53 protein-coding genes and 7 pseudogenes (1 of these 60 cut by a window edge) are annotated in these 56,467 nt (G+C 69.4%); 31 read left to right on the top strand and 29 right to left on the bottom strand.

All coding sequences use genetic code 11. The features are described from left to right. Positions 1-177: 177 nt before the first annotated feature. A complete protein-coding gene (locus ACZ49J_RS34540; protein ID WP_467454485.1) occupies positions 178-450 on the top strand; it encodes a hypothetical protein in 273 nt (90 codons plus the stop codon). Positions 451-1,435: 985 nt separating this feature from the next. On the opposite strand, the gene ACZ49J_RS34545 is transcribed toward ACZ49J_RS34540, so the two are convergent. From ACZ49J_RS34545 to ACZ49J_RS34580, 8 genes are read right to left on the bottom strand one after another with little or no spacing between them, the layout of a single operon-like run. Beyond that, a complete protein-coding gene (locus tag ACZ49J_RS34545; RefSeq protein ID WP_467454486.1) occupies positions 1,436-2,044 on the bottom strand; it encodes a biotin transporter BioY in 609 nt (202 codons plus the stop codon). Beyond that, the gene (locus ACZ49J_RS34550; protein ID WP_467454487.1) at positions 2,041-2,973 is read right to left on the bottom strand and encodes an HAD-IIA family hydrolase; all 933 of its coding nucleotides are present in this window, start codon (positions 2,971-2,973) and stop codon (positions 2,041-2,043) included. The genes ACZ49J_RS34545 and ACZ49J_RS34550 overlap by 4 nt, the downstream gene beginning before the upstream one ends. Then, positions 2,954-4,429: a biotin carboxyl carrier protein gene (locus ACZ49J_RS34555; protein WP_467454488.1), complete on the bottom strand. Its 1,476-nt coding sequence runs from the start codon at positions 4,427-4,429 to the stop codon at positions 2,954-2,956. The genes ACZ49J_RS34550 and ACZ49J_RS34555 overlap by 20 nt, the downstream gene beginning before the upstream one ends. Then, the gene (locus ACZ49J_RS34560) at positions 4,422-5,786 is read right to left on the bottom strand and encodes an acetyl-CoA carboxylase biotin carboxylase subunit (RefSeq protein WP_467454489.1); all 1,365 of its coding nucleotides are present in this window, start codon (positions 5,784-5,786) and stop codon (positions 4,422-4,424) included. Before ACZ49J_RS34560 ends, ACZ49J_RS34555 begins: the two co-directional genes overlap by 8 nt. Further along, entirely contained in the window at positions 5,783-6,277 is a 495-nt protein-coding gene (locus ACZ49J_RS34565) for an acetyl-CoA carboxylase biotin carboxyl carrier protein (RefSeq protein ID WP_467454490.1), read from the bottom strand. Before ACZ49J_RS34565 ends, ACZ49J_RS34560 begins: the two co-directional genes overlap by 4 nt. Next, positions 6,274-7,374, bottom strand: coding sequence for a PEP/pyruvate-binding domain-containing protein (locus ACZ49J_RS34570; RefSeq protein ID WP_467454491.1), 1,101 nt, complete (start codon positions 7,372-7,374; stop codon positions 6,274-6,276). The genes ACZ49J_RS34565 and ACZ49J_RS34570 overlap by 4 nt, the downstream gene beginning before the upstream one ends. Before the next feature lie 17 nt (positions 7,375-7,391). Beyond that, entirely contained in the window at positions 7,392-9,212 is a 1,821-nt protein-coding gene (locus ACZ49J_RS34575) for a PEP-utilizing enzyme (RefSeq protein WP_467454492.1), read from the bottom strand. A gap of 60 nt (positions 9,213-9,272) precedes the next feature. Continuing rightward, complete coding sequence (locus ACZ49J_RS34580; protein WP_467454493.1) at positions 9,273-11,348, bottom strand: acetoacetate--CoA ligase; 2,076 nt, start codon at positions 11,346-11,348, stop codon at positions 9,273-9,275. 120 nt (positions 11,349-11,468) lie between these two features. Between ACZ49J_RS34580 and ACZ49J_RS34585 the strand changes: the two genes are divergently transcribed. The 9 genes from ACZ49J_RS34585 (at position 11,469) to ACZ49J_RS34625 (ending at position 18,770) form a co-directional block, all read left to right on the top strand. Then, entirely contained in the window at positions 11,469-12,281 is an 813-nt protein-coding gene (locus ACZ49J_RS34585; protein ID WP_467454494.1) for an IclR family transcriptional regulator domain-containing protein, read from the top strand. Between the two features lie 367 nt (positions 12,282-12,648). Then, positions 12,649-13,830, top strand: a complete 1,182-nt coding sequence (locus tag ACZ49J_RS34590) for an acyl-CoA dehydrogenase family protein (protein WP_467454495.1) — start codon at positions 12,649-12,651, stop codon at positions 13,828-13,830. Positions 13,831-13,894: 64 nt separating this feature from the next. Beyond that, complete coding sequence (locus ACZ49J_RS34595; RefSeq protein WP_467454496.1) at positions 13,895-14,077, top strand: hypothetical protein; 183 nt, start codon at positions 13,895-13,897, stop codon at positions 14,075-14,077. Beyond that, positions 14,074-15,021 (top strand): SDR family NAD(P)-dependent oxidoreductase, encoded by a 948-nt coding sequence (locus tag ACZ49J_RS34600; RefSeq protein ID WP_467454497.1) that lies wholly within the window; start codon positions 14,074-14,076, stop codon positions 15,019-15,021. The genes ACZ49J_RS34595 and ACZ49J_RS34600 overlap by 4 nt, the downstream gene beginning before the upstream one ends. Further along, on the top strand, positions 15,018-15,140 hold the full coding sequence (locus tag ACZ49J_RS34605) for a hypothetical protein (RefSeq protein WP_391316022.1): 123 nt from the start codon (positions 15,018-15,020) through the stop codon (positions 15,138-15,140). The genes ACZ49J_RS34600 and ACZ49J_RS34605 overlap by 4 nt, the downstream gene beginning before the upstream one ends. A 68-nt stretch (positions 15,141-15,208) precedes the next feature. Further along, positions 15,209-16,012, top strand: coding sequence for a dienelactone hydrolase family protein (locus tag ACZ49J_RS34610; RefSeq protein WP_123994134.1), 804 nt, complete (start codon positions 15,209-15,211; stop codon positions 16,010-16,012). 50 nt (positions 16,013-16,062) lie between these two features. Next, positions 16,063-16,236, top strand: a complete 174-nt coding sequence (locus ACZ49J_RS34615) for a hypothetical protein (RefSeq protein ID WP_467454499.1) — start codon at positions 16,063-16,065, stop codon at positions 16,234-16,236. 93 nt (positions 16,237-16,329) lie between these two features. After that, positions 16,330-17,454 (top strand): zinc-binding dehydrogenase, encoded by a 1,125-nt coding sequence (locus ACZ49J_RS34620; protein WP_467454500.1) that lies wholly within the window; start codon positions 16,330-16,332, stop codon positions 17,452-17,454. Positions 17,455-17,531: 77 nt separating this feature from the next. Further along, positions 17,532-18,770: an acyl-CoA dehydrogenase family protein gene (locus ACZ49J_RS34625; RefSeq protein ID WP_467454502.1), complete on the top strand. Its 1,239-nt coding sequence runs from the start codon at positions 17,532-17,534 to the stop codon at positions 18,768-18,770. A gap of 42 nt (positions 18,771-18,812) precedes the next feature. Here the strand turns inward: ACZ49J_RS34625 and ACZ49J_RS34630 are convergent, their stop codons facing one another. Beyond that, positions 18,813-18,983, bottom strand: a complete 171-nt coding sequence (locus tag ACZ49J_RS34630; protein WP_467454504.1) for a hypothetical protein — start codon at positions 18,981-18,983, stop codon at positions 18,813-18,815. Positions 18,984-19,200: 217 nt separating this feature from the next. On the opposite strand from ACZ49J_RS34630, the gene ACZ49J_RS34635 reads away from it, so the two are divergent. The 4 genes and pseudogenes from ACZ49J_RS34635 to ACZ49J_RS34650 form a co-directional block, all read left to right on the top strand. Next, complete coding sequence (locus ACZ49J_RS34635) at positions 19,201-20,481, top strand: MFS transporter (RefSeq protein ID WP_468351426.1); 1,281 nt, start codon at positions 19,201-19,203, stop codon at positions 20,479-20,481. A gap of 116 nt (positions 20,482-20,597) precedes the next feature. After that, positions 20,598-21,551: an ABC transporter permease gene (locus tag ACZ49J_RS34640; protein WP_467454506.1), complete on the top strand. Its 954-nt coding sequence runs from the start codon at positions 20,598-20,600 to the stop codon at positions 21,549-21,551. 322 nt (positions 21,552-21,873) lie between these two features. Beyond that, positions 21,874-22,032: an ABC transporter permease subunit gene (locus ACZ49J_RS34645; RefSeq protein WP_467454507.1), complete on the top strand. Its 159-nt coding sequence runs from the start codon at positions 21,874-21,876 to the stop codon at positions 22,030-22,032. 15 nt (positions 22,033-22,047) lie between these two features. Next, a pseudogene (locus tag ACZ49J_RS34650) lies at positions 22,048-22,413 on the top strand (ABC transporter permease subunit); the annotation flags it as partial. A 212-nt stretch (positions 22,414-22,625) separates the two neighbouring features. On the opposite strand, the pseudogene ACZ49J_RS34655 reads toward ACZ49J_RS34650, so the two are convergent. Then, positions 22,626-22,910: pseudogene (locus tag ACZ49J_RS34655) on the bottom strand (flavin reductase family protein); the annotation flags it as partial. Between the two features lie 344 nt (positions 22,911-23,254). Between ACZ49J_RS34655 and ACZ49J_RS34660 the strand changes: the two are divergent. From ACZ49J_RS34660 to ACZ49J_RS34670, 3 genes are all read left to right on the top strand, one after another. Beyond that, on the top strand, positions 23,255-23,650 hold the full coding sequence (locus ACZ49J_RS34660; protein WP_467454646.1) for a TetR-like C-terminal domain-containing protein: 396 nt from the start codon (positions 23,255-23,257) through the stop codon (positions 23,648-23,650). Next, positions 23,629-23,757: a hypothetical protein gene (locus ACZ49J_RS34665; protein WP_467454508.1), complete on the top strand. Its 129-nt coding sequence runs from the start codon at positions 23,629-23,631 to the stop codon at positions 23,755-23,757. Before ACZ49J_RS34660 ends, ACZ49J_RS34665 begins: the two co-directional genes overlap by 22 nt. Positions 23,758-23,948: 191 nt before the next feature. Beyond that, on the top strand, positions 23,949-24,119 hold the full coding sequence (locus ACZ49J_RS34670) for a hypothetical protein (protein ID WP_467454509.1): 171 nt from the start codon (positions 23,949-23,951) through the stop codon (positions 24,117-24,119). Positions 24,120-24,312: 193 nt separating this feature from the next. Here the strand turns inward: ACZ49J_RS34670 and ACZ49J_RS34675 are convergent, their stop codons facing one another. The 9 genes from ACZ49J_RS34675 to ACZ49J_RS34715 form a co-directional block, all read right to left on the bottom strand. Beyond that, entirely contained in the window at positions 24,313-24,672 is a 360-nt protein-coding gene (locus ACZ49J_RS34675) for a VOC family protein (RefSeq protein WP_467454510.1), read from the bottom strand. 32 nt (positions 24,673-24,704) lie between these two features. Beyond that, positions 24,705-26,063 carry an acyl-CoA dehydrogenase family protein gene (locus ACZ49J_RS34680; protein WP_467454511.1) on the bottom strand — a complete coding sequence of 453 codons (1,359 nt, stop codon included), beginning with the start codon at positions 26,061-26,063 and terminating at the stop codon, positions 24,705-24,707. A gap of 42 nt (positions 26,064-26,105) precedes the next feature. After that, entirely contained in the window at positions 26,106-27,263 is a 1,158-nt protein-coding gene (locus ACZ49J_RS34685; protein ID WP_467454512.1) for a zinc-binding dehydrogenase, read from the bottom strand. A 75-nt stretch (positions 27,264-27,338) separates the two neighbouring features. After that, the gene (locus ACZ49J_RS34690) at positions 27,339-27,887 is read right to left on the bottom strand and encodes an SDR family oxidoreductase (protein WP_467454513.1); all 549 of its coding nucleotides are present in this window, start codon (positions 27,885-27,887) and stop codon (positions 27,339-27,341) included. A 103-nt stretch (positions 27,888-27,990) separates the two neighbouring features. Beyond that, positions 27,991-28,548, bottom strand: a complete 558-nt coding sequence (locus tag ACZ49J_RS34695; RefSeq protein ID WP_467454514.1) for a flavin reductase family protein — start codon at positions 28,546-28,548, stop codon at positions 27,991-27,993. After that, complete coding sequence (locus ACZ49J_RS34700; protein WP_467454515.1) at positions 28,548-29,102, bottom strand: DUF1697 domain-containing protein; 555 nt, start codon at positions 29,100-29,102, stop codon at positions 28,548-28,550. Before ACZ49J_RS34700 ends, ACZ49J_RS34695 begins: the two co-directional genes overlap by 1 nt. Next, entirely contained in the window at positions 29,099-29,941 is an 843-nt protein-coding gene (locus tag ACZ49J_RS34705) for a class I SAM-dependent methyltransferase (protein WP_467454516.1), read from the bottom strand. Before ACZ49J_RS34705 ends, ACZ49J_RS34700 begins: the two co-directional genes overlap by 4 nt. A gap of 35 nt (positions 29,942-29,976) precedes the next feature. Next, positions 29,977-31,170 (bottom strand): acyl-CoA dehydrogenase family protein, encoded by a 1,194-nt coding sequence (locus ACZ49J_RS34710; protein WP_467454647.1) that lies wholly within the window; start codon positions 31,168-31,170, stop codon positions 29,977-29,979. Positions 31,171-31,250: 80 nt separating this feature from the next. Beyond that, on the bottom strand, positions 31,251-31,754 hold the full coding sequence (locus ACZ49J_RS34715) for a MarR family winged helix-turn-helix transcriptional regulator (protein WP_467454517.1): 504 nt from the start codon (positions 31,752-31,754) through the stop codon (positions 31,251-31,253). Between the two features lie 394 nt (positions 31,755-32,148). Here ACZ49J_RS34715 and ACZ49J_RS34720 point away from each other — a divergent pair, with 394 nt between their 5' ends. From ACZ49J_RS34720 to ACZ49J_RS34735, 4 genes are all read left to right on the top strand, one after another. Further along, positions 32,149-33,105: a zinc-binding dehydrogenase gene (locus ACZ49J_RS34720; RefSeq protein ID WP_467454518.1), complete on the top strand. Its 957-nt coding sequence runs from the start codon at positions 32,149-32,151 to the stop codon at positions 33,103-33,105. Between the two features lie 95 nt (positions 33,106-33,200). Then, on the top strand, positions 33,201-34,154 hold the full coding sequence (locus tag ACZ49J_RS34725) for an SDR family NAD(P)-dependent oxidoreductase (RefSeq protein ID WP_106437233.1): 954 nt from the start codon (positions 33,201-33,203) through the stop codon (positions 34,152-34,154). Then, positions 34,151-35,731 carry a thiamine pyrophosphate-dependent enzyme gene (locus ACZ49J_RS34730; protein ID WP_467454519.1) on the top strand — a complete coding sequence of 527 codons (1,581 nt, stop codon included), beginning with the start codon at positions 34,151-34,153 and terminating at the stop codon, positions 35,729-35,731. Before ACZ49J_RS34725 ends, ACZ49J_RS34730 begins: the two co-directional genes overlap by 4 nt. 54 nt (positions 35,732-35,785) lie before the next feature. Beyond that, positions 35,786-36,301: a MarR family winged helix-turn-helix transcriptional regulator gene (locus ACZ49J_RS34735; RefSeq protein WP_012999289.1), complete on the top strand. Its 516-nt coding sequence runs from the start codon at positions 35,786-35,788 to the stop codon at positions 36,299-36,301. 238 nt (positions 36,302-36,539) lie between these two features. Here ACZ49J_RS34735 and ACZ49J_RS34740 read toward each other — a convergent pair. The 4 genes and pseudogenes from ACZ49J_RS34740 to ACZ49J_RS34755 form a co-directional block, all read right to left on the bottom strand. Continuing rightward, positions 36,540-36,710, bottom strand: a pseudogene (locus ACZ49J_RS34740) (helix-turn-helix domain-containing protein); the annotation flags it as partial. A 28-nt stretch (positions 36,711-36,738) separates the two neighbouring features. Next, positions 36,739-36,891: a hypothetical protein gene (locus ACZ49J_RS34745; protein ID WP_467454521.1), complete on the bottom strand. Its 153-nt coding sequence runs from the start codon at positions 36,889-36,891 to the stop codon at positions 36,739-36,741. Further along, positions 36,891-37,595: an SDR family oxidoreductase gene (locus tag ACZ49J_RS34750; RefSeq protein WP_467454648.1), complete on the bottom strand. Its 705-nt coding sequence runs from the start codon at positions 37,593-37,595 to the stop codon at positions 36,891-36,893. The genes ACZ49J_RS34745 and ACZ49J_RS34750 overlap by 1 nt, the downstream gene beginning before the upstream one ends. 8 nt (positions 37,596-37,603) lie before the next feature. Then, positions 37,604-38,458 (bottom strand): annotated as a pseudogene (locus ACZ49J_RS34755) (SDR family NAD(P)-dependent oxidoreductase). Positions 38,459-38,471: 13 nt separating this feature from the next. Between ACZ49J_RS34755 and ACZ49J_RS34760 the strand changes: the two are divergent. From ACZ49J_RS34760 to ACZ49J_RS34780, 5 genes are all read left to right on the top strand, one after another. After that, positions 38,472-39,086, top strand: coding sequence for a TetR/AcrR family transcriptional regulator (locus tag ACZ49J_RS34760; protein WP_467454522.1), 615 nt, complete (start codon positions 38,472-38,474; stop codon positions 39,084-39,086). A gap of 109 nt (positions 39,087-39,195) precedes the next feature. Beyond that, positions 39,196-40,152 (top strand): helix-turn-helix domain-containing protein, encoded by a 957-nt coding sequence (locus ACZ49J_RS34765; protein ID WP_467454523.1) that lies wholly within the window; start codon positions 39,196-39,198, stop codon positions 40,150-40,152. Between the two features lie 126 nt (positions 40,153-40,278). After that, positions 40,279-42,069, top strand: a complete 1,791-nt coding sequence (locus ACZ49J_RS34770; RefSeq protein ID WP_467454524.1) for an FAD-dependent oxidoreductase — start codon at positions 40,279-40,281, stop codon at positions 42,067-42,069. A gap of 2 nt (positions 42,070-42,071) precedes the next feature. After that, positions 42,072-43,127 (top strand): maleylacetate reductase, encoded by a 1,056-nt coding sequence (locus ACZ49J_RS34775; protein WP_467454525.1) that lies wholly within the window; start codon positions 42,072-42,074, stop codon positions 43,125-43,127. Continuing rightward, positions 43,124-44,020, top strand: coding sequence for an intradiol ring-cleavage dioxygenase (locus ACZ49J_RS34780; RefSeq protein ID WP_467454526.1), 897 nt, complete (start codon positions 43,124-43,126; stop codon positions 44,018-44,020). Before ACZ49J_RS34775 ends, ACZ49J_RS34780 begins: the two co-directional genes overlap by 4 nt. 376 nt (positions 44,021-44,396) lie before the next feature. On the opposite strand, the pseudogene ACZ49J_RS34785 reads toward ACZ49J_RS34780, so the two are convergent. The 4 genes and pseudogenes from ACZ49J_RS34785 to ACZ49J_RS34800 form a co-directional block, all read right to left on the bottom strand. Beyond that, positions 44,397-44,630, bottom strand: a pseudogene (locus ACZ49J_RS34785) (transposase); the annotation flags it as partial. A 314-nt stretch (positions 44,631-44,944) separates the two neighbouring features. Next, positions 44,945-48,164 (bottom strand): annotated as a pseudogene (locus ACZ49J_RS34790) (efflux RND transporter permease subunit). A 193-nt stretch (positions 48,165-48,357) separates the two neighbouring features. Further along, a complete protein-coding gene (locus ACZ49J_RS34795) occupies positions 48,358-49,032 on the bottom strand; it encodes a response regulator (protein WP_467454527.1) in 675 nt (224 codons plus the stop codon). Then, complete coding sequence (locus ACZ49J_RS34800; protein WP_467454528.1) at positions 49,029-49,886, bottom strand: sensor histidine kinase; 858 nt, start codon at positions 49,884-49,886, stop codon at positions 49,029-49,031. The genes ACZ49J_RS34795 and ACZ49J_RS34800 overlap by 4 nt, the downstream gene beginning before the upstream one ends. Positions 49,887-50,399: 513 nt before the next feature. On the opposite strand from ACZ49J_RS34800, the gene ACZ49J_RS34805 reads away from it, so the two are divergent. The 5 genes and pseudogenes from ACZ49J_RS34805 to ACZ49J_RS34825 all read left to right on the top strand — a co-directional run bounded on the left by ACZ49J_RS34805 (position 50,400) and on the right by ACZ49J_RS34825 (position 55,216). Continuing rightward, on the top strand, positions 50,400-51,014 hold the full coding sequence (locus tag ACZ49J_RS34805) for a TetR family transcriptional regulator (RefSeq protein WP_467454529.1): 615 nt from the start codon (positions 50,400-50,402) through the stop codon (positions 51,012-51,014). Between the two features lie 45 nt (positions 51,015-51,059). Beyond that, positions 51,060-52,667 (top strand): MDR family MFS transporter, encoded by a 1,608-nt coding sequence (locus tag ACZ49J_RS34810; RefSeq protein ID WP_467454530.1) that lies wholly within the window; start codon positions 51,060-51,062, stop codon positions 52,665-52,667. Between the two features lie 82 nt (positions 52,668-52,749). Beyond that, positions 52,750-53,092 (top strand): annotated as a pseudogene (locus tag ACZ49J_RS34815) (transposase); the annotation flags it as partial. A 603-nt stretch (positions 53,093-53,695) separates the two neighbouring features. Beyond that, complete coding sequence (locus tag ACZ49J_RS34820) at positions 53,696-53,917, top strand: transposase (protein ID WP_467454532.1); 222 nt, start codon at positions 53,696-53,698, stop codon at positions 53,915-53,917. Between the two features lie 489 nt (positions 53,918-54,406). Further along, on the top strand, positions 54,407-55,216 hold the full coding sequence (locus ACZ49J_RS34825; protein WP_467454534.1) for a maleylpyruvate isomerase family mycothiol-dependent enzyme: 810 nt from the start codon (positions 54,407-54,409) through the stop codon (positions 55,214-55,216). Positions 55,217-55,352: 136 nt separating this feature from the next. Here the strand turns inward: ACZ49J_RS34825 and ACZ49J_RS34830 are convergent, their stop codons facing one another. Both ACZ49J_RS34830 and ACZ49J_RS34835 read right to left on the bottom strand, forming a co-directional pair. Then, entirely contained in the window at positions 55,353-55,829 is a 477-nt protein-coding gene (locus tag ACZ49J_RS34830) for a hypothetical protein (RefSeq protein ID WP_467454535.1), read from the bottom strand. A gap of 54 nt (positions 55,830-55,883) precedes the next feature. Further along, positions 55,884-56,467: the end of a cytochrome P450 gene (locus tag ACZ49J_RS34835; RefSeq protein ID WP_467454536.1), read on the bottom strand. The gene runs 676 nt beyond the window's last position; only the last 584 of its 1,260 coding nucleotides appear in the window; its start codon lies off the right edge, out of view; it ends in the stop codon at positions 55,884-55,886.

The raw sequence follows: 56,467 nt of genomic DNA on the forward strand, positions 1-56,467 counted from the left end.
CTGAACTGCTGGACCGGCACCTGCACCACCTGCCACCAACCCCTACCCAGCAGACCCACACCAAGATCAAGACAGACCTAACGGAGTCCTACTAGGCGGCTAACTAGCCGCCTAGCCGCACCGAGCGGAGCAACGTTCGTGCCCGACCTCTCCCACCACGCCCGTCGGCTACGCGAGATGGCCGACGCACTCGATGCGCAGTCCGAGCCCGCCGACGATCCACTCACTCCCCATCCCGACACTCTTGCGGTGATCGGCAACCGCCACATCAAACGCGGACAGCTCAACTACGCCGTCCCCGATGTCTTGCAACTCCAGCGGCGCATCCGCCGCTACAACGCCGACCAGGACATTCCCCACGGCGACATCGTCGCCCTGGCTCTCGACACCTGGCTTCGCGCCAAGGGCTACCCGCCCGATCTCAATCCGCCCCAGGCCGAAGCACCATAAGCGAACAGCCGAGCCAAATGCCGCTCGACTCCTCGCTGCACAGGCCTTCGTGTCACACCTGCTCCCCGACGAGCTTTCACTCCTTGGCCACGCGAGTAACAAATCGACTCGTACTTTCTGGAGCCCCCTTCTCATCATCGGCTCTTGTCAGAATGGTGCCCTTTCACTGGACGTCGAGCCGACGGCACCTGCCGCCGTGGGGTTTTGCACGGACCGAGCGACCAGGGTCGGCACAGGCAGACTCGTCACCACGAACAGGTTCACGATGTCTTCCCGATCCATAAATGATGTGACGCCGCTTCGCCGCATCGAGACTGTTGATGATCCATGACCGCGCCTGTTTGGTGATTTCTCCGCCAGCCACGATGTAGGCGTGATCGACCAGGACACGTCTGTTGAAGTGTGCTCGTCCTTCCAGCCACGGGCGAACTCGGCCCGGCACTTCACACGTCAACACCCGCCGCCACGGTTCGGGACGCTCGCGATGGCCTCGATGATCGACATCAGCGGGAAGCCGTCGTGCACCGTGATCCACGGCTGGGCCGCCACGTCCCGCAGCGTAAGCAGCGGCTTGGACGCCAGCCCATGGCCAGGAGACAAGGCGACATCGAGTCGCTCAGCAATGTAGTGGGAGTCACTGTGCGCGGCCGTGGAGGGCCGTGATCGAAGTGGTGGGCGAGGATGAGATCGTAGTGATGGCTAAGGGCCGGGGCGCGGTCCTGGGCGACGTCCTCGTCCGCGAGCGCCAGGCTGGTTTGGGGGGCTTCTCGCTGAGGGCTAAACCTTCTACCACGACCGCTGGGCGCCGGGTATCGTCCGCCTCGTCACCTCCTTTTCTCACACTCCCGAAGACATCGACCAGCTCCTGGACGCGGTCCGCCGCCGCACCCGCTGAGCACCGGCCGGAACCGGCCAGGCGCTTTGCGCAGCGCGCGGCGGCCGCGGCTCCGGCCGCACCAGGAACCTCGCAAGAGCACCGGCGTTTTCACTCTTCAGGGGCCCCTGTCGACGCCACGCCTCGCCAGACGAGTGGCAGCAGTCCTGCCGCCAGGGCAATCTTGAGCGCGTCGGTGATGAGGAACGGGGTGACTCCCAGCGCGATGGCCTGTTGGGCGCCGAGGTGCAGGTCCATCGCCAGCCACACGGTCCCGGCCAGGTAAATGACTGCGTTGCCCAGCGTCATCAGACCCACGGTGCCCAGGATGCCTCGGTCGTTGCCGCGGCGGGCGAGTTCGCCGACGAGGGTGGCGGCGAGGACGAACCCGACGACATAGCCGAAGCTGGGGCCGCCCAGACCGTGGGTGTGGTTGGCGAACCAGGGCACTCCGGCGGCGCCGGCGGCGAGATAGAGCAGCATGGCCGACGCCCCGCGAACGGCACCGAGCGCGGTGCCGACCAGCAGGACCGCGAGGGTCTGGAGGGTGAAGGGCACGGGGCTGAGCGGAGTGTGCACGGAGACCTGGGCGCAGAGGCCGGTGAGGCCCGCGCCGCCGACGACGAGAAGAGTGTCCCGCAGGAGGGAGGATCCGGGGACGAGGTCGGCAAGGACTCCGGGATGGGCGCTCGGTCGCAGGGAGGCGGTCGTGGTGGTCATGTCGGTACGGGTCCGTTCTCGATGGGGTGGGAGTTCAGGGCGGGCAACAGGGTGGTCAGCCCGCCCACACCCTCGACGGTGAGATGCGGGCGCTGCTCCGTGGGCAGCGTGGCGAAGTGGTTCGCCGCGTGGATGCCGGTGGTTACGGCGATGCCGAGAGCCCCGGCACGCCGGGCCATCGCCATCTCCAGTTCCGGGTCGTCTCCGACGACGGCGAGGTGTTGCCGGGCGACGCCCAGTCGGCGCGCGGCGCAACGCAGGCCGGTCAGCGACGGCTTGCCCACGACCTGTTCGGTGACGCCCGTGACACTGCTGATCATGGCGCAGATGGCCCGGGAGGTGCCCAGTGCCCGACCGTCGGCGCTGGCGAAGAACACCGACTGTGAGCTGCTGTACAGGGTGGCGCCTCCGAAGACGGCGTGGCAGGCGGTTTCCAGGTCGTCCATGGTGAACTCGCGGTACCAGCCGACGAGCACGGCGTCGGCTTCCGGCTTGCCCTTGGACTCGACGATCTCGATGCCGGCTTGGTGAAGCGGCTCCTTGAGGCCGTCGCCGCCGAGCACCAGCGCGCTGCGGTGTCCCATGGCCAGGAAGTGGTCGACGGCGCTGGTCGCCGGAGTGAGCATGGCATCGTCCGGCAGGTCGAACCCGATGCGGCGCAGCGTTTCGGCGTAGGCCGCCGGGGTGCGGGTGGTGCCGTTGGTGAAGGTGACCCAGGGCAGGCCGCGGGCGGTGAGGTCGGCGGTGACTTCCAAGGCTCCGGGGAGGGGGGTGAGCCCGTGGTTGCGCCGGTCGCCCAGGACGAGCGTGCCGTCCATGTCGAAGACGACGCCCCGGATGGCCCGCAGACGGCCAGTCAGGTCGTCGGTCTCATCCGCCGCTTCGGTGGTCACGCAGGCGGCAGCCTCGTCAGACGGGTCGGCGGTCACGGTGCAGCTCCAGTCGGAAGTCGGGCCGGTCGAGGATCAGTTCGGGTGTCGCCGGGCGTGTCCGCAGACCGTGGAGCAGGTCGAGCACCGGTTTGACGTCGGGGTTGTAGTGCCGTTGGGCCGGACCGGCGGCCACCATGGCGTCCACCTGTTCTGCCGGCATGGTGGCCCGCAGCAGCAGTTCTTCGTCGCTGATCCCGCGCGGGAGGCGCCGGCGCAGTTCGGCGACGGTGGGCGGGGGCGGTTCGGCGGCGAGTTCCTTCGCTCGTGGCCGTCCCAGGATGCGGTCGGCGACCTGCGGGTCCACGGGGGCGGTGGGGCGGCCGAAGCTGCCCAGCACGTACCGGATCACCGGGTCGGAGACGTTCTCGTAGCGTTCGGTGCCGATCACGTTGTAGAGGGCCTGGGTGCACACCATCTGCGGGAACGGGGTGACCATGATGGGGTGGCCGAGTTCGGCGCGGACGCGGGTCACCTCCTCGATGACCGCGTCGAAGCGGTCGCTGAAACCGAGTTCGTCGAGCTGCCGGTGCAGGGTGGTCATGACGCCGCCTGCGACCTGGTGGCGCATGAACGCGGCGTCGTAGTCCCGGGGACCGCCGACGGGCAGCCCCTCGGCCGCCGCCATGCCGTCGAAGTAGTCGGCGACCACGCCCAGCAGCCGGTCGTCGACGTCCACGGTGTGGCCGATTTCGCGCAGATTGGCCACGACCTGCTGGGCGTTGGGCAGGGACGTGCCGCCCGCAAGAGCCCCGCAGGCCACCTGCAGGGCCTGTACGCCCAGGTCGGCAGCCTTGAGGTAGGTCAGGCCCGGCAGACCGATCGTGCAGTGGGAGTGCAGCTCAAGCGGTGTGCCGGCGAGCTTGCCAAGGACGGCCGGGATCAGTGTGGCGGCGCGTTCCGGAGTCAGCAGTCCGCCGGGGTCCTTGATGTAGACCCGGTCGATGTCCGGGCAGTCGTCCATCTGCGCCGCGAGCGAGGCGTAGTGGGCGTCGTCGTGGACGTCGCTGACGGTGAAGGTCAGTGCTCCGACGATCTCGGTGGCTCCGGCTGCTCGGATCATGCGGGCGGACTCGCGTACGGCGTCCATGTCGTGCATGGGGTCCAGGACGACGTAGCGGGTGACCCCGTTGGCCACCAGCCGGTCGTAGACCAGTTGCATGAACTCGGGGTGTGCGACCTCCCAGGAGATGAAGCGCAGCCCGGTGCCGATGAACTGCAGAGGGGTGTTCGGCATGGCGCGGTGCGTCAGCCGTATCCGCTCCCATGGGTCCTCGCGGTGGGTGCGCACCGCCATGCCCATGTGGGTGCTGGAGGTGTAGTCGAGGGCGCGGAAGCCTACCCGGTCCAGGACCGGCGCGATCTGGAGGATCTTGCCGGTGTCGAGCCCGGTGGCGCTCCACAGGCTCTGGTTGCCGTCGCGCAGCGACACGTCGACGAGCTGGATGTCAGCCACGGCTGCTCCCTATCGGGTGGTCGCGCAGGAAGCGGGTGAACCAGGCGGTGTCCACGCCGCCCTCGGCGAACTCGGCCTCCGCCAGCACCTCTTGGTGCAGCGGGATATTGGTGCGGACCCCGGTGACCGCACACCGGGTGAGGGCAGCGCGCAGCCGTGCCAGCACGTCGGCGCGGTCCCGGCCGTGGACGATCAGCTTCGCGAGCAGGGAGTCGTAGTACGGCGGTACGCTCGCGCCCGCCTGGAGGTGTGTGTCGATCCGGATGCCGTCACCGAGCGGCCAGACCGCCTCGGTCACGGTGCCGGGGCTTGGCTGGAAGTCGCGGGCCCAGTCCTCGGCGTTGATCCGGCACTCGATGGCGTGTCCCGTGAAGGACACGTCCGCTTGCCCGAAGGAGAGCGAGCGTCCCTCGGCGACGGCGAGTTGCTCGGCGACGAGATCGAGTCCGGTGATGGCCTCGGTGACCGGGTGCTCGACCTGGATGCGGGCGTTCATCTCCAGGAAGTAGAAGGTGCCCCGGTCGACGTCGACGAGGAACTCGACCGTGCCCAGGCCCCGGTACTCCAGGTGCTTGCCGAGGGCCACCGCGGCTCGGTGCATCTCCTCGCGCAGGGCCGGGTCGAGGGCGGGCGCGGGCGCCTCCTCGATGAGCTTCTGGTAGCGGCGCTGCACGGAGCAGTCGCGGGTGCCGAGGTGAACGACGTTCTCGCCGTCCGCGATGAGCTGGACCTCCACGTGCCGCCCGGTGGCGACGAAGCGTTCGAGGTAGACGCGGGGGTCACCGAAGGCGGCGCCCGCCTCGGCGACGGCCAGATCGACGGTCGTGGACAGGTCCGCCGGATCGTGCACCTGCTTCATGCCCCGGCCGCCGCCACCGCCGACCGCCTTGATCAGCAGGGGGAAGCCGATCTCCGCGGCAAGCCGGGCCGCGTCGGCCGTGTCCTCCAGCGGCCCGCCGGGTACCACTGGCAGACCGGCCGCCACAGCGTGCCGACGGGCCTCCAACTTGTCGCCCACTGCGGCTAGTTGTTCCACCGTGGGGCCGATGAAGACCATCCCGGCCTTGGTGCAGCCCCGGGCCAGCCGCTGGTTCTCGGAGAGGAAGCCGTATCCGGGATGGATGGCGTCGGCGCCGGCGGTTTTCGCCGCCGTGAGGACGGCGTCCACGTCCAGGTAGCTGGCCGAGGGCGGGGCGGGGCCGAGGCGCACCACTCGGTCGGCCAGCCGTGCCGGTACGGAGTCGAGGTCGGCGTCGGAGGCGGCGAGCACCGCCTCGATGCCGAGCCGCCTGCACGTGCGGATGATGCGCAGGGCGATCTCACCCCGGTTGGCGATCAGAACGCGTCGCAGGATCACGGCGCCACCCCTGTCGCCAGTGTGTCGATGAACATGAGCACGGCACCCTGCTCGGCGAACTCGCCGTCCCCCAAGACGATTTCGGCCACCGTGCCGGAGGCCTCCGCGTACACGGAGTTCATGAGTTTCATCGTCTCGACGATCCCGACGACGGTGGTCTCGGTGACCTCGTCCCCGATCTGGACGAAGGGGGCCGCGCCGGGCTTCGGCGCCCGGTAGAAGGCGCCGGGCAACGGTGTACGGACCCCGATCAGACCCTCGCGGGCGGGCTCAGTCTGCTTGTCCGCGGCACCCATGCCCTGGACCGCGGGTACTTCACGGCCATCGACCAGCACCGGTTCGGCTGTCGTGCGCGCGGACTGCGTCCACGCGCCGTCGTCGCCACGGCAAAGCGACAGCTCGAACCGACCCGTGCGCAGATGGAGGCGGTCGACCTCCATGCCGTCGATGATCCGCAGGATGTCCTGGACGTCCTCGCCGGTCAGGTTCACTTCGTACTCCCGCCGGGGCCGGAGCCCGCGCCGCCGAGCAGCGACAGGACGTGGTCGAACGCCCTGACCTTCGGCGCGGCCGTCGGGGCCTTCTCGCGGCTCGCCCAGACGGTCTCGGGACGGCTTTGGAGCAGGTAGATGTTGTGGCCGGGGACGAGGTTGCGGGAGATCGCCCACTCGATGTCCTGGGGTGCTCCGTAGTGGGACTCGACCTGTCGGCCGAGCCGTACGAGTTCGTGGATCTCCTCGTCGGACAGGCAGGGTTCGTCCCGGAGGTATTCCGGTACGTCCTCTTCCAGCACACCGGAGCCGCTGGGGTCCATCCGGTGCTGTCGCAGCTTCGCCGAGACGGTACGGGAGCAGATGTCTCCGGTCACCTTGCCGACCACGTACTTGTCGGGTGTCACGTCACCGCTGACGAGAGCGGACCCCAGGCCCCAGGACGCTTCCAGTGCGACGACCGAGCGGTCCCCCGTGAGCGGGCTGCGGGTGAACATGACACCGGCGCAGCGCGGGTCGATCATGCGCTGGACGACGACGGCCATGGCGAGGTCGTGTTCCGGCAGGCCGAGGCGACGCCGGTAGCTGACCGACTCGACGCTGTAGAGGCTGGCCCAGCAGCGGCGGACGTTCTCGACGAGGGAGTCCTCGCCGCGCACCCACAGGTAGGTGTCCTGGAGGCCGGCGAAGCTGGCGTCCTCCGCGTCTTCGCTGGTGGCGCTGGAGCGTACGGCGACGGGGGCGGGCTCACCCGGATTGTCGGACTCGCTGTCCAGGTCGCGGTAGTGGCCGCGGATCGCCGCCGCCACCTCTTCGGGCAGTTCGGCCGCCTCGATGCACTCCCTGACGGGTGTGACCACGCGGGTGATCGCCTCGGTGTCCTCGGAGTCCAGCGCCTCAATTGCGGTGCGGATCCCGCCGTCCGGGTCGAGGGCGCCGAGGAAGGCCTCGAAGGCCGTGGTGGTGACGACGTAGCCGGGCGGTACGGGGGCGCCGGCGAAGGTGAGTTCGCCGAGGCTCGCGCCCTTGCCGCCGACCGTGGGCCGGTCCGTCAGCCGCAGTTCCGCGAACCGGCGGACATGGGGTGAGGTGTTCATGGTTGTGCTCCCCAGGCTCAGTCGAGGATGGTGACGATGCCGCGGTCGCCGTCCACGCGCAGCCGCTGGCCGGTAGTGATCCGCTTGGTGGCGTGGCCGGTGCCGACGACGGCGGGCAGCCCGTACTCACGGGCCACGATCGCCGCGTGCGACATGGTGCCGCCGATGTCCGAGACGGCGGCCGCGATCTTGCCGAAGACCGGGCCCCAGCTGGGCGCGGTCACCGGACAGACCAGCACCTCGCCCTCCCGGACCTGGCCGATGTCGTTGGCGCTGAGCAGCACCCGGGCGGTGCCCTCGACGACGCCCGGCGAGGCGGCGAAGCCGCGTACCTCGTGATCGCCGTCCGCGGTCGGTGTGGACCAGGCCTGGATGGTCTCGGCGGTGATGCCCCACAGCATGCGGACCGCCGGGTCGTTGAGTGCCTCGGGGACAGGTCCCAGCGCGGGCGGCGGGGACCAGCCCGCGAGGGCGTCCAGCATCCGCTTGCGCTCGGCGACCGTCTCGCGCATGTGCACCGAGCCCACCGGCTTGCTCCCGGCCGCCCAAGCGAGCATCACGTCCGTCAGAGCCTGGCCGACCTCGGTGTGGTTCAGCTGGAAGACGTCCTCGGCGTCGGCCAGGACCCCGTGGTCATGGAGCAGCTCACCGAACTCGCGGACCTTGGCGAAGAACTTGGTGGTGAAGTAGTGCTCGCAGTAGAAGTTGTGGTCCTCGACGAAGGGGAACACCACCCGGGCCAGGCCCAGCATCTGGTCGAAGGCGGCCTGCTCCTCCTCTCCGGCCAGCAGGGAGCGGTACTCCTGGGCGATGCGTTCGCGCTCGGCCGTGAGCTGTTCGGTGGGGCGGTCGAGCAGTTCGCCCCTCCTGGCCTGGTCGACATAGCCGGGCAGCGCCGCGAACGGCACCGTGAGGTCGTCGTTCCAGCTGCGGTGGTGATGGTAGAAACCGGCGCCGGTCGACATGTTGAACCACGGCTCGCGCGCGGCGTCCATCGCCTCCAGCCAGCGCCGGCCGCCGTCCCCGCGGGCGGCGAGCGCGGCCAGCACCTTCTCCGGCTCGCAGCCCTCGACGAAGAGATCGTCGACACCGTACTCGACCGCCAGCTTCGCCAGCTTCTTCAGCTCGTCGTCCGGGCGGTAGAGGATGACGTCGATCCCCGCGACCATGCGGGCCACGTCCTGGTCGGGGATCTCCGGGAACGACGTCTTGCAGAACTCGAAGAACACGACGTAGGCGCCGTAGCCGAGCATCAGGAACTCGGAGTGGTGGTGCCACATCTTGGAGTACAGGTCGATCAGCCGGTGGTAGTTCTCCCGGACGTAGTGGTTCTGGGCCACGCCCTTGGCCTGGAACACGACCTCCGGGTCCTCGAACTCGGGCAGCCGGGGCACCTCGATCCGCTGCACCTCGTCGATCAGCCCGGTGATGCGGGCGACCCAGCCCTGGTAGAGGTCGTCCCAGTTCTCGTAGTAGTACCCCGCCCGCTCACTGAACTCCGCGAGCCTGCGTTGAATCTCCTCGGGGTCTGTGACCGGGTTGGCGGTGATGTAGACCCGGCCGTTGACGATGCGGTGCTCGATGCCGAGCGTGGTGGGGAAGACGAACAGGCGTGCCGTGTTCGCGCCGAGAGCGGTGTAGGGCGCCTCGGCGGTGATGGCGTCGAACGCGGGCATCGGCTCGGGGAAGTGCATCGCGTTGTAGAACCAGAACCGCTGGTCGTCGCCGGGCTGGAACCGGGTGTAGTACGGGTACATCGACGCCCAGCCTTCGGCGCCCGCGACGTCGGTCAGTTCCGAGGGCAGTGGGAAGCGGGGGGTGGGTCTGGCATCGTTCACGGGGCTCTCCAGGGTGTGCGGCTCAGGCGGTAGGGAGCGGGGATCCGAGGGTGGGGCGGCTCAGACGGTGGCAGTGGCCAGGGGGTAGTCGCGCTGGGTACGGGCGTAGCGGGCGAGGGCGTCTAGCGCGCGAGGGTCGGCGACCGCGCTGCGGTCGGCCGCCTGTTCGACGGGGGTGCCGAGCAGGATGCGGCGCGCCGGCACCTCAAGCTTCTTGCCGGTCAGAGTGGTCGGGACGGCCGGGACCTGGATGATGCGGTCCGGTACGTGCCGGGGGCTGTACTCGCGGCGAAGCCGGTCCCGGATCGTCTGCTGGAGGCCGGCATCGAGCGTGACGCCGTCGGTCAGGGCGACGAACAGCGGCATGAAGAACTTCTCGTCCGGCAGGTCGAGGCTGACCACCAGAGCTCCCGAGACCTGGTCGAGGGCTTCGACGACCCGGTAGATCTCCGCGGTGCCGATGCGCACACCCTGCCGGTTGAGAGTGGCGTCGGCGCGGCCAAGGACGAAGCAGCCGCCGCGAGCGTTGACCTTGAAGAAGTCGCCGTGTCGCCAGACGCCCGGAAAGTCCTCGAAGTACGTACGGCGGTACCGCTCGTCCCCGTCCGGGCCCCAGAACGTGACCGGCATGGACGGCAGCGGCTCCGTTATCACCAGCTCGCCGACCTCGTCCACGACCTGGCGGCCGTGCTCGTCGTAGGCGTACGCGGCGACCCCCAGCGAGCGGGCCTGCATCTCGCCGGCGTACACGGGCAGGGTGGGCACACCGCCCACGAAGCCTGTGCAGCAGTCGGTGCCGCCGCTGCCGGTGGCGATCCACAGGTCCGCCGTGACGTTGCCGTAGAACCAGGCCGTGCACTGGGGCGACACCGGCGAACCGGCGGGCATGACCGTGCGCAGGGCGGACAGGTCGTAGCGTTCGCCGGGGACGATGCCGGCCTTGGCCATGAGGTCGACGTAGGCGGGGCTGGCGCCGAAGAAGGTGGTCCGGGTGTCCTGCGCGATCCGCCACAGCACGTCCGGCTCCGGGTGGGCCGGATTCCCGTCGTAGAGCACCGGGCAGGCGCCGACCAGCAGGGAGCTGATCAGGAAGTTCCACATCATCCAGCCGGTGGTGGTGAAGAACAGCGGCCGGTCGCCCTCGCGCAGGTCCATGTGGAAGGTCTGCAGCTTCAGCTGCTCCAGCAGGATGCCGCCGTGCCCGTGCACGATCGCCTTGGGCAGTCCCGTCGTACCGGAGGAGAAGAGCACCCACAGCGGGTGGTCGAAGGGGACGTGCTCGAAGTCGAAGTCTTCGGCGGGAACGGGCGGGTGGTCCAGGACCTCGTCCCAGCGCAGTCCGCCGACGGCCAGCGGCTCGTTGTCCCCGTCGTCGAGGACGGAAAGGTGGATCACGCGCTCCAGGCCGGGAAGCGCGTCGGCGATGCGGCGCACCTCGTCCCGGCGGTCGAAGGTCTTTCCGCCGTAGCGGTAGCCGTCGACGCAGAACAGGACCTTCGGCCTGAGCTGGCCGAACCGGTCGATGACGCCTCGCGACCCGAAGTCGGGGGAAGCGCTCGCCCATACGGCCCCGATGGCCGTCGTCGCGAGCATCGCGATCGCGGCCTGAGGCACGTTCGGCAGATATCCGCAGACCCGGTCGCCGGGGCGTACGCCGAGCGCCCGCAACCGGGTCGCCAGGACGCGCACCCGGCCCGCGAAGTCCTCCCACGGAAGGCCGACGGGAGCGGCGCTCTCGGAGCCGAACACCACGGCGTCAGTGCCCGACCGTTCGTTTCGCAGGACGTGCTCGGCGTAGTTCAGCCGCGCCCCGGGAAACCACCGCGCCCCCGGCATGTCCCGGCCGTCGAGCACCGAGGAGTAGGGGGTCGTCGACCGAATGCCAAGGTAGTCCCACAGGGCGCCCCAGAATCCCTCCAGGTCGGTGACGGACCAGTTCCACAGCTCGTCGTATCCGTCGAACCGCAGCCCCCGTTCCCGGGACAGCCAATCCGCGAACCGCGTGACATTGGCCTCCGCGACCCGCCGCGGGCCGGGCGTCCACAGCAGCTCGCCTTCGGCCACCACGGCGGCCCCGCCGGCTGCGCCGTGTGCCCGACCAGCGGCAGGGAAGCCCCCTGCTGTCTCGACGGTCATGTCGCCTCCTCGCGTCAGTGGAGGAACGGTCCCCGACGAGCCGGGACGCGAGCAACAGTTCCCTGCTAGCTTTTCACCTGGTGAAATCCGCTCTCCATCTTCGCAGGTGAGGGTCGCCTCATGCGGCAGTACCAGGTGAAAACGATCAGCTCGCTCGAGCGCGGCCTACGGGTGCTGAAGGCCCTGGAGGAGATGCGTGCCGCCAGCCTGCACGACCTGCACCAGGTCACCGGCATCCCCAAAGCCACCCTGATCCGCATCCTCCACACCTGCAACCAGGAGGGCCTGGTCTGGCAGCGGCTCGCCGACGGGGCGTTCGTCGCAAGCCTCAGACCCCAGAGGGCCCCGTACAACGACGTCGAATGGCTCGGCGAGCTGGCGTCGTCGGTCCTGGAGGAGCTGTGCGAGCGCGTGATGTGGCCGTCGGTGCTGACCGTGCCCCGGCTGGACTACATGGAGACGATCGACACCAACAGCCCCAGGGCGTACTTCGACGAGGTGGTCCCCGTCGCGCCCATCGGTTTCCGTTCGCACATGCTGCTCGGTGCCTCGGGCCGGGCCTACATCGCCTTCTGCGCCGAGCGGGAGCGGGAGGCGGTCCTGCGCCGCCTGCGCGAGCACGACGCTCCGGGCAACGCGTACGCGCACGATCCGGGCTGGCTGCGGCGTCTGCTGGCGACCACCCGGTCCCGCGGATACAGCGTGCGCGCACCGGAGTACGACTTCGACGGTCGCAACTCGATCGCCGTACCGATCCGCCTGCACGGCGAGGTACTGGGATGCGTCAACGTGACCTGGCGCAAGACGGTCATGTCCGCGCAGGAAGTGGCGCGGCGCCACCTGGACGACCTGCGGGCCGCGGTGCACCGGATCGAAGAGCGGGCTTCGGCGGCCGTCCCGCACCGACACGGGCACCACGGCGACGAGATCTGAAGACGAGCAAAGAGACCATACGCCGTCTTCCAGTCTCCCCCAGCCACCGGAAAGGCTATGCGCCAGGCCACGGTGCCTGCCGGATGCGTGGCGAGCCGGGCCAGGACCGTGGCTGCGGTCTCCGCCTCCACCGCTACCGTCCCGGGTAGCCGAACCGCGGCGTCCAGTCGCAGATCCGGCGCCGCGCTGTTCGCGGCCTCCCGCAGGGCAGTCGGCAGGGGATCCGATAAACGCTTGCACGCATGCAATGGTTGCATGGAACGCTCCTAGCGTGCAACCATTGCATGCGTGCAAGCAGTCACGGTCATCCTCTCGTGCCACAGCGGCCGCTGACCGCCTTCCCCCTGTTGTGGCCCGAGGTGAGGTTATGAGCATCCAGTCCGGAGTGGACCAGGCAGCCCGCGAGGAGCTTCTCAAACGCGCCGCCGCGTTGGCCCCCGCGCTGAGGCAGCGCGCGCAGGCCGCGGAAGACGCCTCGCAGGTCTCCCAGGAGACGATGCAGGACATCATCGATGCCGAGCTGGTGCGCATCGGTACCCCGATCAAGTTCGGGGGCCTCGACGTGGACGTCGCCACCATGTACGAGGTCGCCATGGAGTTCTCCCGCTCCTGCCCGTCCACGGGCTGGGTGTACGTCCTGCAGGCGCTGCACGCCTACTGGATGGGCTTCTGGTCGATGGAGGCCCAGGAAGAGGTCTTCGCCGACGGGCCCGACATGCTCTCCGCCAGCGTCCAGCTCGGCGTGAAGTCCGAGTGGCGCAAGGTCCCGGGCGGGTACCGGGTCTCCGGCCATGGGAAGTTCGCCAGCGGCTGCGACCACTCCCAGTGGATGTTCGTCGTGGCCCCCGGACAGGAGGGCATCCGGCAGTTCATCCTGCCCCGCAGCGACTACACCATCGACGCCGGCAGCTGGGACGTCTCCGGCCTGCGCGGCACCGGCAGCAAGGACGTCCTCATCGAGGACGCCTTCGTGCCGGAGCACCGGGGCAAGATCCCGCGACCCCCGGTGGACTTCGAGCGGGACCCGGACCTGGAGCGCGCGTACGGCTACCACCGGCAGCGGCGCTACCTCGCCCCGATGTCGACCTTGCAGGACCTGACCTGTGTCGCGATCGGCGGCGCGCAGGGGGCGGCGGAGGAGCTCATCGCCCGGACCCGCGGCACCTCCGGCAGCGTGAAGAGCGCCGACTCCACCATGGTGCAGACCCAGATCGCGGAGGCCACGGTGGAGGTGGCGGCCGCCCGGTCCATGCTGCTGGAGGACATGGAGGTGGCCCAGCGCATCGGCGAGGCCGGCGACTACCCCTCCATCGAGCACCTCACCGTCCACCTGCGGAACCGCGGCTACGGCTGCAAGCTCTCGGTGCAGGCCGTCAACCGCATATTCGACCTGGGCGGCGCCCGCTCGCTGTCCACGAAGGACCCGCTGCAGCGCCTCCACCGCGACGTCCACGCCGCCACCCACGGGCCGTTGGGTAACTTCAACATCGCCTCCCAGCCCTACGCCCGCGCGGTGCTGGGGCTGGACCCCCTCGGGCTCCGCCTCTGACCCCGACCCGCGGCGCGGCACGCCTCGGCGGCCGCCGCCCTCACCTTCGATAGGAGTGACCGACATGACCATCGAACGCAAGCCGCCGAGCGGCCCGCGCCGCACGGCACAGGAGGCCTGGGAGGCCAACGCCCTGCCCATGCCCGCCCACCCCCGCGTCGCCGTGGAGGTCAGCCGGGAGTCCGCCCTCGAGCCGGCCGCGGCCGTGCAGCGGGTCCTGGCCGCCGTGCCGGAGGGTGCGGAGTGAGCGGGGAACAGCCCACCCTGCGCTTCGACGACCGCGTCGTCGTCGTCACCGGCGCCGGCGGCAACCCGGGCCTGGGACGCTCCTACGCCCAACTGCTCGCGCGGCGGGGCGCCCGGGTCGTCGTCAACGACCTGGGCGTGGGCCCGGACGGCCGCGGCACGTACGCCGCGAGCGCCGAGACCATCGCCGCCGAGATCCGCGCCGAGGGCGGCGAGGCGATCGCCGACACCCACTCGGTGGCGACCGAGGACGGCGCGAAGGGCGTGGTGGGCACCGCCCTGAACGCCTGGGGGCGGGTGGACGTGCTGATCAACAACGCCGGCGTGTTCCGGGTCGGGGAGTTCGACCGCCTCCCCTCCGACGCCATCTCCGCGCTCGTCGACGTGCACCTCATGGGCACCATCTGGATGTGCCGGGCGGTGTGGACGCACATGCGCGAGGCCGGCTACGGGCGCATCGTGAACACCACCTCCGGGGCCATGACCGGGGCGGGCTACTCCTCGGTGTACGGCGCCGCCAAGGCCGGCGTGTGGAGCCTGACTCGCACCCTGGCCCTGGAGGGGCACCGACACGGCATCGTCGTCAACGCCCTGGCCCCCGGCGCCGCCACCGGCTCCGTCCGGGTCGCTCCCGGCCACCCCGCGCCGCCGGAGACCGGCCACCCCGCGCCGCCGGAGATCGGCACCCCCGAGATGGTTGCCCCGGCAGCGGCCTACCTCGCCCACGAGTCCTGCCCCTGCTCGGGCGCCGGCATCCACTCGGAGTCCGGCCGGGTCTGGGAGAGCTACTTCGCCCAGACCGAGGGCTGGGGCAACCCCGGCATGACGGTCGAGGACCTGGCGGCCCACTGGCATCGGGTGGTCGACCGCAAGCAGTCCCGCGACTACGGCGACCCCGTCCGGGACGGCTTCTGGCCCGGTGGGCCCCCCGAGGACTCCCGATGACCGGCCGCGTGCCGCCCGCGCATCCGCTGACCGACGGGCCCGGCACGGTCCGCGAGGCGGCCTTCACGGTGCTGCGCCGGCTGGGCATGGCCGTGGTCGACGGCCGCCGCCCGGCCTGAGCCCCCACCCGCCCCGACCCCCGCACACCGCACGAATCACCCAGCACGAAGCACGAAGGAGGACAGCGTTGTCCCGATACGACGCCACGCTGGCCGAGACCATCACCCTCACCAGCCAGGACGGCGAACCCATCGAGGCCTACGTGGCTCGCCCGCTCACCGACCGACCGCTCGGCGGCGTGGTGGTGCTCCACCACGAGCCCGGCTACGACGAGGCCAGCAAGGAATACACCCGCCGGCTCGCCGTCTATGGCTTCAACGCCATCTGCCCCCACCTCCACCACCGCGAGAACCCGTGGGGTGATCCCGACGACGCCGCCGCCGAGATGCGCCGCCTGGGGGGCGCCCCGGACGACCGGGTCGCCACCGACGCGGCCGGCGCCGCCGCGTACCTGCGCGCCATGTCCAACGCCAACGGCCGGGTGGGGCTGATCGGCTTCTGCTCGGGCGCCCGGCAGGCCTACTACATCGGCTGCACCTCCACCTGGGCGGACGCCATCGTCAACGGCGGAGGCGGCGTGATCGTGGACAAGCCGGACAAGCCCCCGGCCCTTCCCGGCCCCCCGCCGCCCGGCGCCTCGCCCATGCTCGTCGAGCCCATCGCCCACCTCACCCCCGGCCTGTCGGCCCCGCTGCTGGGCCTGTTCGGCTCCGAGGACCTGGTCCCCTCGCCCTCGGAGGTCGCCGCCCAGGAGAAGGTGCTGCGGGACGCCGGCAAGGACTTCGACTACCACCTCTTCGACGGCGCGGATCACGACTTCTTCGACTGGTCCAGCGGCGGCTACACCCCCCAGGCGGCCGTCGAGGGATGGCGCCTGGTGCGCGAGTTCTTCACCCACCACCTGGCGACCCCGGCCGAGCCCGCCGACTGAGCGGCGACCGCACGGGACCCGACCAGCACAGGACAGGAAGGTGAAGTGCCGTGTGCGCGTACATCACCGAACAGCTTGAGGTCAACGCCGTCGGCAAGGGGGCGGCCGGCTGGTTCCGCCACGACGCCTTCTTCGAAACGGACAACCCCCGCTACCGCAGGGCCGCGGCGGTCGACGGCTGGCAGGAGATCTGGGATTTCTTCGGCCGGCACCTAGCATCTTGACGCCTTGACCTGCTGACCTCCTGACTCCCACCCACGAAAGGGAGAGCGATCGCGTGACATTCAAGGCCGTGCTGTGGAACGAGTCGGGCGCGCGTGACAGAGTTGGAGCCCCTGCCGCTCCGCCCCCGCGACGCCCTGGTCCGGGTCGAAGCCTGCAACGTGGGCAGCGCCGAGGCCACCGCGCTCCTGTTCATGCCCGGATCGCCGCCCCCGGAGAAGGGCCCACCCCCGGGGGACGGCCCGCCCCCGGCGGCCCCTCCTCCCCTGCCGCCGCACATCCTCGGGGACGCCGCCGTCGGCGTCGTGGAGGAGACCGGCCCGGCGGCGCAGGGCGTGAAGGTCGGCGACCGGGTGCTGATGGTCGGCACCGCGCACTGCGGCACCTGCCACTTCTGCCAGCGCGGCCGGTTCGACCAGTGCGCCCGGATGGTGCAGTTCGGCCCCGCCACCGCCCGCACCCGGGACGGCGCCGAGGTGCACCCCCTCGGCTACCTCGGCGGCTTCGCCGAGCTGGCCGCGGTGCCCGACATCCAGCTCGTCCCGGTGACCACCGACCTGCCCGCCGACCAGCTGGCGTTGATCCCCAACCCGGTATGCACCGGGGTGGGCGCCGCGCTGCGCACCGCCCCGGTCGAGCCCGGCAGCGTCGTCGCCGTGGTGGGCTGCGGGCCAGTCGGCCTGTCCTACGTGCAGGCGGCGCGGCTGGCCCTGGCCGCGCAGATCATCGCGATCGACCCGCTGCCCCACCGGCGCGAGGCCGCCCTGCGCCTCGGCGCCACCACGGCCCTCAACCCCACCGAGGTCGACCCGGTCGAGGCCGTCATGGACCTCTCGGGGGACGTCGGGGGCATCAACCAGGGGCGTGGCGCCGACTTCGTCTTCGAGGCGGCGCGCGAGGCGCGGGCCGTCGAGCAGGCATGGGCCATGACCCGCTCGGCCGGGCACCTGACGCTGGCCGGGCTGAGCGAGGACCCCGGCGCCACCGTCACGTTCCCCATGATGGAGTTCTCCAACCACGGCAAGACGGTGCACAGCTGCCAGCAGGGCTCGCTGCGGATGCGCCGCGACCTGCCCTGGATGGTGCGGCTCGCCGAGCAGGGGCAGCTCGACCTCAAGGCGATGGCCGAGCGCAGCTACGGCCTCGACGAGGTCGTGCAGGCCATGCGGGACGTCGGCGACTGCTCCGTGCTCGGCGCCAGCGTGGTCCCCGCCGGCTGAGCTCCCCTGCCCTGCCCTACCCACCCACCCACCTCACCAGACTTGCCCTGAGAAACAACGACGAGGAGAGCCACACGATGACTGAGGAGACGGCGGCGGTGCTGATCGAACGCGCCCAGAAGCTGCGGAACCTGATCCGGGACCAGGCCGAGGAGGCCGAGCGGCTCGGCCACTACACGCCGGCGGTGCACGAGGCGTTCCAGGAGGCCGGCTTCTACCGGCTGCTGACCCCGCGCCGCTACGGCGGCCTGGAGGTGGACGTGCGCACCTTCGCCCAGGTCATCATGGAGGTCGGGCGCGGCGACCCGGGCACCGCCTGGTGCCTGTGCCTGGGACAGGGCCACGCGCTCAGCGTCGCCGCGCACTGGCCGGAGCGGGCGCAGGAGGAGGTGTTCACCAACGAACACGGCTACTTCCGCGCCTCCCACGCGTTCAACCCCGCCGGCACCGCCACGCGGGTCGAGGGCGGCTGGCTGGTGAACGCCCGGTCCCGCTACCAGTCCGGCGTGCCGTACGCCTCCCACGCCACCGTGTCCGTGCTGGCCGGCGAGGAGGGCGCGCCGCCGCCCGTTCCCGGCGAGCCGGTCGCGGGCGCCCGCCTCATGCAGATCCTCATCCCCGCCGGGCAGTTCACCATCGCGGACGACTGGGGCGGGGAGCGCGTCCTCGGCATGCGGGCGAGCGGCTCGAACAGCGTCATCGTCGAGCAGCAGGTGGTGCCCGAGCACTACGGCATCGTCATGGACCCCGACGAGATCAACTCCACCACCTCGCCCGGGGTGCGGCTGCACGGCAACCCGATGTACCTCGGGGCGCTCACGGGCGGCTTCTTCGTCCTGGAGCTGGTCGTCAGCGTCGTCGGCGCCGCCCGCGCCGCCCTCGACGAGTTCGAGCACCTGGCCCGGACCCGGAACACCACCGTCCCCGGCGGCGGCCCGCGCTTCAAGGACCCCCTGTACCAGCGCGACTTCGGGGAGGCGAGGCTGAAGGCCAACGCCGCCGAGGCCATCGTCTGCCACACCGCCGACCTCATGACCGAGTGGAGCCGCGAGTCCGTCGAGGGGCGGCGCACGATCACCGCGGAGATGGGCTCCGGGCTCGGCGCCACGCTCATGCAGGCCGGGCACCTGGCCGCCGAGGCCGTGGACACCCTGTTCAACTCCGCCGGCACCTCGGCGTCCGGGCAGGGCCAGCGCATGCAGCGCTACCTGCGCGACGTAGCCATGTGGCGGACCCACATCGGCGCGCAGTACCACACGTTCGCCCGGCAGTACGGGGCGCACAGCTTCGGGGAGGCGCATGATTGGTCGTTCTGAGGGCCCCGCTCCCCCTCAGCCGCGACCGTCAACCGGCGACGGTCAGCCGGCGACCGTGGCGAGCCGGTCGCCGATGGCCGTGGCCGTGGCCACGACCTTCGCGACGATCTCCGCCTCGGCCGCCGGCCCGACCCGCTCGGCGAGCGCCGCCACGCCCAGCGCCGCCACGACCTCGCCGCTCCCATCGCGCACCGGCGCCGTGACGCCGGTCACCCCAGGGTCCCGCAGAACGGCGGACCGCGGACCGGACGACGTCTACTTGGCCCACGACTGCCACAGAGGAAGGTCAACGATGCCCCACCCTCACCCAACACCCCAGCAAGCCCTTGCCAGTCCCGATCCCGCGGGCGGCTCCCTTCGTGAGTATTTCGCGTCGCTGCGGAGCTACCCCCGGGGGGCGTGGATGGCGATCTGCGCGGGTATCATCGCGATGATCCTGGGCCCCTCGGTGGTGAACAATCTCACCACGTACATGCTCGCTCCGGTATCCGAGGACTTCGGCTGGTCGCAGTCGCACACGGTGCTGCTCATGTCGTCCTTGCCGCTGTTCTCCTCGCCCTTCGTGCTCACTTTCGGTGGCTACCTGATCGACAAGGTAAGCATTCGGACCGTCGCCGTGTGGTCCTCGCTGATCTACGGGGTCGCGTTCTGCCTGATGGTGGTGGTGTCAGCGAACGCGCTCTTCGGCGTCCTCGCCCTCGTCGCCCTGGCGGGCAGCCAGGTCTGCGCCCAGGTGGTGGGCTTCAAGACCGTGTCGATATGGTTCCCCCGCCACCGCGGGGTAGGGTTCTCCCTGATCAGCGCGGTGGCGAGCCTGTCCAGCGCCGTCTACTCGCCGCTGTTCGAGTGGTCCACCAGCTCCTTCAGCTGGCGGTACACGTATCTCGTGCTGGGCCTGTGCGTGCTGGTGCTCTGCGTTCCGGCCCAGATCGTCCTGCTCTCCCAGCCGGACGCGACACCGCCGGCCCCCGGGGCCCGCCCGGTGCCGGACAGCGGACCAGTCATCGAGGCCTCGGCGCCGGCGGGCCCGCAGGAACACCGTAACGCCCCCGGCGTCCCGCTGGCCGCGGCGCTCCGGTCGCGTGCCTGGCTCCTCCTCATGCTGATCATCCTGGTCCCGACGGGGGTCACGATGTCCGTACGGACCCTCGGTGTCGATCTGTTCGGCGAGCGCGGGTACGGCAGCGGGACCGTGTCGCTCGCGCTGTCGGTCTTCTGGCTCGCGTCGTTCGCCGGCCAGAGCGTCGCCGGGCCCGTGATGGACCGGTCGAAGTCCGCTCGGGCGGCCTTCCCCTTCTTCGCGAGTGTCCTGCTCGGAATGCTGATCGTGACGACCACCCACGGCACCACCTGGCTGCTGTTCGTCGCCCTTGCCCTGCTGGGCGGGTTCCAGGGGGCCGAGTACACGATCGCGCCCTATCTGCTGGGCCGGTATTTCGGCGACCGGTCCTTCGCGCCGCTCCTGGGACTGACCCTCGGCATCACCGGCGTCGTCGCCTTCGGCACCATCCCCTTCCTCGTACAGGTGGCCGTGGAGCAGGCCGGCACGTACGACGGCGTGCTCCTGGTCATGCTCGTCGCCATCGTGATCGCCACGGCCGTGGCCTTCTTCATGCCTCGCTACCCGGAGCCTGAGACCGAGGCCGCGAAAGAACTCACAGCAGACCGGGACGTTCCTGCCCCGGACCCCGGCCGCGCCGACCATCCCTGAGATTGCTCCCCCCGGTCGCTCCGCCCGGTCGCTCCGCCCAGGTCCTAGGCCCCACGGCCGCGGGCGGGTTCTATCGATCCCCGCAACACCCTGGAGTTCAGGGAGTTGCGGGGGTCGTGGATTTTGCGGAGCTGAGGGCGAGGTTCTTCGGCTTGCTGGTCGCGGGCCCCCTGCTGTTCATCGTCTCGGCGCTGACGTTCGTCCTGACGTCGCTGGAACCGGCGAACGCCGCCGAGACGGTACTCGGCTCCAACGCGACGGCCGAGCAGGTGGCGGCTCTGGAGCGGCAGATGGGCCTGGACCAGCCGCTCTGGGCGCAGTACTGGCATTGGCTTGAAAACGCCGTGACGGGAAACCTCGGCACCTCGCTGGTCTCGTCGCAGTCGGTGGGCTCCGCGCTGTCCGCCCGGCTCCCGGTGACCCTGTCACTGGTGATCGGCGCGACGGTGCTCTCCGCCGTGCTCGGGATCGGCCTGGGCGCGGTGAGCGCACTGCGCGGCGGCGTGATCGGCCAGGCGATCGACGCCCTGGCAATGCTCAGCTTCGCCGTCCCGAGCTTCTGGCTGGGCCTCATCCTGGTGGATCTGCTCGCAGTCAAGGCGCATCTGCTGCCCGTGACAGGCTATGTGGACCCCTCCCAGTCGGTCACCAGCTGGCTGCGCTCCCTGGTACTGCCGGTCGTGACGCTCGCAGTGGCGGGGGTGACGGGAATCGCGAAGCAGACCCATGACTCCTTCCGCGAAGTGATGGGTCGTGACTTCATCACGGCCCTTCGCGCAGACGGCCTGCCCGAGCCGTGGATCGCGGTCCGCCACGGCCTGCGCAACGCGGCGATTCCGATCGCCACGCTGGTCGGGGTTTTCTTCATCAGCATGCTCGGCGGCTCGGTGGTCGTCGAGGCGGTCTTCGCGCTGCCAGGGCTGGAGAGCCTCGCGGTCTCCTCCGCGCAAAGCGGAGACATGACGACGCTGCAGGGCGTCGTGGTGGTGTTCTGCATCATCGTCGTCGTGGTGAACCTGCTGGTCGACGTGTGCTACGGGCTGCTCAATCCGAAGGGACTTCCGACATGACCGCCACCGGTCTGGAATCGAACGGGTCCCCTTCCGCGCTGCCCGCGGTCGGGGACGGCGTCACGCGGTCGCGAGGAACGATCCGCAATATCGCGGCGGGAGTCGTACGCAGACCCACCGCGCTCACGGCGCTGATCGTACTGGCGATCATCATCGTGGCATCGCGGCAGGGATCATCACGCCGTACCAGCCGAACCAGCAGGACCTGTCGGCGAGTCTGCAGGGGCCGAGCCTCGCGCACTGGCTGGGCACCGACGACCTCGGCCGCGACACCTTCAGCCGCCTGCTGTACGGCGGACACATCACGCTCTTCTACGCGGCGGTGGTCACGGCCGTGGCCCTGGTCGTGGGTGTGGCTGCGGGATTGCTCTCGGGCTATCTGGGCGGCTGGACCGACCGGTCGGTGATGCTGCTCGCCGACATCGGAATGTCGATTCCGGTGCTGGTGGTCGTGATCGTCATGCTCTCGGTGTTCCGGTAGGGCTTCGTGGTGGCCATGGCGGCGCTCGGACTGCTCATGGTTCCATCGATCGTCCGCAGCGTCCGTGCCCCGGTCCTCGCCCTGCGGGGAGAGCTCTTCGTCGACGCCGCCCGGATATCCGGCCTGTCCGCGCCCCGGATCATGCTCCGGCACATCCTGCCGCGGGTGGCCGGCCCGGTACTGGTGCAGGCGACGCTGGTGTCGACGGTGGCCCTGCAGCTCACCGTGGGCCTGGCCTATCTGGGCTTCGGCCCGCAGCCGCCGAATCCGACCTGGGGCTCGGTGATCGCCTCGGGTGCGCAGGTGCTGTCGTCGAACGGATGGCTGCTGCTGTCCTCGGGCGGAGTCGTGGCCCTGGTCACGGCCTGCCTGGATTTCGTCGGCGACGCGATCCGCGACACGGCCGTGCAAGCGTGGACGGGCGATGTCACCGCGGGGCGGCGGCGCGCGCGGCGGGCCGCCCCGGATACGCGGGGCATCGCTTCGGCCGCACGGGCGACGGTGACCGTGCCCGAGTCGGAATCCCGTGCCGCCACGGCGCTACTGGAGGTGGCCTGCCACCGCACGCCAGCGAACCGGTCCCCGTTCTTGCTGGACAGCTTGCGGCACACCTCGTGCTGGTCCTCTGCCAGCACGCTCAGGCCCAGCCGCGGCCGGTCCCGCAACTTCGGCCACGTGGACGACGAGTCCTGCATGCACACCGAGACCAGCGGCGGCGCCATGGACACAGAGGTGAACGAGCTGACGGCCATGCCGACCGGCTCGCCGTCCACCAGGCTGGCGACCGCGGTCACGCCGCCGGGAAAACAGCCGAACGCCTGGCGCAGCCGCTGCGCATCCAACTCTTCTCGCTCGATGGCGATCGTGGTGGTGGTCATCGTCGACTCCTGGTAAGTACAGCTCGGCTTCCCGCTCCGGGGTAAGGCGGGTCCGTCTGCCGGTCTGCGAGGCGACGTTGCTGGGCATCGGCTTCTCTCCGAATGGGAATAGTTTCGTTTCAAAACTAGGCCGCCCCCCGCGCATTGCAACGCCCCGGTCCCCGCGACGGACTCTCGGGGTCCTCGCAACACCTGATGGCCTACGTGGTCGTCAGTAGATCACGCATACGCCGTGGCCGGTTCACCCCGACCGCCCGGGCAGCACCCGAGATGCTGCCGTTCTCCCGGTCCAGCGCCCGGTCGTCCTCCAACTGCTGCGGGAGGTCGGCTACGAGGCGCTGACCCTGCAGGCGGTCGCCAGCCGCGGCCGGTGCAGTACGGCCTCGCTCTACCGGCAGTGGCAGGGCAAGCCCAAGCTGGTCGTCGCCGCGCTCCAGCACCAGCGGATCCAGCCGGTCCCGGCGGAGCTGGACGCCCACACGGGCTCGCTGCGCGAGGCCCTGCGCGAGATGGTCCGCCGCGTCCGCCGTGCGGCGCCACCGGAGCACCAGCTCGTGTCCGGGCTGTCCCACGCCTCCCTCGGAGACCCCGAGCTGGCCACGGCAATGCGCGAGCGGTTCACCAAGCCCGCCGCGGAGATCCTGAAGCGGATCGTGGACCGGGCCGCCGCCCGCGGCGAGATCTCCCGGACAACCCGGTCCGCGAGTTCTGCCACATCATGCTGGTCGCGCTCGGCCTGACCCGCCCGATGCTGGACGGTGAGGAGGCCGACGAGGCTTACATGCTGCGCCTGGTGGACGCCGTGCTGCTCCCTTCCCTCAGGCATCCCGCACCCGCGGAGTCCTGACGTGGAAACGGCGAGCCGCACGGCGTCAGACCCCCGGCCCGCCCGCGCCTGATCGCCGCGGTCCGTCGGCCCGGTGGGGGAGGCGTCACGGTCCCCCGGCGCCGGTCCTCTGTGGGCTGTGCCCCGCGGCGCTCCGGGCTGCCGTCATTCGCTTCGGCGACACCGCCGAGCCGCCGAAAAGCCAGGACATCGTGATCGACGCCTACCAGCACGCGCTGACCCCGGTGTTCGGCTATCTGGTGCCCCTCTTCGTGGCCGCGTTGATCCTCGCCTTGTGGCTGCCGGAGAAGAAGCTCGCCGAGACGCACGATCACGGGGAAGCCGAGACCACGCCGCCCGAGCGCGTGATGCAGAAGTCCTGACAGCCGGGACCCATGTCCCCGGGGCACGACAACCCGTCCATCGAAACGGTTGAATTCGAGCGGCGGCGCCCTACGGTAATCGAAATAGATAGGTTTCGTTTCTGTGATACCGCGGCTGCTCCCGGGCCGAGAACGACCACCTCACAGAGCCAGTGCGCACAATCAGCGACCACATGCGTTTTCCCTCCGCCGGTTAGTGGCGCTCGACGAGGCCGATGACGTGGCCTTCGGGGTCTTCGAGCAGGGCGAGCGTCGGTCCTGTGCCCATCCGCGCGGGCGGTCGGACCGTGCGACCGCCGAGGCGCTCGATCTGCTCGAGCACCCCCGCCGGGTCGTCAACCTCCACGTAGAAGGTCAGGTGACCGGCCCGGTCTTGCGGCGCGGGACCGGCTCCGACATGCAGGATGCCGCGGTCGGCGTCCGGGTCGGCGAGGACGTGGTACGCACCGTCGACCACGTCCTGCACCTCCCAGCCGAATGCCGCCGTGTAGAAGCGCTGCAGTGCGTCGACGTCTTTGGCGAGGATCTCGCCGTGAGTTACTGGGTTGGACATCCTTGCCCTCCGGTGGAGTGGCTTGGATCGGATCAGAGGAAGAACGGCTGCGGGTCGCCGAGGCTGCCGGCGCCGGATCGCCGCACGAACGGGTCGTACTGCGCGCCGATGTGAGTGCGGTACATCCAGACGTCGCGAAGGTAGCGCTGCATGCGCTGGCCGCGCCCGGATGCGGAGGTGCCCGCGGAGGCGAAAAGGATGTCCACGGCCTCGGCAGCCAGGTGGCCGGCCTGCATGAGCATGCAGCCGAGTTCGATGTCCGTGTCGGGCGTGAAGGTTATGGTGCCCGCGATGGCCTCGCTGCTCAGCTCGGTGATCGTGTCGGCGACGTAGCATGCGATCGCAGTTGCCGCATCCGTCTTCGTCTTGGCGGCGCCGAAGTCGCGCTGGTAGAACGGGTCCTTGTTGCGCAGGCCGCCGCCCTGGTATGCGGTGGTTTTGGTGCGGGCGAGCCTCTCGTACTCGTCGAGGGCGGCGCGGGCTGCGCCGATCACGCTGACCACGAGCTCCAGTTGGAAGAACGAGCCGGTCGCCGCGCCCAGGTACATCGGGTTGCCGTGCAGCTTCACGCCGTGCGAGGTCGTCGAGGCCAAGAGGTCCGGGGACATGGTGATCGCGTAGTGCTCGGGCACGATCTGGTTCTCCACGGTGATGCTGTTGGAGCCGCTCGCGCGCATCCCCAGCACCGCGTCGGCGCCCCAGTTCTCGACGATCGTGAACTGGTCCTTGGGAATCAGCACCTGGAGCATCTGGGAGGGCGGAACGTCGCCGTGAGGCATCGGCGGCGCATCGGCGGGAGCACCCGGTGGGGGCCCGGGAGGCGCGCCGACCGGAGCACCCGGCGGAGGACCGGGAGGCGCGCCGGGCGGTGCGCCGGCGGGTCCGCCGTCCTCGTCGACGAGCACGACGGAGACCGTGGCGTGCGTGGCGTACGGAACCCCGGACTGGTAGCGGGAGTTCGCGTTGATCAGCAGCCCGCCGGGCACGCGCTTGGCGGTGCCCGCGGGGTTGAACGCGTGGGAGGCGCGGAAGTAGCCGCTCGCGTTGTTGAACACCTCGTCCTGGGCCTTCTCCGGCCACAGCGCGGCGGTGGTCAGAGCGTGCCCCTGCCCCAGGCACAGGCACCAGGCGGTGCCTGGATCACCGCGGCCGACTTCCATTACGATCTTGGCGAAGGTGCGAAGGTCCACCTCGAGGCCGCCGTAGCGGCGCGGGGTGAGCAGCTGGTAGAAGCCCGCCTCCAGGAAGGCCTTGTGCACATCCTGGTTGTAGTGGCCAAGGCCCTCGGCCTCCTCGGCCTGGTCGCGTATCAGTTCCCGAAGCTGGGCGGCGTGCGCGACCAGCTCGGCCGGCGAACGCTCGATCGAGCGGGTCGGCGTCTGCGCTGTCATGGTGTTGATCTCCTTAATGCCGGTCAGGGTGCGGTGCGACGCTCACAGCCGCGGATCGACGGTCGCGCCGAGGACGTTGCACTCGGCGACGTCGCGGAGGGCCTCGCCGACTGCCTTAAGGGGGTAGGTGCGTTCGGCCAGCGAGGCCAGGTCGAGCTGTCCGCGCTCGGCGAGCCTGACCATCCACGGCAGGTCGCGGCGCATCAGCAGCGAGCCCATCTGGCAGCTGTGGATCGTCTTGCCGAAGTTCGAGAACTGCACCATCGGGAAACTGACCCTGGCTCCGGGCCTCGGATCGAGCCCGGCCAGCGTCAGATCGCCCGCCGACCGGGTCATGGCCCAGGCCTGCTCGGTCGCCGACGCATCGTTCGCCGCGTCGAAGACGTAGTCGGCGCCACGGCCCTGATTCACCCCGCCGGCATCCCCGGACAGCTCGCACACGGCCTCGACCGGATCCGTCTCGGCGGGGTCGATGACGGTGGTGGCGCCCATCCGCAGTGCCGCCTCCCGGCGGTGCGCCAGCGGCTCGATGGCGATGATCTGATCGGCCAGGGCCAGTCGCGCCGCCTGGATGTAGGACAGGCCGACCGGCCCGCAGCCGACGACGGCGACCACGCTGCCCGGCTCGATCCTGGCCGTGCGCAGCGCCGCGCCGACACCGGTGCACACCGGGTTGCCGATCAGCGACAACTGGTCTGCGGGCAGGTCTGTGCGCACGGGCACGAGCAGGTTGTCGAGCACGACGGCCCACTCGGCGAGGCTGCCGACGTAACCCAAGGGGTGCACGTCCACGCCGTTCGCGGTTCGAGCGGTGGCCGGGCCGAACAGGGCCATCTCGGCGCACTGGTCGTAGCGGCCCCGCTGGCAGAAGTGGCACACGCCGCAGTTGTTGTTGCCGGTCATCAGGACCCGGTCGCCCACCTTCACCCCCTCCGCGGAGGGGCCGACCTCCTCGACCACACCGACTGCGGAGTGGCCCAGGATGTGCAAGGGCAACGGCGGCAGAGCAAGGCCTGGGGGAAGGTCGGGCGGTAGGTCGGCGGGGGCGGAGGCGGGGCCGAGCAGGGCGCTCGCCTCCGAGCTGGCCACATTGGACGCTTCGATCCTGACGAGTACGTCACGCGGATGTCGCTCGAGAAGTTCGACTTCCTCCACACGAACGCCGTCCGCGTGGTCCCACACCGCTGCTGAGAACTTCACGAAAACTCCCTTGTTGCGAAGGTGGATCGGGTGACGTTCGCCCGCAGCGTTGGCGGACCGCGAGCGAACGTCACGTCATGCGCGGGCCGCTCCGGCCGACGGCGCCGGGGGCGGGCCGCCGACCCAGGTGGCCGCCTCAGCGGGATCGCCGATGTCGTGCGCGTGGGATCGATCGACGACCTGGCGCAGTGAGTCGTTGAGTTCCTCGATCGTCGGCGCGACCTTGGCGTACCCGGCGGTCTGGCGGTAGCAGGTCTCTGATACTCGACCGGGATCCGCCGTGATGTTCTTGCCCGAGAACGGGCAGACGCGGTGCGCGAGCAGGGCGGCGGTCGGCGCGATCAGATCCGGACTCATGTCCTGTGCGACCGGGCCGTCCATCGCCTCCTTGCCGGGGGCCTGAACGACGTCCCACGCGATCGTGGCCGCCAGCGGTGCCAGCGCGTTGGCTCTGATGCCGAACGGGTCACCCTCGATCGCCAGCGATCTGGTGAGGCCGTAGCTGCCCGCCTTCACAGCGCCGTAGACGGAGCCGTAGCCCGAGCCGAGCATCCCGGGCGACGTCGTGTTCACGATCCGCCCGTAGCCGGCGTCGCGCATGTGCGGCCACACCGCACGGCACATGTCATCAGCAGTCTTGCCCGGTATCTCCGGGCGCTTCCTGATTTGATCACTTCTACTCCCTGGTCGCGTCGTTGCGTTTGGGAAGAGTGGCCGTTCGGTGCGTTCAGGCGGATTGGTCGCCGGGGGCCAGTCGGCGGAATCGACTTGCGTGGAACACCAAGGGGGCACCGCCCGCGACAGTTCGCAGCCCTCTGATCTCCAGGAGGGCTATGGTGTGATCGCCCGCAGGCAGCTGGTTCCAGACACTGCAGCTGAACCAGCCGACCGCGTCGTCCAGGTACACTGCGCCGTCGTCGTCGGCGTGCCAGCTCACTCCGGCGAACCGGTCGGTTCCAGTCGAGGCGAGCTGCCGGACCTCGCGATGCTGCTGTTCGGCCAGCACACTGAGTCCGAGCCGTGCCCGCTCGCGCAGGATCGGCCAGGTCGTCGATGTGTTCTGCATACTCACCGACACCAGCGGCGGGTCGAGCGAGACGGTGGTGAACGAGCTGACCGCCATTCCGGCCGGCACGCCGTCCTGCGCCAGCGCGCAGAGCGCGATCACCCCGCTGGGGAAGCAGCCGAACGCGTCGCGCAGCCCGCGTGAATCCAACTGCTCGGAATTGGTCGGCGTCAACCAGTCATCGGGCGAGGCCAATGCACCCGTCGCGTACTCACGCATCACCGGCTCCGATTCTCCGCGCGCACCTCGCGCGCGAGGTCGAGCACGCCGGTCACCGTCGTCCAGTCACGAGCGGTCGCGGGCACCGGAAGGCCCATGATCCCGCCGATGAGCCGCGAACCGGCGAATCCGTCCGGGTACCAGCCGTACAGCTCGCGTCCGATCACCGCGACTCGCTCCCGCCCCGTGGCGAGCATGGCGAGCTGTTCGACTTCGGCCTGATCGAGCGTCGTCTCCAGGAAGGCGACGTTGTAGTGCTCGGCGTCGGCGGCGGCTTCGGGGAACGGATTGCGCGCCACCGCCTCGGAGAGCTCGTCGAGGCTGCGCACGATGACGTGGATGTCCCGGTCGAAGCGCTTCTGGAGGATCTCGCCGACGCGAGCGGCCAGAACGCCGGGCTCCCCATCGTCGAGCAGCACGACGTTTCCGCTGTCCAGGTACGTGTGCACAGCGGCGAAGCCCGCCTCGGCGAGCGCCTCGCGCAGCGCCGGCATGTCCAGCATGTCGCCTGGACCGTGTCCGACGCCGCGCAGGAACGCGATCTGAACGTTCACGCCGACCTCCCGGGCTCGTCCCCGGCAGCGGGCTTGCGACCGTCGACGATCGCCATCCCGCGGTGCTGCCACGCCGTCACGTCTGTCAGGCAGCGGGCCGCCGCGTCGCGCACATCATCGACGCTGACGGCGAGCCAAGCGGCCTTCTTCCACTGAAACGCCGAGTCCAGCGGCACCTCACGGGAGCCTGCGAAGGTGATGAAGAAGCTCAGCAGCATGTCCAGCCAGACATCCTGCTCGGCCAGCGCGAACGTCGCCGCGGTCGGGCCAGGATGGAACAGCAGGATCCTGCCGCCGGGGCGGACCAGGCGGCTGAGCGCCTCGAGTTCCGCGTCCGGGTCGAGCAGGTGCTCCCACTGGGAGGCGATGACGACGTCGAACGCCTCCGGCTCGTGCTTCGCGGCGATCTCGGTGTAGGGGTCGAAACGCCCCACGTGGTGGGCCTCGATCATCGGGACCATGTCGACGTATTCGGCGGTACCTCCGGGCTGCACCTCGGCGCTGATCAGGTCGACGAATCCGACGTGATCGAGGAATTCGCCGAGCACGAGCGCCCGATCACCGGCTTTCAGTGCCGCCTTGTCCAGCAGCACCCGCGTGAACTCCGACTGCCGCATCTGCATCCAGTTGGGCATGAACCGGTCGCCGAACGGCGGGCGGGAGCTGTAGAAGTCCTGACGCAGTTCCTCGGTGGAGAAGCACTGCTTCTCCGCGGCCTGCGCGGGCGGCGGCATCGGAACGGCGATCGCCGTCCAAGCCTGCTCAAGGGTCATCGGCGGCTTCGGCGCCGGCATCGGGGCTTCGGCTATGGGGGGCGCCGACGTCTGGGGCTTGGGCATGTTCTCGTTCTCCTTTTCTCCGGTAGCCGCGGGGATCACCCCAGGGCCGGTCCAGTCCAGAAGTTGACCTCGCGCGGGTCGAGCCCGAGCAGGGAGCGGCCGTACGGCTGGGAGGCCATCGGGAACTGGCCGATCGGTCCCGGGTGGGCCGTCGCGTGCGCGTCGCGGTGCGCGCGCTGAAGCGGGTCGTTTCGCGACAAGCTCCGGCCGCCGCCCAGGGCGTACATTCGGTTGACCACCCCGACAGCCAGCTCGTGCGCGTAGGACTTGTTGGCCATGTAGCGGGCGTAGTCGACCGGCGCGAGGGTCTCGCCCCGCTCGCCCTTGCCCTGGCAGTCTTCAAGGTCGCGGTGCAGCAGCGTGCGTGCGACATCGAGTTCCACGGCGGACTGCGCGATCTGAGCCTGGATCACCGGCGAATCCGCGGCGCGCACCGAGCCCTTGGTGCCGTGCATCCGCCGCACGATCTCGTCGTACGCCCCCTGCGCCGCACCGATGGCGACGGCCGGGAAGTCCCAACCCTGGATGGCGAACAGGGGAACCGAGTACCGGCGCTGCCGGTGCTGGTCGTACGGGAGCGGACCTTCGGGTGCGAAGTCGATCGGCGGTGCCGGCCGGATGACCCGGTGCGACGGGATGAACGCGTCCTGCACCACAACGTCCTTACTGCCGCTGCCGCACAGGCCGGCCACATCCCACGTACCGTCGAGTACGGCGAAGTGCGTGCGCGGAACAAGGAACTGGAGAGGTCCTTCCGCCCCGACTCCGAGCGCGAAGAGCCACTGCGAGGGATCCGAACCACTGGCGAACCGTCCGCGGCCGGAGAGTCGGTAGCCCCCGGGCATCCGCTCGTAGTCGCATGACACGCTTAGCTGAACGCTCGCGCTCAGCATGTCGGGACCGTCGGCGAAGACCTCCTCCTGCGCTTCGAGCGGCCAAAAGCCCATCCAGTAGCAGTGCAGCGCCCACAGCTGGAAGCACCAGGCCGTCGAGGCGCAGGCTCGGGCCAGCTCCATTGTCATCTCGTGCACGGTCTCGAACTCGACGTCGTAGCCGCCGAAGCGCCGTGGCGTGCCCGCGCGGACAAGCCCGGCTGCGACGATCTCGCGCACCGACTCCTCCGGGACCCTGCAGCCCTCCTCCGTCGCGCGCGCCCGTTCTCGCAGGGCTGGCACAAGCTCTCGCGCGCGCCGAAGGAGTTCTTCTCGGTCGACTGATGTGCCGACCATGGCCTCGACAGCCACTTTTGCCTCCTGCTGTTCTCGCCCGCCGCATCTAAGGCGACGGGCCTGATGTTTGTGGTGCAACGTCACGCGCCCGACTGAGGCCGCGGCAGACAGCTGGCGATCTCCGGTCTCTCCATCAGTGGGGCCAGAGCCGCCGCGAGCCGCTCGCGTTCGGCGCTCGGAAGCGCCTCCACGAACCGGTCGATCATGTCCCTGTTCACAACCTCGGAGTACCGGATGGCCCGGCGTCCGCGCTCGGTGATCCCCTTCATCCGGCGGTCCACGAGGTCCTCACGTCGCTCGAGGTACCCGCGGCGCACCAGGCTGTCCACCGCCCGGCTGACTGCCGCCATCGACATCACCACGGATTCTGCTGCCTCCTTGCCTGACAGTTCGCGGTCCGCCTCGGCGGCGTGGTGCAGCACTCGGACCTGGGTCATGGTCAGGTCGAGCGCGTCGACGGCGCTGAAGATGCCGGCGGCACCCTCCTTACCGAAGAAGGCCGCGATCGTGCTTAAGCCGGCCCCGAGATCGGAGCGCACGGCCCTCTCGGGCCCGGTATGTCCGCCGTCACTGACTGCTTGCACGCATACAATGGTTGCACGTTAGAAGCATGCATGCAACCATTGCATGCGTGCAAGCGTTTATCGAAGATGCCGATGCCGTAGGCGTGGAGGTGCCATGAAGACAATCGCAGCGATCTCGACACCGGCCGGCCTGCAGGTCGAGGAAATCGAACTGGGCGAGTTGCAGGCCAACGATGTGCTTCTGCGCGTCAGCGCAGCCAACGTAGGCTCGGCCGACATCCCGCTGGCACCACCGGGACTGGACGGCGCGGGCATGCCTCCCGGTCCCCCGCCCGGAGGTCCCGGAATGCCTCCGGGCCCGCCGCCCGGCGGCCCTGGTATGCCCCCGGGTCCCCCGGCGGGTGGTCCCAGCATGCCGCCCGGCGGCGCGGGATTCGACGTAGGCGGCCCGGCGATGCCCACCCACCTCGTCAACGGCCACGGCGGCGTCGCGGTCGTCGAGGCGGTCGGGTCCGCGGTCGACCGCGTGCGGCCGGGGCAGCGCGTGATCGTGGTGAGCACGCCGAACTGCGGCTCTTGCAGGTATTGCGTCCGTGGCCTCCCGCAATTCTGCGCGAAGCTCGTCCCGTTCGGCCGCGCCTACGCGAGAACGGCCGACGGAACGCCGGTGCACGGCAACAGCAACGTCGGGCTCTTCGCACAGCACACCATCACCACCGAGTACCACTGCACCCCGGTCGAGACGGATCTCCCCGACGATCAGCTGGCACTGGTGGCAAACCCCATCGTCACCGGGGCGGGCGCCGCGCTGATCACCGCTCCGATCACGCCGGGCAGCGTCGTCGCCGTCGTCGGGTGCGGCCCGATCGGACTCGGCTACGTGCAGGCGGCACGGTTCGCGGGCGCCTCCAGGATCGTGGCCGTGGACCCGCTCCCGCAGCGCCGCGCCGCCGCAGAGCGGTTCGGCGCGAACGACGTCTTCGATCCCGGAGCCGTCGACCCCGTCGCCGAGGTGCGGAAGATCGATGATGGCGGCGGAGCCCTGTTCGCCGGGGGCGCAGATTTCGTTTTCGACGCGTCCGGCGACGCACGCGGCATCGAGCAGGCATGGGCGATGACCGGCCTCGGCGGGCATCTGGTCCTTGCCGGCATCTCGTCAGACCCCTTCGCCCGCGTCTCGTTCCCGCTCGCGGAGTTCGCAGTCATCGCGGGACGCACGATCCATCCGTGCCAGCAGGGATCGGCGCTGATGGCGCGCGACCTTCCGTGGCTGGTGGAGCTCGCCGAGCGCGGCGTGTTCGACCTTGCGAAACTCGCCGAGCGCACGTACCGGCTCGAAGACGCGGCCGCGGCGATGGCCGACGTGTCCGACCGCTCGGTGCTCGGCGCGGCGATCGTACCGAAGCGCTGACAAGCAAGCTCTGATTGACAAGCACTGATGATCAAGCACGAATACGGTGCCCGCCAACCCGTGGCGATGACGCCCTCGGCAAAGGAAACAAACAAGTGAACTTCGATGGTCAGGTTGTCATCGTCACAGGTGCCGGCGGTAGCCCGGGCCTGGGCCGCTCCTACGCTCTTCTTCTCGCTCGACTTGGCGCCTGCGTAGTCGTGAACGACCTAGGCGTCGGACCGGACGGCAAGGGAACGTTCGCCGCGCACCCGGAGACCGTCGTGCAGGAGATACGCGACCTCGGCGGCACGGCGGTCGTCGACACGCACTCGGTCGCCACCGAGGACGGTGCGCTCGCAGTCGTAGCCACGGCGCTGGACGCGTACGGCCGGGTCGACGCGCTCATCAACAACGCCGGTGTCATGCGCTTCGCCCAGTTCCTCGAACTGCAGCCCGACGAGATCACGCGCATGATCGACGTCCACCTCTACGGCACCATCTGGATGTGCCGTGCCGTGTGGCCGCATCTCCTGCGCAACGGAGGCGGCCGCATCCTCAACACGACGTCCGGCGCGATGCTCGGCGCGGGCTACGGCTCGGTCTACGGCGCCGTCAAATCCGGAATCTGGGGGCTCACGCGTACCCTCGCCTTCGAGGGCGCGCAGGACGGCATCGCCGTCAACACCCTCTCCCCCGGCGCGCTCACGATGTCGGCGCGCCTGGCGGACATCCCGCCGCTCAGTCCGGAGGTCATCGAGCGACGCTCGCCCGACCGCGTCGCGCCCATCGCCGCCTACCTCGTCCATCCCGACTGCCCCGCATCGGGAAAGAACGTCGTCGCCGAGGAGGGACACCTGCACGAGGTGCTCTACCGCCAGACCGACGGCGTCCGCCTCACCGCCCCGTCCGTCGACGAGGTCGCCGACGCATGGGAATCCGTCGTCGACCGGACCGCGGCGCAAGACCTCGCCGATCCACCCGAGTCGGGATTCTGGCTGGGACCGCCTCCGGGCTTCGTCCCCGGCACAGGAGAACTCGCGCTCGGCATCCCCGGGAGCCCCTCATGACCTTTTCGGTGCGCGACACGACTCTCGATGTCCTGCGCGACCTCGGATCGACCACCGTGTTCGGGAATCCCGGGTCCACCGAGATCCCGTTCCTGACCGATCTTCCCGCCGACTTCCGGTACGTGCTCGGCCTGCACGAGGGCGCGATCGCCGGAATCGCCACGGGCTACGCGATGGGAACCGGCAAACCGGCGCTGCTGAACCTGCACACGTCCGCCGGCCTCGGCAATGCCGTCGGTGCCCTGTCCAATGCCCATGCCGCGCGGGTCCCGCTCGTGGTGCTCGTCGGACAGCAGGACCGGCGCCACATCGCCGGCGGTCCGTTCCTCAGCGCCAGCGGCCTGGAGAACCTGCTGGGAGACTACGCAGTCTGGTCCACGACACCGGCCCGGCCGCAGGATCTTCCCGCGGCCGTCGCCCGTGCTCATCACGAGGCCGCAGCAGGTGCTGGTCCGGCCGTCGTGGTCGCACCGCTCAGCGACTGGTCCGAACCGGCTGATCCGCTGGCGACCGGAGCCCCGCGCACCGTCGTGCTAGGACGGACTGTGACGCCCGATCAGCTCGAGCCGCTCGTCGCCCTCCTCGAGGAATCCGTCAATCCGGTCGCCGTCATCGGCTCCGGAGCGGCGATCGACGGCGCGTGGGACGAGGTCGTCACTCTCGTCGAGCGGCTCGGCTGTCCCGTTTGGCAGGAACCGTTTGCCAGCCGTCAGGGCTTCCCGCATGACCACCCCGCGTACCGCGGGGATCTCCCGTGGCAGCGCGGCGCCGTGCGTTCGGCACTCGACGGGCACGACGCCATCCTGGCGATCGGCGCAAGCATGCTGCGCGGCTACCTGTACGACGAGGCGGTACCGACTTACGCAGCCGGCACCCGTCTCGCGGTCCTGACGTCCGTCCCCGAGGAGGCCCACCGCAGCGGATGCGACGTGGCAGTACTCGGCGATCTCGCGAGCACCTGCAGCACCCTCGCGTCCGTTCTGCGGGCGCGGACGCCCGGGCCCTGGCAGAGCCGACCGGCCGCCGTGGTCGACGGCTCGGCGGAGCTCACACCGGCCGCGGCGTTCGCGACCTTGGCCGAGCACGTGGACAAGGACGCGATCCTCGTCGAGGAGTCGCCGTCCACCCGCCTGGAACTCGTCGAGGCGATTCCCGCCACCACCCCGCTGTCCTTCGTGAGCAACGGATCCGGCTGGCTCGGTTTCGGTCTCGCCGGCGCGATCGGGCTTCGCATGGCCCTACCCGACAGACCCGTCGTGGCAGTGCTCGGCGACGGCTCCACAGCGTACACCGTGCAAGCGCTGTGGACTGCGGCCCACTACGGCATCGGCGCGTTGGCCGTGGTCGTCAGGAACCGGAGATACGCCGTGATGGATCGGCTCGCGGCGAACGCCGGCGGGAACGGGCCATGGGGAGGATTCCCCGAACTCGACGCCACCGCGCTCGCCGCCGGCTTCGGCTGCGAAGCGTACTCCGTCAGCACACGCAAAGGGCTCGACGCACTGCTCAAGGAGATCCTCCCGGGCCTGCGGACGCGCACGAGTCCGCTGGTGCTGCAACTCGACGTCGCCGGGTGAGGATCAACGCTGTCGTAGTTGAAGCCCCGCGGCACGCCTGCAATAATTGCGTGCATGCACGCATCAATCGGTACCGGGTCATCCGGGTCCGGCGAGGTCGCCAGACCCGATCTGTCGACGAGCCTCTTCGCCCTCATCGCCTACTTCGGGCGGGAGGCGACGGTCAACGTGTTCGACACCGTTGACGCACTCGAGCTGACAACCACCCAGATCCGAGTGCTGCACCACCTCGACGAGATCGACACCGAGCTGAGCGTGAAGGAGGCGGCTGAGTTCGCGATGATCTCCCTCGGGGCGATCAGCCGGTCTCTGGACGGTCTGGTGCGCCGCGGATTCATCGAACGCCGCGAGGATCCGACCGACCGGCGGATGAAGCGTATCAGGATCAGCGACGACGGCCGTACCGCCATCAGAGGGTTCGAAGCCGTGAACCGGAGCGTCATCGACCGCTTCCTCGAAACGCTCCCCGCCGCGGACCAGGAGCAGCTGGCCAAGGCACTGGCGCCGCTGCTGGAACGTCCGGAGATCTCGGCGTGCCTTCCGCCGGCCTTCGTGCCACAGACGGATTAGCCGAGATGACGATCGTCAGCGAAGGGCTACCCACACGGGTGGCCCTTCGCGCGTCGCGCATCGCTTTCGCGACGTCCTCCTCACGCATGGCGGCATGCGCGAGCGCCGCCATCAGCTCGATCTCTCCCGATGCGACGTCCGGAAGCCGACGCACGAGCGCGTACAGATCGCCGGCGAGCGAACCGGTGTCGACATTCGCCGCCGGTTCGGGTTGACGGTTGGTCAGCGCGGCGATCACCAGTCCCGCCTTGCCCTGCCACTGGCGATAGATGGTGGCAGTGCTGCAGCGTGCCCGGGCAGCGAGCGCCGGCATCGACAGGCCCTGGTAGCCCACCTCATGCAGGAGCTCGAGGACTGGTTCGTAGAGCTCGCGCTTACGCGGTTCCGAGAGCCGTCCCGGCGGCGACATGCCGTGCTGCCGGTTCCCGCCGTCCGCCTCACGCGGCGACGACCGGCCGTTCCGCCAGGAACCCACGCGCCTGATGCGGCCGCTTCCTTGCGTAGTCGGCGAAGAGGGGCGGCGGGCGGCCCAGGACGCGCCGGACGTCGTCGGTGACCCTGTCGCCGACTCCGTGGGCGATCGACTCCATCAGGTTCGTGACCGCCTGGGCGGCCTCGTCCGGGAATCCCTGCTGGACGAGGATGTCCAGGTACGTGGCACGGCCGACCGGGGAGAGAGTGCCTCTGGCCCGGTGAGTTCGTACACGCGGCCCGTGTGGGCGTCGCTGGTGAGCGCGGCGACGGCGACGTCCGCGATGTCGGCGACGTCGACGAACGCCTCGCGTCCCTCGGCGGAGGGCTGTGCCAGGTTTCCGGCCCTGACCGGCTCCAGGGAGACGTCCTCGGTGAAGTTCTGCGCGAACCAGGCGGCGCGCAGGATCGTCCACTGCGGGACGGATTCGCGTACCACCGTTTCGGTCGGTTCCTGGGTCGGGTGTGCTCTCCCGCCTTCCCCGCGGGCCGACAGCAGCACGATGCGCTGGACGCCCTCCTCGGCGGCTCGCCGGATGGGGCGGAGACCTCGGCGGCTCGCCGGATGGGGCGGAGACCTCGGCGGCTCGCCGGATGGGGCGGAGACCTCGGCGCCGTCCACCGACTCGGTGATCGGGACGATGTAGACGGCCTGGACGCCGTCCAGTACCGGGCCCCAGGTCGCCGGGTCGCCGTAGTCGAAGGGGGTGCCGGTGGAACGGGAGACGGCGCGGACGGGTACGCCGAGTTCGCGCAGGCGGGCCACTACGCGGCGGCCGGTCTTGCCGCGGGCGCCCAGGACAAGGATCGGCGCTTGGTTCATGGTCACGGTCAGTTTTCCTTCGATGTGGTGTCGGTGTGGGAGGGGCTTGCGGAACCCTGGGCCTGCCTGGCGACGTCCGCCCACTCGTCCCAGGTCTTGAGCCGCTCGGCATAGACGTGGGGGATGATCTGCAGCGGGGCGGTGCCGAAGAAGACGCGCAGCGGCGGGTTGTCCGAGTCGACGACGCTGAGCAGCGCCGGGCCGACGGCCTTCCGGTCGCCCTGTCCTCCCTCGAATGCGGCGCGCAGGGCCGCGCGCACGTCGTCATAGGCCGCAAGCGGTGAGGCGGCGGCCGCCGAGGGGCCGTCCCAGTCCGTGGCGGAGGCACCCGGCTCGACGAGGGTGACCTTGATCCCGAAGCCGGCGACCTCCTGGGCCAGGGCCTCGCTCATCCCCTCCAGCGCCCACTTGGAGGCGTTGTACCCACCGAGGGTGGGGAAGGCGGCCAGGCCACCGACGGTGGAGATCTGCACGATATGGCCGCTGCCCTGGGCGCGCAGGAGGGGCAGTGCCGCCTGGCTCACCCACAGCGCGCCGAAGAAGTTGGTCTCGAACTGGTCGCGGACCTGCTGTTCGGTCAGTTCCTCCACCGCGCCGAGCGGGCCGTAGCCGGCGTTGTTGACGACCACGTCGAGCCGGCCGAAGTGGGCGTGCGCGCGTTGCACGGCGTCGGTCACGGCGGCCTTGTCGGTCACGTCGAGCGGGAGCGGCAGGACGGCATCGCCGTACCTCATGACGACGTCGGCCAGCGAGTCAACGTCGCGAGCCGTAGCGGCGACCTTGTCGCCGCGTGCCAGTGCAGCCTCCACGAACTCGCGGCCGAAGCCTCGCGAGGATCAGGTGACGAACCACGTCTTACTCATGCCCCCTCCAAGGGTGACCGCTGCCGTCGACCGATCCCGGACCAAGCGCCCGAGCCTGCGAGACCGGCAGCGTGCATCGGTCCGGGCCGAGGTCACCGAGGTGGCGCTCCGGCTCTTCGCCGAGCAGGGGTTCGACCAGACGACGGTCGACCAGATCGCCGGCGAGGCCGGCCTGTCACGCGCCACCCTGTTTCGGCACTTCGGAACCAAAGAGGACATCGTCCTGGTCGACCTCAAGGACCGAGTCCGCGACATCGCCGACGTCCTCTCCTCCCGGCCCGAGAATGAGGCGCCCTGGGAGGCACTTCGGCACACGTTCCACGTCATCACCGGGGCGTGGGACGAGGCACCGCAGGAATCGCTCCGCTACCTGCGGATGATCAGAGAGACCCCGTCACTGCGTGCCCGCTACTGGGAGAAACAGCTGAGCTGGCACGAGGCCCTGTTGCCGGAGGTCTCCCGCCGTTTGAGCGATGGCACAGACGGCTTCACGGACCCCCGGTCAGACGCCCTGGTCGGATCCGCACTCGCCTGCCTCGACGCGGCCGTCGCAGCCTGGGTGGCGTGCGAGGCCACGGTGCCCTCATCACTGCTGCTCGATCGTGCGATGGCCGCACTCACGGTTTAGGCCTGACCGAGACCCTTGAGGGCCCGATCGAGACCCGTCATGACCCGGTTCAACGCCTTCTTCGCCCGACGGGTCGGGAATCCGGGTTGACGGTCTTACTCTCGGAGCCATGCACCCCGCACCCACACCCGAAGCGGCGCCCCGCCCGGCGCAGGCGTTCTCGACGGCTCATGTGCCGTCGGCCGAGCGGCTGCGGGCCTGGGAGGAGCACAACGCCGACGCCCTGATCGCGCTGAAGTGCCGCACACCGGGCGGTGAGGACTTCCGGGCCCGCGAGGACAACCTCGCCCTCGGGCGGGTCCATCTGGCGCGCGTCCGCGCCACGGCCCACATCGTGGAGCGTTCCGCCGACCTCGTCGAACGGCGGCCGACGGGCTCCGTCGCCATCTACGTCTCCCTGCGCGGGGAGGCGCTGTTCCAGCAGGCAGGCCGACGCCAGGTCGTCCGTCCCGGCGACATCGTGGTCTGTGACGCGGACGGGAGCTTCGTCCGCGGTTTCGGCCAGGGTCTGGACGAGTTGGCGACACGGGTGCATCGCGAGGCGCTGCCGGAGCGGGCCGCACTCGGAGAACCGCTCATCGTCCGCAGCAGCGAAGCGAACCCCTACGGCCGCGCGCTCGCCCGCCTGGTCGGCCGCTCCGTCGGGGGCGAGGCCGCGATCCGGCCCGACGAGCAGGCGATCGTCGACCTGGCGTCCGCGCTCGTGAGCGGGGGTGCCACCCGGAGGCCCGTCGTGCACCGCGCCCTCGCGTGCGCCCGCATCGAGGAGCAACTGCATGATCCACGCCTGTCGGCCCCCGAGGTCGCCGAAGCGGTCGGCATCAGCGTCCGTCAGCTCACCCGTGTCTTCGCGGAGGCAGGCACCACGTTTCCCCGCTACGTGCTGGGACGGCGCCTCGAACTCGCCTACGGCATGCTGACGGGACCGGACGCCGCCCAGTCGCGCACGGCGTCGGCGGCGACCATGTGTGGATTCAGCTCGGTCGCTCACTTCTCACAGACCTTCCACGCCCGATTCGGGGTCACGGCGGGCGAGTTGCGCCGTACCGCAGCAAAGCGCGACTGAACGAAGCGCAAGGGAAACAGCGCCGACATACGGATTTCGGCCGTCCTCCAGCCCATCCCGCCGGATGCCGCCGAAACCGGGGGCAAGCTGCCTTCAGCACACCGCGAGAAGAAGGCGAGAGACCCCATGCCCGAGTTCAACGACGGTCAACGCGCGACCGAGCTTCCGGCATCGTCGCACGTCGAGACCGATGTCCTGATCGTCGGCTCCGGCCCGGCCGGTGCCTCGGCGGCGCTGTTCCTGTCGACCCTCGGGATCGACAACATCGTGATCACCAAGTACCGGTGGACCGCGAACACGCCCCGGGCGCACATCACCAACCAGCGGGCGATGGAGATCTTCCGCGACATGAGGATCGAGGACCAGGTACTGGCCGACGCCACCGAGCACGGCCTCGTCGGTGACACCGTCTTCTGCACCTCCATCGCCGGCGAGGAGATCGGCCGTATCCACACCTGGGGCACGCGCCCGGACCGGGAGGCGGACTACCGGCTGGCCTCGCCCTGCCTCACCGTCGACATCCCGCAGACCTATCTCGAACCGATCCTTGTCAAGAACGCCACCGTCCGCGGCACCCAGACCCGCTTCTCCACCGAGTACCTCTCCCACACCCAGGACGACACGGCCGTCACCATACGGGTCCGTGACCGGCTCACCGGCCAGGAGTACGACATCCGGGCGAAGTACCTGATCGGCGCCGACGGCGCCCGCTCCCGGGTCGCCGAGGACATCGGCCTGCCCTACGAGGGCGCGATGGACATCGCCGGTTCGATGAACATCACCTTCAAGGCCGACATCGCCTCCTACGTCGGCCACCGGCCCTCCGTCCTGTACTGGGTGATCCAGCCGGGCGCCAACGTCGGCGGCATCGGCGCCGGCCTGGTGCGCATGGTCCGCCCCTGGAACGAGTGGCTCATCGTATGGGGCTACGACATCAACTCCGAGCCCCCCGTGGTCGACGACACCGAGGCGATCCGCATCGTGCGCCAGCTGCTCGGCATACCCGACCTCGACGTCGAGATCACCGGCACCAGCCTCTGGGGCAACAATGAGATGTACGCCACCCACCTGCACAAGGGCCGCGTCTTCTGCGCCGGCGACGCCGTCCACCGCCACCCGCCGAGCAACGGCCTTGGCTCCAACACCAGCGTCCAGGACTCCTACAACCTGGCCTGGAAACTCGCCGCCGTGCTGCGCGGGCAGGCCGACCCGTCGCTGCTGGAGACGTACTCGGCGGAGCGGGCGCCCGTCGCGAAGCGGATCGTCACCCGCGCCAACAAGTCCAGCCGCGAGTTCATCGACATCTTCCAGGCCCTCGGCGTCCTCGACGCCAAGGACGAGGACGAGATGCGCGCTCTGATCGAGGAGCGCAAGGCCAACACCCCCGAGGGCGCCGCCAAGCGGGCCGCCCTCGTGACCGCGATGGAGACGAAGAACTACGAGTTCAACGCGCACGGCGTCGAACTCGGACAGTTCTACGAGTCCGCCGCCATCGTCTCCGACGGCACCCGCCCCACCCCGAGCAAGGACGAGGACCTCTACTACGTCATGTCTACCAGCCCCGGCGCGCACCTCCCGCACGCCTGGGTCGGCGACAACGTCACCAAGCTCGCCCTGATGGACCTGGCGCCGTACACCCGCTGGACCCTGCTCACGGGCATCGCCGGCGAGGACTGGGCCGCTGCCGCCGACAAGGTCGCGCAGGACCTCGGCATCCCGCTCGAAACCGTGGTGATCGGCCCCGGCCGCGAGGTCACGGACCTCTACTACGACTGGGCCAAGCTGCGCGAGGTCGAGGAGTCCGGCGCACTCCTGGTACGCCCCGACAAGCACATCGCCTGGCGCTCCATGGGCCTCACCGACGACCCCGAAGCGGCACTGCGCGAAGCCCTCCACCAGCTCCTCGGAAAGGCGTGACCGTGCAGTTCGTCCACGAGACCCTGCCGCAGCGAGTCGTCTTCGCCCCCGGCGCGGCGCCGACAGCCGTGGCTGCCGAGGTGGCCGAGCTGAAAGCGACGAACGTGATGCTGATCGCCGCGCCGGCGGAGGCGGCCCTCGCCGACCGCGTCGCCGCGGACCTACCGGTCGCGGTGCGCCACGACGAAGTCGTCATGCACGTCCCCGTCGAGACCGCCGAACGCGCCCGCAAGGCCGCAGCGGAGGCCGCGGTGGACGCGCTGGTGTGCGTCGGCGGCGGCTCCACGACCGGCCTGGCCAAGGCGGTGGCACTGACGACCGGCCTGCCCATCGTGGCCGTCCCCACCACCTACGCCGGCTCGGAGGCGACCAACGTCTGGGGCCTGACCGACGGCGAGGTGAAGACGACCGGCGTCGACCCACGGGTCCTGCCGCGCTCGATCGTCTACGACGCCTCGCTGCTGCTGACCCTGCCGGTGGAGATGTCCGTGGCCAGCGGCCTCAACGCCCTGGCCCACTGCGTCGACTCCATGTGGGCTCCGCGCGCCGACCCGATCGACCGGGCCCTGGCGGGAGAGGGCATCCGGGGCCTGGCCCGCGGCCTGCCCGCCGTGGCCGCCGACCCGACCGGCCTGGACGGCCGCCAACAGACGCTCTACGGCGCCTACTTGGCCGCCGTCGCCTTCGCCTCGGCCGGCTCGGGCATGCACCACAAGATCTGCCATGTGCTGGGCGGCATGTTCAACCTCCCGCACGCCCAGACCCACGCGGTGGTCCTGCCGCACGTCCTCGCCTTCAACGCCCCGGCCGTGCCCGAGACCGAACGGCGCGTCGCGGAGGCCTTCGGCAGCCCGACGGCGCTAGCCGGACTCGCCGCACTGCGCGCAACCCTCAACGCCCCGCGCGCGCTGCGCGACTACGGCATGCCCGAGGAGGGCATCGCCCGCGCGGTGGCGCCGGTCCTCGCCGCGATTCCCGCGGACAACCCCACCCCCGTGACCGAGGAGAACCTCACCGCGCTGCTGCGCGCGGCCTGGGAAGGAAGTGACCCCGCATGACCCTCCACGATGTGTCGTCGGAGCAGGCGGCCCGCGAGGAAGACCTGATCGCGCGGGTGCAGCGCTCCTTCGACTCCTGCCAGGACCCCCGCCTCAAGGAGCTGATGCAGGCGGTCGTCAAACACCTCCACGCCTTCCTGCGCGAGGTCCGCCTCACCGAGGAGGAGTGGACCAAGGGCATTGAGTTCCTCACCGCCGTCGGCCACCTCACCGAGGACAAACGCCAGGAGTTCATCCTGCTCTCGGACACCCTCGGCGCGTCCATGCAGACCATCGCGATCAACAACGAGGCCTACGGCGACGCCACCGAGGCCACCGTCTTCGGACCCTTCTTCGTCGAGGGCTCCCCGAGGATCGAGCCAGGCGGAGACATGTCCTTCGGAGCCGCCGGCGAGCCCTGCTGGATCGAGGGAACCGTGCGCGACACCCACGGCAACCCGATTCCCGGGGCGAAGATCGAGGTCTGGGAGGCAGACGAGGACGGCTTCTACGACGTCCAGTACGACGACGACCGGGTCGCGGCCCGCGCGCACCTGTTCACGGACGCCGACGGGAGCTACCGCTTCTGGGGCATCACACCGACTCCATACCCGATCCCGCACGACGGGCCGGTCGGCAAGATGCTGGCCGCGACCGGACGCTCGCCGATGCGCGCCTCGCACCTCCACTTCATGGTGGAGGCCCCGCAGTGCCGGACCCTGGTAACCCACATCTTCGTCAGCGGCGACGAACTGCTCGACTCCGACACCGTCTTCGGCGTCAAGGAGTCCCTCGTCAAGGACTTCGAGCGGCGTCCTGCCGGCACACCGACGCCGGACGGGCGCGTCATCGACGGCACCTGGACGCAGGTCCGCTTCGACATCGTCCTCGCACCCACCGACAGCCGGGGGTGACACCATGTCCGCGGCAGGGTTCCGGTCTGCCGTGTATCATGACGGCCGGGCCCATCGCGAACACTGGAGCGCTGTGGGCCCGTTCGGTCGTCAACGGTTCAGCTGTGAAGGCCGCTGCGACCACTCTCCAACCGCCGTCACGGCGTCTACTCGGCAGGACAGGGCCGTCGACCACAGCCCGCCACCGGCACCGCGGCGGTCGAAGAAGCGCACCACGCGGCCGGGCACATCCCATGCCTCGATCGCCGAGGAGTCAGCGGTCTGCTGCTCATGCACGACGGCATCGCCAGCAACGCTTCGAAGTAGTGAACAGTCGCCGCCTGCCTCTCCCGCTGGTCACCGAGATGTCCGCGGGGAGGTGGAGGGTGAGTTCGGTGACGCTCTGCGGCTCGAAACTGTCGGCGGTATCACGCGGCACCTTCACCTCGACCGGCCCGACGTCGGTCGGCACGGTCTTGGCACGGGTGCCGTTGCGGCTGTTGCCGTTGTTCTTCCCTGCCGGGTCGTGCTTCTCATAACCGAGGTGATCGGTGATCTCGCCTTCCAGGGCGGATTCCAGGACCCGTTTGGTCAGCTGCAGCCCCTCCGACCGGCCCCGCTCCACCAGCATCGCGACCAGTTGCTCGTCGGACACGGACGCAGGCTGCCCCCACTGGGCCCTCTCGACAGGCTCCACGGTCTCCAAATCCACGGCGGTGTCGGTCACTTGACGTCTCTCCCGTGATCGTCGGATCCGCCGTTAGATTTACACTCCCCGATGTTCCTCCTCGACCCGGCCGGCAACGCCCTGGAGTTCAAGGCTTTCGCCGACGACTCACAGGCTTTCGCTGCTTCCTGACAAGGATCGACGGGGTGGCCCGGCCAACGCGTGTGTGCGGGTGGCCGATTGAGCCCCCGCACACACGACCTCTTCTTCTTGAGCTCCTACGGCTGCGGCTGCAGCGTGGAGTTCTCCTGTGCCGTTGGCGCGGGCTTTCGCGCGGCCCGGCGGGCACGGCGTTGTGTGCGGCGCTCGCGGCGGGTCTCGACCATTGTGTAGAGGGTCGGGATGAGCACCAGGGTAAGCCGGGTGGAGCTGAAGAGGCCACCGATGACCACCACGGCGAGCGGCCTGGAGATGAAGCCGCCCGAGTTGGTGATGCCGAGGGCCATGGGCAGGAGCGCGAAGATGGTCGCCAACGCGGTCATCAAGATCGGGCGGAGCCGGCGTCGTCCGCCCTCGCGCAGGCCTCCTGGATGCTCATGCCCTGGGCTCGGTACTGATTGACGAGGTCCATCAGCACAATGGCGTTGGTGACCACGATCCCGATGAGCATCAGCATGCCGATCAGCGCCGCCACGCCCAGCGGAGTGTTGGTGATGCGCAGCAGGGCGAACGCACCCGTGAAGGCGAATGGGATGGAGGCCAGCAGCACCAGGGTCTGGCGGATGCTGCGGAAGACTCCGACCAACAGCAGGAAGACGATCGCGATCGCGGCCAGGATGGCCAAGCCGAGTTGGCTGAAGGCACTGCCCTGCCTGGCTGTCACGCCCCCCATCTCGTACGTCACGCCGGACGGCAGGTCGAGCTTGTCGATCGCCTGCTGCACCTTCGCACTGGCAGTGCCTGTGCTGTCTCCGGCCGGGGTGGCGGTGACAGCGGCGTCACCGGAACCATCGACGCGCTGGCGCTTGGTGGGTGCCTGGGTCTGCGTGACCGTGGCGACCTTGTCGAGCCGGACCTCCCCGTGAGATGTCGAGATCTTCAGCGCCTCAAGGCCGCTGACACTGTTCGGTGCGGTGGAGGTGGTCTTGACGAGCACGTCGCGCGCCGAGCCGTCGACGGTCTGCGTGACGGTGTTGCCTTGCACAGCCTCGCTCACGGCTGAGGCAATGCTCGTGTCGGTCAGTCCGTACGAGGCAGCTTCCTCACCCTTGGCCCGGACGCTGATCTGTGGTGACTGCGTGGAGAGATCGCTGCTGACGTCGGTGACCTCTTTGAGGCCCTTGAGCGCGTTCTCGATCTTGTCGGTGGCGGTCTTGAGGTTCGCGTCGTCGTCGGACTTCACATCGACCTGGATGGAGTTGTTGGACCCGAAGCCGCTGTTGGATCCGACCGTCAGGTCGCCGGCGCCCTTGAGGGCGTGGAACCTGTCCCGCAGTGTGTCCTCGCCTGCCGACGAATCAGCCCCGTCCTTGACGGCGATGCTGTACGAGGCGCTGTTGGCGCTGCTGCCGCCGCCCATGACGGCGAAGCCGCCCGAGGAGCCGATGGTGACCTGGTAGGAGTCGACCCCGTCGACAGCGGAGATGACCTTCTCAACCTTCTTGGCCGCGGCGTCGGTAGCCTGCAAGCTGCTGCCTTCGGGCAGGGTCTGGGTAACGCTCACGGAGTTCGAGCCGGAGTCGCCGAGGAAGCTCGTCTTGAGGCCTGCAGTCAGGCTGAACGTGAAGACGAGCAGGGCGGCCGCGATGCCCAGGACGGATTTGCGGTGGCAACGGCCCAGTCGATGACGGGGACGTACGCCCGTTGCAGGGTGCCGCTTCGTTCCTCCTCCTCGACCTTCCTGCGGAACTCCTCGGGGTCGGCGGCCTCGGCTTCCTTCGGTGGCTTGAGGAACCAGTAGGCGAGCGCGGGCACGATAGTGAGCGAGACAAGCAGGGATGCCAGCATCGCCGCCACGACGGTGATCGAGAACGGTCCGAACAACTCCCCGACCAGGCCGCTGACCAGGGCTATGGGCACGAACACCGCCACCGTGGTGAGAGTGGAGAGAGTGACCGCGGTGGATACCTCGCGCACCGCCGTCAGGATGGCGGTGCGCTTGTCCTCGCCGTAGCCGAGGTGGCGTTTGATGTTCTCCAGGACCACGATCGAGTCGTCGACGACCCGGCCGACCGCCAGGGTCAGGCCTCCGAGAGTGAGGACGTTGAGCGAGTAGTCCTTCGTCCACAGCGCGATCAGCGCGATGAGCAGGGACAACGGGATCGAGACGGCCGTGACCAGGGTGGAGCGGACGGAGCGCAGGAAGACGACGATCACGACGACCGCCATCAGCAGACCGAGCAGGCCCTCCTCGAACAGGCCGACGACGGCCTGCCGAACCTGCGGGCCGTTGTCGGAGACCACGGTTATCCGCGAATCGTGGCCGAGGTCCTTCTCCAGGCCGGACAGCTTCCCGCGGACGTCCTGGGAGATGGACGACGAACTGCCGTCCTGGTCCATCGTGATTGCTACGCCGAGGCTCTCCTTGCCGTTGGTCCTGGTAAGCGTGGTGGCGTCGGAGTCCTTGAGCTCGACCGTGGCTACGTCCCCGAGCTGCACCGGGCTGGAGGAACCGGAACCCGTGGAACCCGTGGTCGAGGACGTGCCTGCCGCGGCGCCGCCGGGACCACTCGCCCCCGAGGCGCTGCCGGCGCCGGTCTCCGCGCTCAACCACAGGTCCTTGACCTGCTGTACGGAGGTCAGGGCACCGCCGATCTGGATGCTGAGCGACTTCTTGTCGGAGTTCACGGATCCGCCGGGCAAGGTGGAGCCGTTCGACGTCAGCGCGCTCTTGATCGACTGGACGGTCAGGCCGGCGTCCTGAGGTTTGCCGGAGTCCGGGGTGATGACGACATTCCGGTCGCGTTCACCGGTGACCGTGACTTGGTTGACCCCGTCGACGGCCTTCAGCTCCGGGACAACCTTGTCCTCGAGCACCTTCGCCAGGTCCTGCTGATCCTCGTCGGAGGTGACGGCCAGCGTCATGGTCGGTTGGTCGTCACTGCTGCCCTTCTGGACCTCGGGGTCGACGTTGTCGGGCAGGCTCGCGGAGCTCTTCGAGAGCGCCTGCTGGACGTCGTTCGCCTTGGTGTCGACATCAGCGTCGTAGTCGAACTGCAGCTGGACGGAGGCCGAGCCCTGCCTCGACGTGGAGGTCACCGTCTCGACTCCGTCGACGCTCTTGACGGCGTCCTCGATCGGCTTGACGACCTGGTCCTCCACCACCTGCGGCGAGGCTCCCGCATAGGTGGCGGTCACGGTGACCGCGGGGAAGGAGATGTTGGGGATCGGCTGCTGTTTGAGGGACGAGGCGGCGTACGCTCCGAAGGCAACGACGATGATCGTGATCAATGTGGCCAACTTGCGGTTGGCCAGACTGCCCCGAGACAGCCAGGACATCGAGACAGGTCTCATTTCTGGGAATGGACGGAGTCGTGACAGTCGCCTCATGGCCGAATCCTGGCCTCCGGCGACCTGCCCCAGCCTCTCTCGCGTCCGGTCGCCCGGTCATCAGCCGCCCGCGGTGCTTCGCGCCTACCGCGGGCGCGTTATGCATACAGCCGCCTACCGCGTTCGGGGGCCGGACGCGGTATCAGAGCATGTCGCCCGGCTGCACCAATCCGCTCTCGTAGGCGATCGTCACAAGCTGCGCCCGCTCACTGACACCGATCTTGGTCATGGCCCGGTTGACATGCGTCTTGACGGTGTGTCGGCTCAATTGCAGTCGCTCGGAGATGTCGTCATTGGTCAGGCCGCTCGCCACCAGGACCAACGTCTCGCGCTCTCGTGGCGTGAGTTCCGCCAAGCGCTCAGTCTCCTTCGCCCAGTTGCGCGGGGCGTGAGCCTGGAAACGGGCCATGAGGGCGGCCGTTGCCGCTGCTGACAGCATGGGCTCGCCGGCCGCGACGGTCTCGATCGCCGCCAGCAGGTCCTCGGGGTCGGCGCCCTTGCCGATGAAACCCCTCGCTCCCGCCCGGACCGCCTCCGCAACGTACTCGTCGATCTCGAACGTGGTCAGGACCAGCACCTTCACTTCGCCGAGGGCGGGATCAGCTGCGATGGTCCGAGTGGCTTCGATGCCGTCGGTTCCGGGCATCCGGATGTCCATGAGGACCACGTCCGCGCCCTGAGCCCGTACGAGCTCGACCGCCTCGGCACCGTCCGCTGCCTCGCCGGCCACCTCCATGCCCGGAGTGTTGTCGACAAGCCGTCTGAGCATGCCGCGCAGCAGCGCCTGATCGTCCGCCAGCAGGACCCGGATCGTCATCGGGCGCCCTCGTTCCTCACTCGTTCGCGTTCCGTGCTCTGCGCGCTGCTCAACGGCAACCATGCCTCCACGACGAATCCGCCGCCGGGGCGTGGGCCGATCGCCGTGCTTCCCCCCACTGCGGCGGCTCGCTCGCGCATGCTGATCAGGCCGCGACCCGTGCTGTCGCCTTCGCTCTGGGGCCGTAGAGGGTCACCGTCGTTCTCCACGGTGACGTGCAGCACGTCGTGGCTGTAGCGCAGCCGTACCCCGGCAGCGTCCACGCCCGCGTGCTTGCGCACGTTGGTCAGCGCTTCCTGCACGATCCGATAGGCCGCCACATCCACCGCAGACGGTGTCGCCCGTTCCGGTCCGTCACGGTCCACGTCCACGCGCAGGCCGGCTCGGTCGAAAGAGATCACGAGATCCTCCAGCCGAACGAGTCCTGGGCTCGGTTCGCGTGGCGCCACCGCGTCCCCGGGTTGGCTCAGGAGTCCCACGATGGAACGCAGCTCGCCGAGCGCGCCCTTCGAACCGTCCCTGATGGCCTCAAGGAGCTCGGCCATCTGAACCGGATCGTTCCCTCCGACATGGACGCCGATCCCAGCCTGGGCGTTGATCAGCGTGAGTTCGTGCGCGACGACGTCGTGAAGTTCTCTGGCGATCCGCATTCGTTCACCGGCCACGCAGCGGGCGGCCTCCTCCTCGCGCGTCCGTTCGGCTCGTTCTGCCCTTTCCTCAAGGGCCCGGACGTAGGCGCGGCGGTTACGGACCGAGTCGCCGACGACTGTGGCCAGCCCCATCCACGCGACGGCTCCCACGCGCTGTGGCCCCGGCAACGGGCCTGGCTGGAAGAACGCGGCCGCCAGGGCCATGGCGGTCACCGTGAGGACAGCAGCGGTCCATGCCTGACGCCGACCGGAGTGCAGCGGGACCGCGTACAGGGCGACCATGAGCGGCGGCAGCGCGGGAAAGAACGGGCCCCACAGGCCTGGTAGGCCACGGACAACCCGGAGACCGTCACAAGCACGCCGAGTGCACTGCGACCTCGGGCCGGCAACGCGATGCTCGCCAGACAGGCGAAAGCAATGTCCAGCAGGCTGGGCCACCGGGGAAAGCGGGTGGGATCGCCGCACGCGGTCACCAAAGATGCCATGGCCACGTACCCGACGAGGCGCGCCTCTCCCGGTCGGCTACGGACCGCCGCGCGACCAAGCTGACCGATCGTTCGCATGCGGACAGCGTAGGCAGCGCCACGACAGCGGCTCGTCACCCAGCTGCGGCATCCGTCTCTACTGCGGTGGCGGTATGCCCGGCAGCCCGGGCGAGCCATGAGCTTCACATCTTGCATAGTCCGCAAAGTTTGCAGAGTATGCAAGAATTGCGGCATGGCATCCCCAGGTGAAGGTCTGCGCGACCGACGGCGCCGCGAGACACGGCGTGAAATCCACACGGCCGCCTTGCGGCTTGTCCGGAAACACGGCTTCGGCAAGGTCACGGTCGACATGATCAGCGCGGAGGCCGGGGTCTCACCCCGCACCTTCTTCAACTACTTCCCGAACAAGGAGGAGGCCCTACTGCTGGGGCCGAAGGAGGTGCCCCCGGCACTGGCCGCGGAGTTTGTCGCGGCCGGCACCGCATCTCCCCGGACCCTGCTCGCGGATGTGACCCAACTGCTCGTGCGGGAGATGACCGACAACCCGCCGGAGCGGGCGCTGATGCACGACGTGTTCGCGCTGGCGGACAGCCATCCCCCCGTACTGGCCGCGATGTTGGCACGTATCGACGGCTTTCAGCGGTCCATCGCCGACGTGGTCGCCCAACGGATGGGGCAGCGGCCTGGCGACGAGGTGCCGAGCATGATCGCCGCCGTCGCACTGACCGCGGTGCGCAGCGGTCTGGAGCGCTGGTCGCGTGCAGTACCGGGAAGCGCCACGGACGACTCTCCGATTCCCTACGTGGAACGCGCCTTGGATCTCCTGCACACCCTGTCGGCCGACTGAGCCCGTCCTTGTGCGACGTTCCCCCATCGAATTGAGGAACCCTTTATGAGTGGACCGACCCCGGCGGAGAAGGAGGAGCAGGGCTCCTCCGGGATTCCGCAACACTTCGGCCTGATATTTGCGGGCCTGATGACCGCGATGCTGCTCGCCACGCTTGACCAGACCATCGTCAGCACCGCGCTGCCGACCATCGTCGGTGAACTGCACGGCGTGAACCACATGGCCTGGGTGACCACCGCGTACATCCTCGCCGCCACCATCGCCATGCCCGTATACGGCCGCCTCGGCGATCTGATGGGCCGCAAGACACTCTTCCTCGGCGCCATCGCTGTCTTCATCGTCGGCTCCGCAACCGCGGGAATGGCGCAGGACATGACCGTTCTGATCATCGGCCGTGCCGTGCAGGGTCTCGGTGGCGGAGGCCTGATGATCACGTCGCAGGCCATCATCGCCGACCTGGTGCCGCCGCGCCAACGCGCCAAGTACATGGCTCCGATGGGCGCCGTCTTCGGGCTGGCCTCGGTCGTCGGGCCGTTGCTCGGCGGCTGGTTCACCGATGGCATCGGCTGGCGCTGGGCCTTCTGGATCAACCTGCCGCTCGGCGCGCTCGCCCTCACGGTCGCAGCGTTCGCGCTGCGCCTACCCCGCCGTAGCACCAGGGTCGCGATCGACTACGTCGGTATCGCGCTGATGGCCGCCGCCGTCACCTGCACCGTGCTCGTCGCCGACTGGGGCGGCACCGACTACGCCTGGACCGACCCGCTCGTCCTCGGCCTCGCCGTCGGCGCCGTCGTGGCCTGGGCCCTGTTTTTGTTCTCCCAGAGCCGCGTGGCTGAACCGATCATCCCGCTGCGGCTGTTCAGTAACCGGATCTTCAGCATCGCCACCCTGCTCGGCATGGTCGTCATCGGTGTCGGGATGTTCGCAGCCATCGGCTACATGCCGACCTACCTGCAGATGGTGTACGGCAAGACCGCGACCGAGTCCGGGCTGCTGCTCATCCCCATGGTCGTCGGCATCATGGCCACTGCCCTCCCGTCGGGCCAGCTGATCAGCAGGACTGGACGCTACAAGATCTACCCGATCCTCGGCACCGCGGTCGTCGGCGTCACCGTACTGCTCATGTCCACGCTCGACACCAGCACCTCGATCGTTGTCGTCTGTGGCTACCTGTTCCTGTTGGGCGCGGGTGTTGGCCTGATCGTGCAGAACCTCGTCTTGGCTGTGCAGAACGCCTTCCCGCCGAGTGACGTCGGCACAGCCACCTCCGCCAACAACTTCTTCCGCGAGATCGGAGCCACCCTGGGCACCGCCGCAGTCGGCGCCCTGTTCACCCACCGCCTGACTGACCAGCTCGCCGATCGACTCTCCACTGCGGACGCCAAGGTGGTGGGGTCCACCGACTCATTGACGCCGACTCTCGTCCACGCTCTGCCGGACAAGGTGCAGAACGCCGTGATCCTTGCCTATCAGCAGGCATTGACCCCGGTTTTCCGATACATGGCGCCGTTGTTCGCCCTGGGCCTCGTACTCGCCTTTCTCCTCCCGGAGAAGAAGCTGGGCGGCAGCAATGGGCCCAAAATGGATCAGGCGACTCCGGGCGGCGGTGACTGCGAGCCCGAGGCTGGAGCAGCGGCCATGACACGGAAATGAAGCTGTAGCGTCCGAGCGGAGTGACCGCGGTGGCGGGATGATGGCCGGATCGGCGTGGGGGCGCGAGCGTGAGGTGATCGAGATGTCGCTGCGTCCACGTCTGCCGGGCGAGGTTCCGGCCCAGACCGCCGAGGTGGCCCGGCTGGCCTTTCCCAAGGGCTGTCTGTGCATGCGGATCCGGGAGGCGCTCGGGCCGCTGTTCGCCGACGAGGACTTGGTGGGAGCTGTTCCCACAACGTGGTCAACCCGCCTGGCCGCCACATCAGTTGGCGCTCGTGTCGGTGCTGCAGTTCGTGGAGGGCCTGTCGGATCGCCAGGCGGCCGCTGCCGTGCGCGGGCGCATCGACTGGAAGTTTCTTCTGTGGCTGGAGTTAACCGATCCCGGGTTCGACCATTCCGTGCCGAGCGAGTTCCCGACCCTCTGGTGGCCGACCGGGCGCCGCGGCGTCTGCTGGAGCTGGTCCTGGAGCGGTTGCACGTACGCGGTGAAGGACGACGAGAGCTGCTGACGGCACACCGCCTCCTGTCCCCGGCTCGCGTCCGCGCGCGGCCGGGCGCCGGCATCAGTGGCCACAACCCAGACACGCAGCCTTCACTCGACACACACGATCCCCAGTTCTCTAGGGGAGCGACTGTGGCGCGAGGCTAGCCAAGAGGGCTCCATGCAGCTCAGCGCCGGTTTCGTTGACGCCAACAGGTGCAACTGGTGTCGTGGTATCGCCAGTTCAGGTGAAGCCCGGCTGCAGCCAGCCCGGACAGGTCCCATTCCTGGTGCGGTAAGAACGTGTGGCGATCTGTCAGCGGTCCTGCACTCACCGTTGGCCCCCGCCTGGGCTGGGGGGCCGGGATGCGGGCACCCGTCACCGATGCTGCGCCGTGCCCAGCTCGTCGGTGTACCGGCCGAGGGCGTCGTGGCAGTGCCGCTTCGTCCAGGACGTCCCACGGGCGCAACGGGCGGGTCGGGGTGTAGATCCGGTGGTGTCGGCGCGGTCGCACCTTCAGGCGCGTGCCGACCGGTTGGACAGTGAGTGACCGACACCCTCGGTCTGCTCCTGGTCGTCGCGGTCACCGCCGCGAACATCGGCGACCGGGGCGCCGCGGCTGGCCTGCTGAGGCGGCTGCGCCGCCTGCACCGCGACGTCACCCTCGTCTGGGCCGACGGCGGCTACACCGGCTCCCTCGTCGGCTGGTGCCCATCCCGCTGGCGCCGACGCCGCCGAAGGGGAGGTCGTCCTGGGCGACATGCATGATGGTGCCGTTGCCGGAGGTCGTACGGTCAAGGACCTTGCGCCGGTCGGGGCCGTTGTCGCGCCCGACTGGTCGCTGTCCGGCTCCACCACCACCCTCGACTGACCGTGAGGGCGGTCAGGCACCTCAACCTACGGGAAACGGCCGACCGACGTCTCGTCCGCCTTCGCCGGACCCTACCCACGGTGCAGCGCAGCCACCTGCTGGGCAACGTCATGGTGCCGGCCGGCACGGGCGGGGCGGCGGTTCACCCAACGGACCGGGCGATTGCCCTGGCCAGCGCTCCAGCACGGAACTCCCGCGTGATCGCCTCGCCAAGGCTCCCTTCTCGTGCAGGAAACCGTGGAGTTCGTTCCTGACCGAGACGGCCCCTTCACTGCCAGAACCTGATCATGAACGCCGTACCCCCGGTAAGTGGTTCCTCAGGTACAGGCGGGAGCGGGGCCGACGGGGCACTGACAGCAGGTCTGAGCACCGACATGATCGCGCTCATGACACCCGAGGATGCCATTGTCGCCACTGCCGACAAGATCGCGGAGCTGCTGCAGGCGGGAGCCGACCCGCACACGCCGCTGCGGGGCGCAGAGTGGACGGTGGGAGAGGCGGCGGCGCACCTCGCGCTGGCAGGGAAGCTGATGGCGGACATCGGGGCGGGCGAGGACCGCCCCTACGGCAATGGGACGCCGAGCGGCCTCGCGGAGGCCAACCGCGCGTCTCTGGCAGTCTTCCCGCAGCGGGATCCGGCGGTCCTCGGCGCGCAGATCGCGGACAGTGCCCGGGCCTTCGTCGCGGCCGCGGCCGGCCGCAGTCCGCGGGAAGCGGTGCTGACGCCGATGGGGCCGATGAACCTGGCCACCCTGGGCTCGTACCTGCTCACGCACCTGCTCGTGCACGGATACGACATCGCGGTCGCGCTGCGGGGGCCCCACATGGTCAACCGGGAAGTGGTCGCGTTCACGCTGCCCTTCATACGACTTGCCATGCCACGTGTAGTGAACGCCGGCGCGGCCGACCACCATGCGTGCTATCTGTTGCGCATCGGCCCCGACCGCTGCGCTGTCACCTTCGCGGACGGCGTGCCCACGGTCACCGACACCCCGCCCCGGCGGCCCGACTGCACGATCGCCATCGACCCCGTCGCCTTCCTCCTCCTCGCCCTGGGCCGCTGGACCGCCCCCACCGCCATGGCCCGCGCCAAGGTAGTCGTCTGGGGCCGCAAACCGTGGCTGGGCCTGCGCTTCCCGATGCTCTTCACAGCGCCATGGACGAGCGAGCAGACTGCCGCCGGACGGCCTCTTTGACGCTTCCCCGGACAAGAACGTGACATGCGGCTACGGGAGGCCGCCGAGGCCGGGAGCATCGCCGCGCTGCTCGACGCGACTGGTGCGGTCTTCGTCGCCGCATTAACGCGCACCGTGGAGGACACACGCCCAGCTCTCAAGCGGGCGGCCAACAACGAGGACACGAGCCCGCCAGCCCATCGAGCAATGACGAACGCTTACCCGCGGCTGATTGCGTTACGCGGTCGCTCGACGTTCGGCCGCGCGGCCGCGCGGCCGCCTGGATCATGTCCGTGACGAGCTGCTCGGTCTCGGTGATCCGCCTATTCGCGACTCTGAGGCGTAACCCGGCGAGGTAGGGCCGACCGCGAACCTCCAGCAGCCCACCGACCGCGATCTGCTCGGATACGTCGATGACGTCGACCCGGAAGCTGTCCGGAGCCTTGGTCATCGCCCGCCACAGGACACCCTCGCCGACAGGGATGACAATGGTGTTCGCGGTCATGCGCACCTGCGGGTCGAGCGGCAACTTTCCAGGCGAGTGGCTGAGCAGCACCTCACAATAGCGATCGGCGTACGACTCGAGACACCTACGCGTACGGTCCGCATCGTGATCCGTCTCGTACGTACCCACCTTGCATTCACCTTTCATCAAGGCTTACGTCGCAAATGGCCTCCGCCTTGTGCGTCACGAATGCTCACGTCGGCCGGGAGTGAAGGCCACCGGCAGGGCTTGGTAGCCGCGCGTGAAGGATGAGCCACTGAACTCACACGTGTCTTCATTTGCGATCCGGTAATCCGGAAGGCGCCGAAGTACCTCCGAAAAACCGACGCGTAGCTCGAGCCGCGCGAGGGGCGCACCGAGACAGCGATGCGTGCCGAAGCCGAACCCGAGGTGCCGATTTGGCTCACGGTCGATGATGCATTTCCCGGCATCCGCGAACTCATTTTCATCGCGATTTGCTGCCGCGTAGTTCACGATGACAGCGTCACCTCGCTTGAAGCCGTACCCGCAGATTTCGACGTCCGCCGTGATGTACCTCGGCAAGCCGTGTACTGAACCCGAATATCGAACGAACTCTTCTACCGCGGCGGGCAGGAGTGCAGGATCCGCGACCAGGCGACTCCGCTCGGTGGGATGATGCGCCAGCCAGTAGTAGGCGGCGGAAAGCGCGTTCGATGTCGTTTCCAGGCTGGCTGCGACCAGCAGTGTCGCGTTGGCCATTCTCTCGCCCACTGTCAGGGGGCGCCCGCCGATCTCGGCATTGAGCA

This window comes from Streptomyces sp. NPDC030840 (assembly GCF_055572015.1).

What these genes read in the sequence shown, in the direction of transcription:
- ACZ49J_RS34540 (WP_467454485.1), top strand. Translation starts at nt 178, where the DNA reads ATGGCCGACGCACTCGATGCGCAGTCCGAGCCCGCCGACGATCCACTC.
- ACZ49J_RS34545 (WP_467454486.1), bottom strand. Translation starts at nt 2,044, where the DNA reads ATGACCACCACGACCGCCTCCCTGCGACCGAGCGCCCATCCCGGAGTC.
- ACZ49J_RS34570 (WP_467454491.1), bottom strand. Translation starts at nt 7,374, where the DNA reads ATGAACACCTCACCCCATGTCCGCCGGTTCGCGGAACTGCGGCTGACG.
- ACZ49J_RS34580 (WP_467454493.1), bottom strand. Translation starts at nt 11,348, where the DNA reads ATGACCGTCGAGACAGCAGGGGGCTTCCCTGCCGCTGGTCGGGCACAC.
- ACZ49J_RS34585 (WP_467454494.1), top strand. Translation starts at nt 11,469, where the DNA reads ATGCGGCAGTACCAGGTGAAAACGATCAGCTCGCTCGAGCGCGGCCTA.
- ACZ49J_RS34590 (WP_467454495.1), top strand. Translation starts at nt 12,649, where the DNA reads ATGAGCATCCAGTCCGGAGTGGACCAGGCAGCCCGCGAGGAGCTTCTC.
- ACZ49J_RS34595 (WP_467454496.1), top strand. Translation starts at nt 13,895, where the DNA reads ATGACCATCGAACGCAAGCCGCCGAGCGGCCCGCGCCGCACGGCACAG.
- ACZ49J_RS34605 (WP_391316022.1), top strand. Translation starts at nt 15,018, where the DNA reads ATGACCGGCCGCGTGCCGCCCGCGCATCCGCTGACCGACGGGCCCGGC.
- ACZ49J_RS34625 (WP_467454502.1), top strand. Translation starts at nt 17,532, where the DNA reads ATGACTGAGGAGACGGCGGCGGTGCTGATCGAACGCGCCCAGAAGCTG.
- ACZ49J_RS34635 (WP_468351426.1), top strand. Translation starts at nt 19,201, where the DNA reads ATGATCCTGGGCCCCTCGGTGGTGAACAATCTCACCACGTACATGCTC.
- ACZ49J_RS34665 (WP_467454508.1), top strand. Translation starts at nt 23,629, where the DNA reads ATGCTGGTCGCGCTCGGCCTGACCCGCCCGATGCTGGACGGTGAGGAG.
- ACZ49J_RS34675 (WP_467454510.1), bottom strand. Translation starts at nt 24,672, where the DNA reads ATGTCCAACCCAGTAACTCACGGCGAGATCCTCGCCAAAGACGTCGAC.
- ACZ49J_RS34680 (WP_467454511.1), bottom strand. Translation starts at nt 26,063, where the DNA reads ATGACAGCGCAGACGCCGACCCGCTCGATCGAGCGTTCGCCGGCCGAG.
- ACZ49J_RS34690 (WP_467454513.1), bottom strand. Translation starts at nt 27,887, where the DNA reads ATGTGCCGTGCGGTGTGGCCGCACATGCGCGACGCCGGCTACGGGCGG.
- ACZ49J_RS34695 (WP_467454514.1), bottom strand. Translation starts at nt 28,548, where the DNA reads ATGCGTGAGTACGCGACGGGTGCATTGGCCTCGCCCGATGACTGGTTG.
- ACZ49J_RS34705 (WP_467454516.1), bottom strand. Translation starts at nt 29,941, where the DNA reads ATGCCCAAGCCCCAGACGTCGGCGCCCCCCATAGCCGAAGCCCCGATG.
- ACZ49J_RS34710 (WP_467454647.1), bottom strand. Translation starts at nt 31,170, where the DNA reads ATGGTCGGCACATCAGTCGACCGAGAAGAACTCCTTCGGCGCGCGCGA.
- ACZ49J_RS34720 (WP_467454518.1), top strand. Translation starts at nt 32,149, where the DNA reads ATGCCCACCCACCTCGTCAACGGCCACGGCGGCGTCGCGGTCGTCGAG.
- ACZ49J_RS34730 (WP_467454519.1), top strand. Translation starts at nt 34,151, where the DNA reads ATGACCTTTTCGGTGCGCGACACGACTCTCGATGTCCTGCGCGACCTC.
- ACZ49J_RS34735 (WP_012999289.1), top strand. Translation starts at nt 35,786, where the DNA reads ATGCACGCATCAATCGGTACCGGGTCATCCGGGTCCGGCGAGGTCGCC.
- ACZ49J_RS34745 (WP_467454521.1), bottom strand. Translation starts at nt 36,891, where the DNA reads ATGGAGTCGATCGCCCACGGAGTCGGCGACAGGGTCACCGACGACGTC.
- ACZ49J_RS34750 (WP_467454648.1), bottom strand. Translation starts at nt 37,595, where the DNA reads ATGAACCAAGCGCCGATCCTTGTCCTGGGCGCCCGCGGCAAGACCGGC.
- ACZ49J_RS34765 (WP_467454523.1), top strand. Translation starts at nt 39,196, where the DNA reads ATGCACCCCGCACCCACACCCGAAGCGGCGCCCCGCCCGGCGCAGGCG.
- ACZ49J_RS34770 (WP_467454524.1), top strand. Translation starts at nt 40,279, where the DNA reads ATGCCCGAGTTCAACGACGGTCAACGCGCGACCGAGCTTCCGGCATCG.
- ACZ49J_RS34780 (WP_467454526.1), top strand. Translation starts at nt 43,124, where the DNA reads ATGACCCTCCACGATGTGTCGTCGGAGCAGGCGGCCCGCGAGGAAGAC.
- ACZ49J_RS34795 (WP_467454527.1), bottom strand. Translation starts at nt 49,032, where the DNA reads ATGACGATCCGGGTCCTGCTGGCGGACGATCAGGCGCTGCTGCGCGGC.
- ACZ49J_RS34800 (WP_467454528.1), bottom strand. Translation starts at nt 49,886, where the DNA reads ATGGCCCTGGCGGCCGCGTTCTTCCAGCCAGGCCCGTTGCCGGGGCCA.
- ACZ49J_RS34805 (WP_467454529.1), top strand. Translation starts at nt 50,400, where the DNA reads ATGGCATCCCCAGGTGAAGGTCTGCGCGACCGACGGCGCCGCGAGACA.
- ACZ49J_RS34810 (WP_467454530.1), top strand. Translation starts at nt 51,060, where the DNA reads ATGAGTGGACCGACCCCGGCGGAGAAGGAGGAGCAGGGCTCCTCCGGG.
- ACZ49J_RS34825 (WP_467454534.1), top strand. Translation starts at nt 54,407, where the DNA reads ATGACACCCGAGGATGCCATTGTCGCCACTGCCGACAAGATCGCGGAG.